General features: G+C 70.7%; 53 protein-coding genes, 1 tRNA gene and 1 riboswitch (1 of these 55 only partly in view). Of the genes, 33 read left to right on the top strand and 21 right to left on the bottom strand.

The window, feature by feature from the left end; translation table 11 throughout:
• Positions 1–94 precede the first annotated feature (94 nt).
• Together ACOACQ_RS19325 and ACOACQ_RS19330 are read right to left on the bottom strand one after the other, a co-directional pair.
• Positions 95–171: transfer RNA gene (locus ACOACQ_RS19325), tRNA-Pro, on the bottom strand.
• 90 nt (positions 172–261) lie between these two features.
• Positions 262–1194, bottom strand: a complete 933-nt coding sequence (locus ACOACQ_RS19330; protein ID WP_378597544.1) for a metallophosphoesterase — start codon at positions 1192–1194, stop codon at positions 262–264.
• 36 nt (positions 1195–1230) lie between these two features.
• Here ACOACQ_RS19330 and ACOACQ_RS19335 point away from each other — a divergent pair, with 36 nt between their 5' ends.
• Entirely contained in the window at positions 1231–1689 is a 459-nt protein-coding gene (locus ACOACQ_RS19335) for a GatB/YqeY domain-containing protein (protein ID WP_420289083.1), read from the top strand.
• A 12-nt stretch (positions 1690–1701) separates the two neighbouring features.
• Here the strand turns inward: ACOACQ_RS19335 and ACOACQ_RS19340 are convergent, their stop codons facing one another.
• Entirely contained in the window at positions 1702–4029 is a 2328-nt protein-coding gene (locus ACOACQ_RS19340; protein WP_420289084.1) for a penicillin-binding protein, read from the bottom strand.
• 226 nt (positions 4030–4255) lie between these two features.
• On the opposite strand from ACOACQ_RS19340, the gene ACOACQ_RS19345 reads away from it, so the two are divergent.
• A complete protein-coding gene (locus ACOACQ_RS19345) occupies positions 4256–4537 on the top strand; it encodes a WhiB family transcriptional regulator (protein WP_378597541.1) in 282 nt (93 codons plus the stop codon).
• A gap of 43 nt (positions 4538–4580) precedes the next feature.
• On the opposite strand, the gene ACOACQ_RS19350 is transcribed toward ACOACQ_RS19345, so the two are convergent.
• The 7 genes from ACOACQ_RS19350 to ACOACQ_RS19380 form a co-directional block, all read right to left on the bottom strand.
• Positions 4581–5762, bottom strand: coding sequence for an ArsA family ATPase (locus tag ACOACQ_RS19350; RefSeq protein WP_378597540.1), 1182 nt, complete (start codon positions 5760–5762; stop codon positions 4581–4583).
• Positions 5763–5765: 3 nt separating this feature from the next.
• On the bottom strand, positions 5766–6764 hold the full coding sequence (locus tag ACOACQ_RS19355; protein ID WP_420289085.1) for an ArsA-related P-loop ATPase: 999 nt from the start codon (positions 6762–6764) through the stop codon (positions 5766–5768).
• A gap of 104 nt (positions 6765–6868) precedes the next feature.
• Positions 6869–9295: an ABC transporter permease gene (locus tag ACOACQ_RS19360; protein ID WP_420289086.1), complete on the bottom strand. Its 2427-nt coding sequence runs from the start codon at positions 9293–9295 to the stop codon at positions 6869–6871.
• On the bottom strand, positions 9295–10068 hold the full coding sequence (locus tag ACOACQ_RS19365) for an ABC transporter ATP-binding protein (RefSeq protein WP_420289087.1): 774 nt from the start codon (positions 10066–10068) through the stop codon (positions 9295–9297). Before ACOACQ_RS19365 ends, ACOACQ_RS19360 begins: the two co-directional genes overlap by 1 nt.
• 61 nt (positions 10069–10129) lie before the next feature.
• Complete coding sequence (locus ACOACQ_RS19370; RefSeq protein ID WP_420289210.1) at positions 10130–10798, bottom strand: response regulator; 669 nt, start codon at positions 10796–10798, stop codon at positions 10130–10132.
• Between the two features lie 5 nt (positions 10799–10803).
• On the bottom strand, positions 10804–11964 hold the full coding sequence (locus ACOACQ_RS19375) for a sensor histidine kinase (protein WP_420289088.1): 1161 nt from the start codon (positions 11962–11964) through the stop codon (positions 10804–10806).
• 82 nt (positions 11965–12046) lie between these two features.
• Positions 12047–12460, bottom strand: coding sequence for a hypothetical protein (locus ACOACQ_RS19380; RefSeq protein ID WP_420289089.1), 414 nt, complete (start codon positions 12458–12460; stop codon positions 12047–12049).
• Positions 12461–12568: 108 nt separating this feature from the next.
• On the opposite strand from ACOACQ_RS19380, the gene ACOACQ_RS19385 reads away from it, so the two are divergent.
• Genes ACOACQ_RS19385 through ACOACQ_RS19400 form a run of 4 tightly spaced genes read left to right on the top strand, consistent with a single transcriptional unit; the run spans position 12569 to position 14882 of the window.
• Positions 12569–12721, top strand: a complete 153-nt coding sequence (locus ACOACQ_RS19385) for a hypothetical protein (RefSeq protein ID WP_182481284.1) — start codon at positions 12569–12571, stop codon at positions 12719–12721.
• A gap of 1 nt (position 12722) precedes the next feature.
• Positions 12723–13181, top strand: a complete 459-nt coding sequence (locus ACOACQ_RS19390; protein WP_378602831.1) for a RidA family protein — start codon at positions 12723–12725, stop codon at positions 13179–13181.
• Complete coding sequence (locus ACOACQ_RS19395; RefSeq protein ID WP_378602834.1) at positions 13178–14047, top strand: NUDIX hydrolase; 870 nt, start codon at positions 13178–13180, stop codon at positions 14045–14047. Before ACOACQ_RS19390 ends, ACOACQ_RS19395 begins: the two co-directional genes overlap by 4 nt.
• A 4-nt stretch (positions 14048–14051) precedes the next feature.
• Positions 14052–14882 carry an MBL fold metallo-hydrolase gene (locus ACOACQ_RS19400; RefSeq protein ID WP_420289090.1) on the top strand — a complete coding sequence of 277 codons (831 nt, stop codon included), beginning with the start codon at positions 14052–14054 and terminating at the stop codon, positions 14880–14882.
• 5 nt (positions 14883–14887) lie between these two features.
• Here ACOACQ_RS19400 and ACOACQ_RS19405 read toward each other — a convergent pair whose 3' ends face one another.
• From ACOACQ_RS19405 to ACOACQ_RS19420, 4 genes are all read right to left on the bottom strand, one after another.
• Positions 14888–15559 carry a hypothetical protein gene (locus tag ACOACQ_RS19405; protein ID WP_420289091.1) on the bottom strand — a complete coding sequence of 224 codons (672 nt, stop codon included), beginning with the start codon at positions 15557–15559 and terminating at the stop codon, positions 14888–14890.
• Positions 15560–15614: 55 nt separating this feature from the next.
• Complete coding sequence (locus tag ACOACQ_RS19410; RefSeq protein WP_378602843.1) at positions 15615–16382, bottom strand: helix-turn-helix domain-containing protein; 768 nt, start codon at positions 16380–16382, stop codon at positions 15615–15617.
• 73 nt (positions 16383–16455) lie between these two features.
• Positions 16456–17760 carry an MFS transporter gene (locus ACOACQ_RS19415; protein ID WP_378602846.1) on the bottom strand — a complete coding sequence of 435 codons (1305 nt, stop codon included), beginning with the start codon at positions 17758–17760 and terminating at the stop codon, positions 16456–16458.
• Between the two features lie 30 nt (positions 17761–17790).
• The gene (locus ACOACQ_RS19420; protein WP_420289092.1) at positions 17791–18153 is read right to left on the bottom strand and encodes a DUF1330 domain-containing protein; all 363 of its coding nucleotides are present in this window, start codon (positions 18151–18153) and stop codon (positions 17791–17793) included.
• 114 nt (positions 18154–18267) lie between these two features.
• On the opposite strand from ACOACQ_RS19420, the gene ACOACQ_RS19425 reads away from it, so the two are divergent.
• Positions 18268–19026, top strand: a complete 759-nt coding sequence (locus ACOACQ_RS19425; RefSeq protein WP_378602852.1) for a helix-turn-helix domain-containing protein — start codon at positions 18268–18270, stop codon at positions 19024–19026.
• A gap of 36 nt (positions 19027–19062) precedes the next feature.
• On the opposite strand, the gene ACOACQ_RS19430 is transcribed toward ACOACQ_RS19425, so the two are convergent.
• On the bottom strand, positions 19063–19683 hold the full coding sequence (locus ACOACQ_RS19430; RefSeq protein WP_182380449.1) for a Crp/Fnr family transcriptional regulator: 621 nt from the start codon (positions 19681–19683) through the stop codon (positions 19063–19065).
• Positions 19684–19916: 233 nt separating this feature from the next.
• On the opposite strand from ACOACQ_RS19430, the gene nth reads away from it, so the two are divergent.
• Genes nth through ACOACQ_RS19475 form a run of 9 tightly spaced genes read left to right on the top strand, consistent with a single transcriptional unit; the run spans position 19917 to position 28438 of the window.
• Entirely contained in the window at positions 19917–20645 is a 729-nt protein-coding gene (gene nth / locus ACOACQ_RS19435; RefSeq protein WP_420289093.1) for an endonuclease III, read from the top strand.
• 56 nt (positions 20646–20701) lie between these two features.
• Positions 20702–21313: a TlpA family protein disulfide reductase gene (locus ACOACQ_RS19440; RefSeq protein WP_420289094.1), complete on the top strand. Its 612-nt coding sequence runs from the start codon at positions 20702–20704 to the stop codon at positions 21311–21313.
• Entirely contained in the window at positions 21310–22101 is a 792-nt protein-coding gene (locus tag ACOACQ_RS19445) for an NUDIX hydrolase (protein WP_378602861.1), read from the top strand. Before ACOACQ_RS19440 ends, ACOACQ_RS19445 begins: the two co-directional genes overlap by 4 nt.
• Positions 22102–22105: 4 nt before the next feature.
• On the top strand, positions 22106–23281 hold the full coding sequence (locus ACOACQ_RS19450; protein ID WP_378602864.1) for a MarP family serine protease: 1176 nt from the start codon (positions 22106–22108) through the stop codon (positions 23279–23281).
• A gap of 21 nt (positions 23282–23302) precedes the next feature.
• Entirely contained in the window at positions 23303–24091 is a 789-nt protein-coding gene (locus tag ACOACQ_RS19455) for an enoyl-CoA hydratase/isomerase family protein (protein ID WP_378602867.1), read from the top strand.
• Between the two features lie 54 nt (positions 24092–24145).
• Positions 24146–25348 carry an NADH:flavin oxidoreductase gene (locus ACOACQ_RS19460; RefSeq protein WP_420289095.1) on the top strand — a complete coding sequence of 401 codons (1203 nt, stop codon included), beginning with the start codon at positions 24146–24148 and terminating at the stop codon, positions 25346–25348.
• Between the two features lie 58 nt (positions 25349–25406).
• Positions 25407–26525: a diacylglycerol kinase gene (locus ACOACQ_RS19465; protein ID WP_420289096.1), complete on the top strand. Its 1119-nt coding sequence runs from the start codon at positions 25407–25409 to the stop codon at positions 26523–26525.
• Positions 26522–27358: an SDR family oxidoreductase gene (locus ACOACQ_RS19470; RefSeq protein ID WP_378602873.1), complete on the top strand. Its 837-nt coding sequence runs from the start codon at positions 26522–26524 to the stop codon at positions 27356–27358. The genes ACOACQ_RS19465 and ACOACQ_RS19470 overlap by 4 nt, the downstream gene beginning before the upstream one ends.
• A gap of 9 nt (positions 27359–27367) precedes the next feature.
• Positions 27368–28438, top strand: a complete 1071-nt coding sequence (locus tag ACOACQ_RS19475; RefSeq protein ID WP_378602875.1) for an MBL fold metallo-hydrolase — start codon at positions 27368–27370, stop codon at positions 28436–28438.
• Positions 28439–28440: 2 nt separating this feature from the next.
• Here ACOACQ_RS19475 and ACOACQ_RS19480 read toward each other — a convergent pair whose 3' ends face one another.
• Positions 28441–30447: a spermidine synthase gene (locus tag ACOACQ_RS19480; protein WP_420289097.1), complete on the bottom strand. Its 2007-nt coding sequence runs from the start codon at positions 30445–30447 to the stop codon at positions 28441–28443.
• 56 nt (positions 30448–30503) lie between these two features.
• Positions 30504–30610, top strand: a riboswitch (TPP riboswitch).
• Here ACOACQ_RS19480 and ACOACQ_RS19485 point away from each other — a divergent pair.
• From ACOACQ_RS19485 to ACOACQ_RS19520, 8 genes are all read left to right on the top strand, one after another.
• Positions 30606–31682: a thiamine ABC transporter substrate-binding protein gene (locus tag ACOACQ_RS19485; protein ID WP_420289098.1), complete on the top strand. Its 1077-nt coding sequence runs from the start codon at positions 30606–30608 to the stop codon at positions 31680–31682. Its footprint overlaps the riboswitch before it by 5 nt.
• Positions 31679–33328, top strand: coding sequence for an ABC transporter permease (locus ACOACQ_RS19490; protein ID WP_420289099.1), 1650 nt, complete (start codon positions 31679–31681; stop codon positions 33326–33328). Before ACOACQ_RS19485 ends, ACOACQ_RS19490 begins: the two co-directional genes overlap by 4 nt.
• Positions 33328–34353: an ABC transporter ATP-binding protein gene (locus tag ACOACQ_RS19495; RefSeq protein ID WP_420289211.1), complete on the top strand. Its 1026-nt coding sequence runs from the start codon at positions 33328–33330 to the stop codon at positions 34351–34353. The genes ACOACQ_RS19490 and ACOACQ_RS19495 overlap by 1 nt, the downstream gene beginning before the upstream one ends.
• A 9-nt stretch (positions 34354–34362) precedes the next feature.
• The gene (locus ACOACQ_RS19500) at positions 34363–35448 is read left to right on the top strand and encodes a phosphatase PAP2 family protein (RefSeq protein ID WP_378602888.1); all 1086 of its coding nucleotides are present in this window, start codon (positions 34363–34365) and stop codon (positions 35446–35448) included.
• Between the two features lie 113 nt (positions 35449–35561).
• Positions 35562–36794 (top strand): C40 family peptidase, encoded by a 1233-nt coding sequence (locus ACOACQ_RS19505; RefSeq protein WP_420289100.1) that lies wholly within the window; start codon positions 35562–35564, stop codon positions 36792–36794.
• A gap of 23 nt (positions 36795–36817) precedes the next feature.
• Complete coding sequence (locus ACOACQ_RS19510) at positions 36818–38797, top strand: acyl-CoA dehydrogenase (protein WP_378602897.1); 1980 nt, start codon at positions 36818–36820, stop codon at positions 38795–38797.
• Positions 38794–39477 (top strand): methyltransferase domain-containing protein, encoded by a 684-nt coding sequence (locus tag ACOACQ_RS19515; protein ID WP_378602900.1) that lies wholly within the window; start codon positions 38794–38796, stop codon positions 39475–39477. Before ACOACQ_RS19510 ends, ACOACQ_RS19515 begins: the two co-directional genes overlap by 4 nt.
• Complete coding sequence (locus ACOACQ_RS19520; protein WP_420289101.1) at positions 39474–40040, top strand: TetR family transcriptional regulator; 567 nt, start codon at positions 39474–39476, stop codon at positions 40038–40040. The genes ACOACQ_RS19515 and ACOACQ_RS19520 overlap by 4 nt, the downstream gene beginning before the upstream one ends.
• A 144-nt stretch (positions 40041–40184) precedes the next feature.
• Here ACOACQ_RS19520 and ACOACQ_RS19525 read toward each other — a convergent pair whose 3' ends face one another.
• Positions 40185–40673: an inorganic diphosphatase gene (locus ACOACQ_RS19525; protein ID WP_378602969.1), complete on the bottom strand. Its 489-nt coding sequence runs from the start codon at positions 40671–40673 to the stop codon at positions 40185–40187.
• A 141-nt stretch (positions 40674–40814) separates the two neighbouring features.
• Between ACOACQ_RS19525 and dacB the strand changes: the two genes are divergently transcribed.
• The 7 genes from dacB to ACOACQ_RS19560 all read left to right on the top strand — a co-directional run bounded on the left by dacB (position 40815) and on the right by ACOACQ_RS19560 (position 49116).
• Positions 40815–42293, top strand: a complete 1479-nt coding sequence (gene dacB, locus ACOACQ_RS19530) for a D-alanyl-D-alanine carboxypeptidase/D-alanyl-D-alanine-endopeptidase (RefSeq protein WP_378602915.1) — start codon at positions 40815–40817, stop codon at positions 42291–42293.
• 138 nt (positions 42294–42431) lie between these two features.
• Entirely contained in the window at positions 42432–43481 is a 1050-nt protein-coding gene (locus ACOACQ_RS19535; protein ID WP_378602918.1) for a zinc-dependent metalloprotease, read from the top strand.
• Positions 43481–44482 carry a tRNA lysidine(34) synthetase TilS gene (tilS, locus tag ACOACQ_RS19540; RefSeq protein ID WP_378602921.1) on the top strand — a complete coding sequence of 334 codons (1002 nt, stop codon included), beginning with the start codon at positions 43481–43483 and terminating at the stop codon, positions 44480–44482. The genes ACOACQ_RS19535 and tilS overlap by 1 nt, the downstream gene beginning before the upstream one ends.
• Before the next feature lie 5 nt (positions 44483–44487).
• Entirely contained in the window at positions 44488–45039 is a 552-nt protein-coding gene (hpt, locus tag ACOACQ_RS19545) for a hypoxanthine phosphoribosyltransferase (RefSeq protein WP_378602924.1), read from the top strand.
• Between the two features lie 163 nt (positions 45040–45202).
• Complete coding sequence (gene ftsH, locus ACOACQ_RS19550) at positions 45203–47275, top strand: ATP-dependent zinc metalloprotease FtsH (RefSeq protein WP_378602927.1); 2073 nt, start codon at positions 45203–45205, stop codon at positions 47273–47275.
• Between the two features lie 12 nt (positions 47276–47287).
• The gene (folE, locus tag ACOACQ_RS19555) at positions 47288–47905 is read left to right on the top strand and encodes a GTP cyclohydrolase I FolE (RefSeq protein WP_420289102.1); all 618 of its coding nucleotides are present in this window, start codon (positions 47288–47290) and stop codon (positions 47903–47905) included.
• A 14-nt stretch (positions 47906–47919) separates the two neighbouring features.
• Positions 47920–49116 carry a TDP-N-acetylfucosamine:lipid II N-acetylfucosaminyltransferase gene (locus ACOACQ_RS19560; protein ID WP_420289103.1) on the top strand — a complete coding sequence of 399 codons (1197 nt, stop codon included), beginning with the start codon at positions 47920–47922 and terminating at the stop codon, positions 49114–49116.
• Here the strand turns inward: ACOACQ_RS19560 and ACOACQ_RS19565 are convergent.
• Positions 49055–49690, bottom strand: a complete 636-nt coding sequence (locus tag ACOACQ_RS19565) for an acetyltransferase (RefSeq protein ID WP_378602936.1) — start codon at positions 49688–49690, stop codon at positions 49055–49057. The two genes, ACOACQ_RS19560 and ACOACQ_RS19565, sit on opposite strands and share 62 nt — an antisense overlap.
• Entirely contained in the window at positions 49687–50811 is a 1125-nt protein-coding gene (locus tag ACOACQ_RS19570; RefSeq protein ID WP_420289104.1) for a DegT/DnrJ/EryC1/StrS family aminotransferase, read from the bottom strand. The genes ACOACQ_RS19565 and ACOACQ_RS19570 overlap by 4 nt, the downstream gene beginning before the upstream one ends.
• 32 nt (positions 50812–50843) lie before the next feature.
• Here ACOACQ_RS19570 and ACOACQ_RS19575 point away from each other — a divergent pair, with 32 nt between their 5' ends.
• A complete protein-coding gene (locus ACOACQ_RS19575; protein WP_420289105.1) occupies positions 50844–52139 on the top strand; it encodes a glycosyltransferase family 4 protein in 1296 nt (431 codons plus the stop codon).
• A gap of 10 nt (positions 52140–52149) precedes the next feature.
• A complete protein-coding gene (locus ACOACQ_RS19580) occupies positions 52150–53232 on the top strand; it encodes an acyltransferase (protein WP_420289106.1) in 1083 nt (360 codons plus the stop codon).
• Positions 53233–53241: 9 nt separating this feature from the next.
• On the opposite strand, the gene ACOACQ_RS19585 is transcribed toward ACOACQ_RS19580, so the two are convergent.
• Both ACOACQ_RS19585 and ACOACQ_RS19590 read right to left on the bottom strand, forming a co-directional pair.
• The gene (locus tag ACOACQ_RS19585) at positions 53242–55380 is read right to left on the bottom strand and encodes an acyltransferase family protein (RefSeq protein ID WP_420289107.1); all 2139 of its coding nucleotides are present in this window, start codon (positions 55378–55380) and stop codon (positions 53242–53244) included.
• A 2-nt stretch (positions 55381–55382) separates the two neighbouring features.
• A protein-coding gene (locus tag ACOACQ_RS19590; protein WP_420289108.1) for a glycosyltransferase family 4 protein crosses the window boundary here: on the bottom strand, positions 55383–56826 show its 3' portion. It continues 188 nt past the right edge of the window; the window shows 1444 of its 1632 coding nt (coding positions 189–1632); its start codon lies beyond the right edge, outside the window — the gene reads right to left on this strand; it ends in the stop codon at positions 55383–55385.

The raw sequence follows: 56826 nt of genomic DNA on the forward strand, positions 1-56826 counted from the left end.
CCATCGACACCAACCGCGACTACCAACCCAAAAACCAGAAAGATCCGAACCCCCAATGAGGGTTCGGATCTTTCCTATCTCTTGCGAGATCACATGGTCGGGCTGACAGGATTTGAACCTGCGGCCTCTTCGTCCCGAACGAAGCGCGCTACCAAGCTGCGCCACAGCCCGCCGATCACCAGCCCCTTGCGGGGACGGCTCACAAGCACGGGAGCATAGCGGAGGCGGGAGGCCGACCTGCAATCGGGAGCCGGGTCGTGGCTACGGCACGGGCAGCAGGTTGAGGACCACTGCTTCGGGCCGGCAGGCGATCCGGACCCGGGTGTAGGGGTTGGTGCCGATGCCTGCGGAGACGTGCAGGACCGACGACCCCGGGTCGCCCGGCCGGGAGTCGGCCGGGTGGCGGTGCAGGCCGCTGGCCCGCGCCGGCTCGATGTCGCAGTTCGTGGTCAGCGCACGGGAGCCGCCGGGCCAGGGCAGACGCACCTGGCCGCCGTGCGTGTGCCCGGCGATGATGGCGTCGTACCCGTCCCGGGCGAACTGGTCCAGCACCCTGAGGTACGGCGCATGGGCCACCGCGATGCGCAGGTCGGCGTCGGGTTCGGCCGGGCCGGCGACGGCAGCCAGGTCGTCGTACGCGAGGTGGGGGTCATCGACCCCCGCGAACGCGAAGGTCGTCTCGCCGACGGTCAACCGCGAGCGACGGTTGGTCAGGTCCAGCCAGCCCGCGCCTGCCATCCCCGCGGTCAGGTCGCCCCAGGGGAGCTGGGGGACGTCGGTGTGGCGCCTGCCGTCGTCCGGTGTCAGGTAGGCCAGCGGGTTGCGCACGCCCGGCTCGAAGTAGTCGTTGGAGCCGTGGACGAAGACGCCCGGCACGTCGAGGAGGTCGCCGAGGCTGTCGAGGACGACGGGGACGGCATCGCGGTGCGCGAGGTTGTCGCCCGTGTCGATGACGAGGTCGGGCTCGAGCGCGGCCAGCGACCGCAGCCACTCCTGCTTCCGGGTCTGCCCGGGCGTCATGTGGATGTCCGTCAGGTGCAGGACGCGGAGCGGCCGCATGCCGGCCGGCAGCACCCGGACGTCGTAGGTCCGCACCGTGTACTGACGGGCCTCCCAGGCCGCGTACGACGTCACAGCGGCCCCGAGCACGCCGCCGACGCCGACGCCGCGCAGCAGAGCTCGCCCGAATCCCATTCGGCAAGCACATCACACGGCAGGCACAATCAAGGCATGAGCACCCTCAAGGACCGTCTGCGCGCCGACCTCACCACCGCCATCAAGGCCCGTGACGAGGTCCGGTCGTCCACCCTCCGGATGGTCCTCACCGCCGTCACCAACGCCGAGGTGGCCGGGAAGGTCGCCAAGGAGCTCACCGACGACGAGGTGCTCACCGTCCTCTCCAGCGAGGCGAAGAAGCGTCGCGAGGCCGCCGTGGCGTTCGAGGAGGGCAACCGGCCCGAGCAGGCCGCCAAGGAGCGCGCCGAGACGGCAGTGCTCCAGGACTACCTGCCCCAGCAGCTCGGGGTCGAGGAGATCGCCGCCATCGTCACCGCTGCCGTCGAGCAGGTCGGCGCCGCGGGTGCCGGCCCCAAGGCCATGGGCCAGGTGATGGGCATCGTGACGCCGCAGGTCAAGGGCCGCGCCGACGGCGCTGCCGTGGCCGCGGAGGTACGACGCCAGCTCGGTTGAGCCGGCGCGACGTCAGTCGTCGTCCGGGGGCGGCGGTCCGCCGCCGCCGCGCTTCTTCTTTTTCTTCGCCGCCTTCGGGCTGCCGTCGGAGATGTAGAGGGTGACGGTGTCGCCCGCACCGAGGTCGGCGCCCGAGCCCGGTGAGGAGTAGGCGACGAGGCCGGCGCGGTAGCCCGAGTCGACGGTGCCGCCACGGACGACGCTGAAGCCCAGGTCCTCGAGGGTCGCGCGTGCGTCCTCGTAGGAACGACCGGCCACCGAGGGCACGGGGGTCAGGACGCCGGCGACGTCGGTGCCCGAGGGGCGTTCGAAGTCCTCGTCCTCGAGGTACTGCGCGATGGCCTTGAACGTGTCGCCCCAGAGCGGGCCTGCCGTCGTCGAGCCGGAGGACGTGTAGAGCGTCCGCCCGCCGACCGACTTGCCGTCCAGCGACTCGGGGTGGCCCTTGCGGTTGACGCCGGCGACCACCGCGGCACCGGCGAGGTTCGGCGTGTAGCCGGCGAACCAGACGGAGTTGTTGCCGTTCGTCGTACCGGTCTTGCCCGCTGCGGGCTGGCCGGGCGACAGCGCCTGGCCGAATCCGCCGGGGGCGATCACGCCACGCAGCACGTCGTTGACGGCGTTCGCGACCGGGCTGGCCAGCACCTGGGTGCAGCTCTTCTCGTACTTCTTGAGCACGTTGCCGTCGACGTCCTCGATCTGGGTGACCGGGCGGGCGTCGCAGTGCAGGCCGCGCGCGGCGAAGGTCGAGTAGGCCTCAGCCATCTCCAGCGGGCTGACGCTGGCCACGCCGAGCGTGAACGACGGGACGATGTTCGCCTTGGTCAGCGACCGGATGCCCATCCGCTTGGCGAGCTTCCACGGCTCGCAGATGCCGACCTCCTTCTCGAGGTTGACGAAGAACGTGTTGACCGACTTCTGGGTGCCTTCGTAGAGGTTCGGCGCGGCGGACGAGCGCGTGGAGTTGCCGGGCGTCCAGATGCCGCTGCTCTGGTACGGGCCGTCGCAGGTCTCGAACTCGCTCTCGACGAAGCGGCCGGGGTTGGGCGCGGGGAACCGCTTGCTGAGCGGGATCTTCTTCTGGACCGCCGCGGCGAGCACGAAGGCCTTGAACGTCGACCCGGGCTGGAAGCCGGCCGCGTCGCCGTACTTGGTCGGGACGGCGTAGTTGAGGAAGGTCTGGCCCTTCTTCTTGCCCATCGGCCGCGACTGGGCAAGGGCCCGGACGTTGCCGCTGCCGGGCTCGATCAGGGCGAGCGCGCCGACGGCCAGGTCGTCCTTGAAGACGTGGGACTTCACCGACGCCTGCGCGGCCTTCTGGAAGCGCATGTCGATGGTGGTCTTGATGGTCAGGCCACCGTTGAAGATCAGCGCCTCACGCTCCGCGGGGGTCTCGCCCAGGGCGGGGTCGGTCTTGAGCCAGCGCACGACGTAGTCGCAGAAGAACTGGGCGCCGGAGTTCACGCACCCGTTCGGCTGCTCCTGCACCTTGAGGCCGAGCTTGCGCTTCTTCGCCTCGTCCGCCTCGGCGTCGGTGACCACGCTGAGCTGGGCCATCCGGCCGAGCACGATGTTGCGCCGCACCATCGCCTGCGCGGCGTTCTTGGTGGGGTTGTAGGCCTCGGGGCTCTGCACCAGTCCGGCCAGCAGGGCTGCCTGGCGCAGGTCGAGGTCCTTGGCGTTCACGCTGAAGTAGTGCTGGGCGGCGGCCTGGACGCCGTACGCGCCGTCACCGAAGTAGGCCGTGTTGAGGTACCGCTCGAGGATCCAGTCCTTGGTGTGGCGCTTCTCGAGCGCGATCGCGTAGCGCAGCTCCTTGAGCTTGCGACCGTAGGTGTCGTCGGTCGCTGCGGCGCGTTCCTCGTCGGTCTTGGCCTGGTTGATCAGGGTCAGCTTGACCAGCTGCTGCGTGATCGACGAGCCGCCCTGGGCGACGCCGCCCGCGGCCTGGTTGGTGAACAGGGCGCGCACCGTGCCCTTCACGTCGAGAGCGCCGTGCTGGTAGAAGCGGTAGTCCTCGATGGCGACGATGGCCTCGACCATCGTGCGCGAGATCTGGCGCAGGGGTACGTCGACGCGGTTCTGGTCGTACAGGGTGGCGATGGTGCGCCCGCCCTTGTCCTTGATCTCGGTGCGCTGCGGCAGCTGCTCGGTCGCGAGCTGCTGCGGGAGGTCGTCGACGGACTCGGCCACGTTGCGGGCGGTGAAGCCCAGGACGCCGGCGAAGGGGATCGCCAGGCCGGACACGACGACGCCGAGGACGGCAGAAACCAGCAGCATCACGCCGAGATGGGAGGCGATCTTGCCGGGCGGCAGGCCGTCGAACCGGGTGCGGGACATGGCCTCAGGGTACGGGACGTACCTGTGCGGACCGGACTCGTCGCGTGCCCCTCCGGAGGCACCGCCACGCTCAGCCTGCCGTGCGACTAGTCAGATGTGACTAGACAGGTTGGGCAGAACGAGCGATGTTGGTGAGGGGTAGTTGTCCTTTACTTTGTTCAAGTCGAAGAGGCCATGCGCTGTGGGGGTGCTGGCTCTTCGGAGGTGGGAACCACAAGGGGACAACATGTGGGTAGATGACTGGGCGCCCAGGGCGGCCTGCAGGGAATCACAGCCGGACCAGCTCTTCGTCCGTGGGGCAGAGCAGAACAAGGCCAAGCAGGTGTGTGCGGGTTGTGCCGTGCGCACCGAGTGCCTCGCCGAGGCGCTCGACAACCAGATCGAGTGGGGCGTCTGGGGCGGCATGACGGAACGGGAGCGCCGTGCGCTCCTGCGCCGCCGCCCGAGTGCATCGTGGCGCAAGGTCCTTGAGGACGCGCGCGACGGCCAGGGCGTTCCGGCTGTCTGAGGCCTGATCCGGGAGGGTTGCGCGAGCGGCCTTCCCGGCTGCTTCACCCCTGTGCCAACAGGGTGCCGACCGTGCGCAGCCCGTCGAGGTCGTGCACGTCTCCGGCGAGCGCCGGCACGACGACCGTCGCCACCTGCGGGTGGGCGGTCGCGAACCGGTCGCGCAGCATGCCCTCGCGCTGCACCATCCGCACCCGGTCGCCGTGCAACCGGAGCAGCCCGGCCGTCAGCGACCCCGCATCCTGCTGGCGCAGCCGCTCGGCCGCCGTCATCGCCTCGTCCGCGGACAGTGCCCCGGCCGGCTCCGGGCTGGCCCGGTTGATCACGAGTCCGGCCAACGGCATGCCGTCCTCGCTGAGCCGTTCCACGAAGTACTCGGCCTCGCGCAGCGCATCCGGCTCCGGTGCGGCGACCACGAGGAACGCCGTACCGTCGGCCTTGAGCAGCGAGTAGGTCAGCTGGGCACGCTGGCGGAACCCGCCGAAGACGGTGTCGAGCGCGGACACGAAGGTCTGCAGGTCCTTGAGGAACTGGGCGCCCAGGATCCGGGTCAGCGCGTTCGTGATCAGGCTGAACCCGGCCGTCATCAACTTCGCCGGGCCCTTGGCGGGCGCCATCATCAGCCGGACGAACTTGCCGTCGAGGAAGCTGGAGAGCCGTTCGGGGGCGTCGAGGAAGTCCAGGGCGGAGCGCGACGGGGGCGTGTCCACGACGATCAGGTCGTAGGTGCCGGCCGCTCGGGAGTCGCGGTGCAGCTGGCCGAGCTTCTCCATCGCCATGTACTCCTGCGTGCCCGCGAACGAGCTCGACAGCGCGATGTAGAACGGGTTGGCCAGGATCTGCTTCGCCTTCTCCGGGCTGGCCTGGGCGATGACCACCTCGTCGAAGGTGCGCTTCATGTCGAGCATCATCGCGTCGAGGCTGCCCTCGCCATTGACGCCGCTGACGGGACGAGGGGTGTTGTCGAGCTCCGCGATGCCCATCGACTGGGCCAGGCGACGCGCCGGGTCGATGGTGAGTACGACGACCTTCCGCCCGCGTTCGGCGGCGCGGAGCGCGAGCGCGGCACTGGTCGTCGTCTTGCCGACGCCGCCGGAACCGCAGCACACGATGATCCCGGTCTTCGGGTCATCGAGGAGGGCGTCGACGTCGAGGGCGCCCGCGCGCCGGGCGGGCGGGGTGGCGGGGCCGACGCGGGTCTGTCGCTGCGTGCTGCTGCGGGCCATGGTTCAGGCCATCCCTTGGGCTCGGAGGTGCGCGGCCAGCTCGTAGAGGCCGCCGATGTCGATGCCGCCGGCGATCCGGGGGAGCTCGTAGGACGGCACGTCGAGCTGGGCGACCAGCGCCCGTTGCGAGTCCTCGAGTGCGCGGCGCTCGGCGTGGTCGGCAGCTTCGGCGACGAGGTCCTCGACGAGGGTCGGGGTCACCGCGAGGCCCCCGGCGGTGAGGTCCTTCTCGATCGCGGCCTGGTCGAGGCCGCCCGTGCGGGCGGCTGCGAGGTCGTCGGCCGTGAGGTCCTGCGGCCGGACGAGGTTGACGATGACGCCACCGACGGGGAGCCGGTTGGCGCGGAGCTCGGCGATGCCGTCGATGGTCTCCTGCACCGGCATCTCCTCGAGCACGGTGACCAGGTGGACCGCCGTACGCGGCGACCGGAAGAGGGTCATCATCGTGTCGGACTGGGCCTTGATCGGACCGACCTTCGCCAGCCCGGCCAGTTCGTTGCTGACGTTGAGGAACTGGCAGATCCGGCCGGTCGGGGGCGCGTCCAGCACGACGTGGTCGTAGGTGATGGCGCCCTTGTTGCGGCTGTTGCGCTCGACGGCCTCGTAGACCTTGCCGGTCAGCAGCACGTCGCGCACGCCCGGCGCGATGGTGGTGGCGAACTCGATGACGCCGAAGCGGTCCAGCGCCTTCCCGGCGCGGCCCAGGCGGTAGTACATGGAGAGGTACTCCAGCAGCGCGGACTCCGCGTCGATGTGCAGTGCGTGCACGACGCCGCGGCCGCCGTCCTCGTCGGGGAGGCCGGTGGTCAGGCGACGCTCGACGTACGGAAGGGGGTCGACGTCGAACATCCGCGCGATGCCCTGGCGGCCCTCGACCTCGCACAGCAGCACGTTCTTGCCCCGGCTGGCCAGCGCGAGCGCCAGTGCGGAGGCCACCGTCGACTTGCCCGTGCCGCCCTTGCCGGAGACGACATGCAGACGAACCTTCGCCCAATCACTCACCGGGGCAGCGTAGCGACAGGGGAGGCCCACGGGTGCTGATCCGTCCCGTGAACCTCCCCACGCCGCTGCGCCGACCCCGGGGTCGCTGCCGGTCGGCTCCCGGCTCACTCCATGGCGAGCCCCGCCGCGGGCGTCGTACGGCTGGCCCGGCGGGCCGGCACCACCGCGGCGAGCAGCCCGGCCACCGCCGATGCCGTCACGACCAGGGCCAGCTGGGTCCACGGCAGCACCAGGCCGGCGCCACTGACCACCGGCCCGACCAGTGCCTGCACGCCGGCCCAGGCGAACGTGACGCCCAGCGCGGTGCCGAGGACGGTGGCGACCACGGCCAGCAGGACGGCCTCGGTGGCGAGCATCCGCCGGAGCTGGCGGCGGGTCAGGCCCAGCGCCCGCAGCAGCGCGTGCTCGCGGCCTCGTTCCAGGACGGACAGGCCGAGGGTGTTGGCGATGCCGACCAGCGCGATGAGCACCGCGATCGCGAGCAGTCCCACGACACCCCCGGTCACGACGTCGAGCTGGAGGTCGACGTACGCCCGTCGGGCCAGTCCGTTCTCGACACCGGCGTCGATCGGTACGGCGATCGCCTCGAGGGAGCCGGCGAGGTCCTCGGGATCGGCGTCGTCCGCCGCACGGACCCAGAGGGCCTGCACGGACGGATCCGGGGCGAGGCGGTCCAGCGTCGTACGCCGGACCAGGGCGGCTTCTCCCCAGCCCTCGCCGCCGACCACCCGGAGGCGCTCGGTCCGGTCGCCGACGGTGACGTCGACGCGGTCGCCCGGTTCGACGCCGTCGCCGAGGAGGTCCCACGGCACCTGCAGCTGGCGGGGGCCCGGTTCGGCGAGGTCGCCGTGGAGGACTCCGTGTGTGGAGCCTGGTGGGGCGATGACGGGCAGGAGGCCGAGGCCTTCGACCCGGGCGGTCGTCCCGGGCACCGTCGCCACGGCGTCGATGCCGTCGACGGCCGTGACCCGCTCGACGACGTCCGGCGAAAACGGACCGGTGCCGGTGATCGCGACGTCGATCGGGTGCTGCTCGTCCATCTTGTCCGCCAGCGCCGATCGGGAGCTGGCCATGCCGGTCAGGACCGCGGTGGTCAGGGTGACGCCGATCAGGAGTGACGCCGCCGTGGCGGCCGTCCGGCGCGGGTTGCGGACGGCGTTCCCGGCGGCCAGCCGGCCGGCCGGCCCGAGGACGCGGCCGGTGACGTGACCGAAGGCGCGGATCAGCGCCGGTACGAGCACCGGGCCGATCAGGAGCACGCCGGCGAAGGTCGTGGTGCCGCCCGCGATGAGGGCCGGCGGGCTGGTCACCTGGACGGCGACGACCAGCGCGAGCGCGCCGACGGCGATGACGAGCAGGCCGACGGCAAGCCGGATGCGACCGGTGGAGGTGCCCACCTGCGTGCTGTCGTCGGGGCGGAGCGCGGCCAGGGGGCTCACCCTGACCACGCGGCGGGTCGGGAGCCAGGCCGCGACGAGCGTGACGCCGACGGCGACGACCGCTGCGACGAGCAGCCATGCCGCACCCACCGAGGCCTCACCCAGGTGCGCGTCCGGCCACTGCGCCCGCACGAAGGCGACCAGGCCATGGCCGAGGCCCAGCCCGGCGCCGATGCCGATGACCGCCGCCAGGACGCCGATCAGGAGTGACTCGAGGCGGACCGAGCGCACGAGCTGGCGTCGGGTCGCCCCCACGCAGCGCAGCAGGGCGAAGTCCCGCGCACGCTGCGCGAAGAGGATCGTGAACGTGTTGTTGATGACCAGCACCGCGACCAGGAGCGCGATGGAGGCGAAGAGCAGGACGATGATCGCGATGATGTCGACCTCGTTGTTGATCTCCTTCTGGACGAGCTGGGCGAAGGCCGGGACGCTCATCGGCTCCGCCGTCGGTACGACGTCCCGGATCGCCGCCCGTGCCTCGCTCAGCCCGCCGGGGCCCGCCCAGGCGACGCTGCTGACGTAGAGGCTGTCCTCCCACCGGGACAGGTCTTCCCACAGCACGTAGACGGACGCCACCGAGAAGGCCGAGGGCGAGTCGGCCAGGCCGACGACCTCGACGTCGAGGGCCTCGCTGCCGGACCCGATCCGGAGCCGGTCGCCGATGCCGACGTCGGCCACCTTGGCGGCGTTGGTGTCGACCACGGCCTCGCCGGCCCGGGCGGGGAACCGCCCGTCGACGAGCTCCTGCCAGCGCCGGTCCGGACGGTCGGGCACCTGCGCGATGTCGGCGCTGCTGTCCACCACCTTGCCGTCATGGGTGACCTGCTGGAGGGTCCAGCCGATCAGCCACGCGTCGGCGCCGGCCGCGGGTGCGGCCTCCAGCAGGCGGGTCGCGTCGGCGGTGGCCGGCTTGTCGAGCACGGCGTCCGCGCCGTTGTACGGCACGGAGACATCGGCGGTCAGTCCGTCCCGCACGGCAGAGGACAGGGCCCCGGTGACGACGATGAACACGACGCCGACGACGACGGCGAGCAGTGCGGCGCCGTACCGCCGGGTGTGGGTCCGCAGGGAGGCGAGGAGCACGGTGCGCATCAGGCACTCCGGCCGGCGAGCGCGGCGACGAGGTCGGCCCGGGACGGGTCGTGGAGGTGGTGCGTGACCTGGCCGTCGGCGAGGACGACGACGTCGTCGGCGTACCCGGCCGCGTCGACCTCGTGGGTGACCATCACGACGGTCTGGCCCAGCTCGCGCACCGAGCCGCGCAGGAACGACAGCACCTCGGCGGACGAGGTGCTGTCGAGGTTGCCGGTCGGTTCGTCGGCGAACACGATCGCCGGCGCGGTGAGCAGGGCACGGGCGATCGCCACCCGCTGCTGCTGGCCGCCGGACAGCTCGGCCGGCCGGTGCGTGAGGCGGTCGGTCAGGCCGAGGGTGGCGACGATGTGGTCGAAGCGCCCGCGGTGGTCCGCGCGCGGACGTCCCGCGAGCTCGGTGGGAAGCCAGATGTTCTGTTCGGCGGTCAGCATCGGCAGCAGGTTGAAGGCCTGGAACACGAAGCCCACGTGGTCGCGGCGGAACCGCGTGAGCGCGTCGTCGTCGAGGGACTCCAGGGGCTGCCCGGCGACGCTGACGGTGCCGCCGGTCGGCTGGTCGAGTCCGGCCAGGCAGTGCATCAGGGTCGACTTGCCGGAGCCCGACGGGCCCATGATCGCGGTGAACCGGCCGGTCGGCAGGTCGAGGTCGACGCCGCGCAGCGCCGACACCAGGGTGTCGCCGCGGCCGTAGGTCCGGGTGAGGCCGCGGGCGCTGGCGGCGAGGGCCGCGTCGGCGACGGGAGTCGGGGGGCTGGTCTGCAGGGAGGTCATGCCGACGAGCCTCGTCGTCAGCGGCGCCCGGATCGTCAGGCCGCGGGTTGATCCGGGCGTCCTACCGCGGGTGGACCAGCCCGGTCTCGAACGCGAGGACGACGAGCCGCACCCGGTCGCGGGAGCCGGTCTTCGACAACAGTCGGTTGATGTGGGTCTTGACCGTCGCCTCCGAGACCACGAACTGCGCCGCGATCTCGGCGTTGGACAAGCCCTGGCCGACGAGCACGAGCGTCTCGCGCTCGCGATCGGTGAGCGCGTCGAGGCGCTGGTCGGGAGTGGGCGCCGCCGGGCCCGGGAGCGTGGTGGCGAAGTGCTCGAGCAGGCGACGGGTCGTGCTGGGCGCCACCACCGACTCGCCGTCGTGGACGGTCCGTACGGCGCCGAGCAGGACCTCGGGCGTCGCGTCCTTGAGCAGGAACGCCGCAGCGCCGGCGCGAATCGCGGCGAACGCGTACTCGTCGAGGTCGAACGTGGTGAGCACGATGACCTGCGGCGCACCGGGCCGCTCCGTCAGGCGACGGGTCGCCTCGACGCCGTCCAGGCGCGGCATCCGTACGTCCATCAGGACGACGTCGCACCCCGTCACGGCCAGTCGCTCGAGCGCTTCGCCGCCGTCGCCCGCTTCGCCGACCACCGTGAGGTCGGGCTGGCTGTCGATGAGCATCCGGAACCCGGCCCGGACCAGTTCCTGGTCGTCGACGAGGAACACCCGGATCGGGTCGCTCACGGAGCTCACAGCGGGATCCTCGCGCAGACGCGGTAACCGCCGCCGGGCAGCGGGCCCGCCGTCAGGTCGCCCTGGTGGGCGCCGACCCGCTCCCGCATGCCGGTGAGCCCGAGTCCGCCGCCGTCGTCGCGGGCCGCGGCGCCCCGTCCGTCGTCGTCGACCTCGACCACCACGGTCCCGTCGTCGATCCGCAACCGGACGCCTGCCGACGCGCCCGGACCGGCGTGCTTGCGGACGTTGGTCAGCGACTCCTGGACCACGCGGTAGACGGTGAGCGCCACCCCGTCGGAGACGGTCGGCACGGGGTCGGGCAGGTCGGCCACGACCGGTGTCCCGGCGCCCTTCGCGTCGGCCACCAGGCCGGCCAGGTCGGCCAGCCGGGGCTGCGGTGCGGTCGCGGCACCGTCGGCGCGCAACAGGCCGAGCATCCGGCGCATCTCGGCCATCGCCTCGCGTCCGGTGTCCGCGATCGTCGCGAGGGTCGGTACGACGACCGAGGGATCCGTTGCGGCCACGGCCCGGGCCCCGTCCGCCTGCACCACGATCGTGGTCAGTCCGTGGGCGACGACGTCATGCATCTCGCGCGCGATCCGTTGCCGCTCCTCGATCGCGGCCAGCGCGGCCTGCTGCGCCGCCTCGTGCTCGAGTCGCTGTCCGCGCTCGACCAGCGCATCGACGTACGACTGCCGGACGCGGTTGAGCGTGCCGAGCGCCCATGCGACGACCACGACGAGGGCGATGGTGAGGAAGTAGGCGGAGACGTTCTGGAAGGTGAGCTGCGTGCCGTCGTACCCGCGCAGCCAGACGACCGAGGCAATGCCCGCGCCGAGCAGGCCGGTGGCCATCGCTGCCGCGCTCCACCAGGCCGAGCCGAAGCGGGCCACCGAGTAGGTCGCGATCGGGAAGGCGACCTGGCTCCACAGCGGGATGTCGACGAGAGGGGCCTGGACGGCGCTGCCGAGGGCCACGACCGCGAACACGGGCACCGGCCACCGCCGCCGTACGGCCAGGGGAGCGATCTGGACCAGCATCAGCAGTCCGTGGAGCGGGTTCCCGAAGAGGAGGAACGCCGGGACGGGCAGCAGGAGGAAGGCGGTGAGGCCGAGGTCGAACCACCGCACGCCCCGCGGGCCGAGGCGCCACGGTTGCCGGTCTGGTCGAGCCACCGGTCCACCGTAGAGGGCAGGCCGCGCTCGCGCGTCAGACCACGGGTGGACCTGGATCAGGGCAGCTCCGGGGGACCAGCGCTCAGGCAGCGAGCTTGTCGGCCAGCACGATCCACGTGAAGAAGCTGATGCCCAGCAGCATGCCGATGTGGCCCAGGATCGACAGGGCCGGTCCCTGCGCCCAGCTGTCGCCCGTCGCGTCGGCGGCGTGCTTGCTCGGGCGCGACATCCACCGGGTGAGGATCAGCAGGCCGATCAGCACCTCGATCCACCACACCGCCAGGGCGACGGCACCGACGGTCCCGTCGGGGGAGGAGAGGTAGTAGATCCACACGGCCAGTGCCACGACGCCCACCATGGTGTGGGCCCGGACGATCCCGAGAGGGACGAGCGCGTGGCCTGCCTGGGACTGCTCCGAGGAGAGGCGCATCCTGGTCAGGAGCACGACGACCGCGGCCAGCCCGGTCAACATCCATACGGCGTTGTCGAGACTCACGGCGGCATCGTCGCACAAGTTGTGACGGGCGCCACTCCGTGGCGTGCCCGGCCCGCCCGGGATCGGGCGGCGGTGCCGGCCTCGACCGGCCTGAGTATCGTGCGGAGCATGACCAAGTGGGAGTACCAGGTAGCGCCCGTCCTCAACCACGTTGCGGCGCAGATCCTCAACAACTTCGGCCAGGACGGGTGGGAGCTCGTCACGCTCATCCCCGGCCAGGGCGGCAACGACATCGCGTACTTCAAGCGTCCGGCCGAGTGACGTGACTGCGGAGGAGCGGCTCGCCGAGCTCGGACTGACCGTCCCGGAGGTCGTGCCGCCCGTCGCGGCCTACCTCCCCGCTGTCCGCAGCGGCGCGATGGTCTACACCGCCGGGCAGATCCCGATGCGCGACGGCGTGCTCGTCGCGACCGGCAAGGTCGGCGACGGTGTCACCCCCGAGGTGGCCTACGAGTGCGCCCGCCAGTGTGCGCTCAACGCGATGGCGGCGATCCGTTCGGTGACCGGAACGCTCGAGGGCATCCGCATCCTGAAGGTCGGCGTCTTCGTCGCCTCGGCCCCGGACTTCACGGCCCAGGCGGCCGTGGCCAACGGTGCCTCCGAGCTGTTCGGCGCGGTGTTCGGTGAGCTCGGCGTGCACGCGCGCTCGGCTGTCGGCGTCGCCGTGCTGCCGCTCGACTCGGCGGTCGAGGTCGAGGTCATCGCCGAGGTCGTCGGGTGAGGATTCCCCTCCCTCCGGTCCCGCTGCCCGAGGAGTTCGCCGCGCTCGCCCGGGAGTACGCCGACGGGCAGCGTGAGGCCGCCGAGCCGCGCGACGCCGCGACCGTGATCCTGCTGCGCCCCGGCGCCGATGGAGCGCCCGAGGTCTACCTGCTGCGCCGCCAGACCACGATGGCCTTCGCCGGCGGCATGTGCGTGTTCCCCGGTGGTGGCGTCGACCCGCGCGACTACGACCACACCGTCGCCTGGGCGGGGCCCTCGCCGGCCGACTGGGCGGCCCGCCTCGGCACGACCGAGGACGTCGCCCGGGCGCTCGTGTGCGCGGCGGTGCGCGAGACCTTCGAGGAGTCGGGCGTGCTGCTCGCCGGCACCTCGGTCGACAACGTCATCGCGGACACCACCGGCGACGAGTGGGAGGCCGACCGGGTGGCGCTCGAGTCGCGCGCCGAGTCGATGACCGACTTCCTGACCCGCCGCGGGCTGGTGCTGCGAACCGACCTGCTCGGCGTCTGGACCGGCTGGCTCACGCCGATCTTCGAACCCAAGCGCTACCGGACCTACTTCTTCGCGGCCCGGCTGCCCGAGGGCCAGCGCACCCGCGACGTCTCCACCGAGTCGTCGGAGGTCGTGTGGCTGCCGGCCGCCGAGGCTGCCGACCAGGCCGATCGCGGCGAGCTCGCGATGCTCCCGCCGACGTACCTCACCTGCCTGGAGATCGGCACCCACGCCGATCTCGACGAGGTGATGGCGGCGAGCGTGGGCCGCACGGTCGAGATGTTCATGCCGGAGGTCGAGCCGCTGGGTGACGGCTTCACCCTGTCGATGCCCGACGACCTGCGGCCGCTGGTGGCGGCCCGGAGGTCCTGAGGTCGTGACCGAAGTGTTCGTGCCCTGGGAGGGCGGCGAGTACGGCGCCCGCGGGCGCTGCGTGCTCGCGCCCAACCCCGGGATCATGACGCTCGACGGGACCAACACCTGGATCCTGCGCGAACCCGGCGCCGACCGCTCGATCGTGGTCGACCCGGGGCCGTTGCACGACGACCACCTCGACGCGGTCGCTGCCGTCGCCGGGCAGGTGGAGGCCGTCGTGGTGACGCACCACCACCTCGACCACACCGAGGCGGCCCGCTCGTTCGCGGAGCGGATGGGCTGCGGCGTGCGTGGCCTGGACCCCGACCAGTGCTGGCGTTCGGAGCCGATCGTGGACGGTGAGGTGCTGTCGGTCGCCGGGTTGCAGGTCGAGGTGTTGACGACGCCCGGCCACACGAGCGACTCGGTGTCGTTGCTGGTCGAGGCCGATGGCGCGCTGCTGACCGGCGACATGGTGCTCGGCCGCGGCACCACCGTGATCGTCCACCCGGACGGCGACCTCGGCTCCTACTTCGACTCCATCGCGAAGATGCGTGCGCTCGTCACGGACGGCCGGGCGCAGTCGCTGTGGCCGGCCCACGGTCCGGTCCTGCCGGACGCGGCCGCCGTGCTCGACCACTACGTGGTGCACCGCCGCGAACGCCTCGCCCAGGTCGAGGCCGCCCTCGGGCGGTTGGGGCTGAGCCCGGCCCAACTGCCGCCCGACGTCGCCGAGGACCCCGACCTGCCGCGGAAGGTCGTCGAGGTCGTGTACGCCGACGTGGACGAGTCCTTGTGGGTGGCGGCCGAGTGGTCGGTGCGCGCGCAGCTGTCGTACCTCGCGGGCCGGTGAACGGCTCAGTCGTTCAGCTTCGCCGCACGCTCGAGTCGGTCGAGAGCCTCGGTGGCGTTCTCCACTGACATTGCGGAGTCGTCCTTTCGGCAGTAGGTGAGCATCTTTCGCAGTCGCGTGCGGTCCTTGTTCACCAACGCGGCTTCCCGGAAGTCACGGGCCGAGACAAGACTGGCCAGAACAACGAAGTCGGTGCAGTGCCGTGTGCTGGCACGGTCGGCGGCGATCTCGGTTCGCGCTGCGGCCTTGCCGACGAGGGCTCCCACGAGACTCGGGCGGAGGACGGTGCCGGTTCGGCCGTCGGCCGTTACGAGCACGGGCTCGCTCCGGTTGAGAGCCTGGGTGGTGCCGGGCGCGGAGATGGTCGGGGCTCCACCTGCGCCGAGTCGAGCCGCCGCGCGTTGGCCGATGCCTTCCGGGATGAGGACGTCGATCTGGGCCCGGTCGCGCCGCCAGCGGTGCTGGATGCCATCGCCCGAAGTGTCCGGTGTGAACCCCATGTCCTTCAGCGCACCGGTGAACGATTCCAGCATGGTGGTGGAGGCACGGACGTTGACGACGGTGTCGACGTCATTGGTCGGGCGGGTCGGTGTGGCGCCTCGTTCGGCGCAATGCAGGTGAACCAGTTGTCCGCCGATGAGGGTCCAGTCGGTGCTGATGCGGTTGTAGAGGTCCATGAGGGCGTGCCACGACTGCTTCTGTGGCTCGTTCATCGCAGGCAGTTCGACGGGCTCAGCCATGATCCGCTCCGCTGATGTGGGCTTCCCGTGCAACGATCGCGGCACGCAGGTCGGCGATCACACGGATGGCTTCGATCTTCTCGCGGACGCCGTCGTGCTCGGCCAGGTCCGCCGCGAGCGCGAGCGGAGAGCACGCCACCTCATCGAGGTCACCCAGCGCGACCGGGATTGCCTCGTCGGAGTCCACGACGTGGAGGATGACGTTGGCTCGAGAGTCACGAGCAGGGGACAGCAGGTAGTCCGCGACGAGGTCGTCGAGGTCGTCGGCAGCCACGTATCCTTCGGCGACGCCGGCGGCAGACATGTTCGCCGCTGCGAGCGAGACACCGGAAAGGTGGACGCGCTCGTCGTCACGGACGTCGGGCAGGTCGCGGGACGAGGCTTCGAACAGCGCCCGCACACCTCGATTGCGCAAGGCGTGGACGACCTGTGCTGCGGCATCGTCGATGTCCTCGGAGGACGCCTGCTCGAGCAGACGTCTCAGCCGCGACCGAGCACGCGATCGGGCGGGCGGGCTGAGCTCCGCCGCGGCCTGATCGCTGGCGGCAACGGCGAGCAGGTCCCACGCGGACTTGGTCGACAGCGGCCGCCCCGGCCCACGGTGATGCTTGATCCGACGTACGTCGTTGACCTCGACGACCCATTGATGGCCGACCTTCTCCGCGGGCAGGGACCCTTCCCGGATGCGCTGATGGACGCGTTGCGGATGGACGCCGAGCATCTCGGCGGCTTCGACCACGCTGACGCGGACACCGGACATGGCGACCTTCCTGACCGTCTCTGATTGCGATAATCCTATAAGAACTTATAGGTTTCCTGCAATCGACTCAGGCTCAGCCCAGAACGTTCGGAACCCGGCCGTACGCCTCGGGCTCCTCGGCCATGATCTTGGCCCGCGCCTTCACCCGGTAGCGCCAGATCTGCACGAGGCCGACGCCCCAGAGCAGGTACTGGCACGACATCGCCGCCCGGAACGCGTCGGGCGTGTAGTCGGTGCTCGACCCGGGCGTGCGCCAGTCGAGGACCACGCCGATGCCGACGACGAGCAGCAGGCTTGCGAGGAAGCCGGCCTGGTTGATGATCCCGGTCGCGCTGGCAAGGCGGTCGGCCGGATTCGACGTACGGCCGAGGTCGAAGCCGATCATCGACGCCGGTCCGCCGACGCCGGCCACGATCACCAGCAGCACGAGGAGTGCCAGCGGGGCCGGCCCGGGCCAGGACAGGACCGCGGTCCAGACGACGACGATCGACGCCACGATCGCGATCACGATCGTGGAGCGGTGCCACGGGTGGTGGGTGATCGCCCAGCCGAGGACCGGACCGGTCGCCATGACCGCGATGACCATCAGGGTGAGCAACAGTCCGGCCACGTGGTCGGAGCGGCCCTCGCCCTGGACGAGGAACGGGTAGCCCCACAACAGGCCGAGCGTGGTCGCGCTGAACTGGGTCGAGAAGTGCATCCAGAAGCCCAGACGGGTGCCGGGCTGCGCCCACGACGCCCCCAGGCTGGTGCGGATCTGGGTCCACGACAGCGCCGGACCGCGCATCGATCGCGAGGTCGGTGCGTCGTGGACGATGAAGAGCAACGCGATGACCAGGACGATGCCGAGCGACGCGGCGAGCAGGTACGAGCGCGTCCAGCCCAGGTTCCCCAGCGCCCACGTCATGGGTACGGCGGCGAGGATCGCGCCGAGCTGACCCAGGACGCCGGTCAGCTGGGTCATCAACGGGATCCGCCGCGGAGCGAACCACGTGGTGACCAGGCGCAGCACGCAGATGAAGGTCATCGCATCGCCGATGCCCACGAAGAGTCGGGCGAGCAACGCAAGTGCGTACGTGTCGGCGAAGGCGAAGCCGGCCTGCGCCACGATCAGCACCACAGCACCGGTCAGCAGCACCCGGCGCGGCCCGAAGCGGTCGACCAGCAGGCCGACAGGGATCTGCATGGCCGCGTAGACGAGCAGCTGCAGCATCGTGAAGGTCGCGAGCTGCGAGGCGCCGATGTCGAAGCGTTCGGTCGCGGCGAGGCCGGCGACGGCGAGCGAGGAGCGGTGGAACACCGCCAGCAGGTAGACGAGCAGCCCGACGGCCCAGATGGGGTACGCCCCCCGTGCGGTGGTCGCAGCGGGGAGGTTCACCCAGCAAGGCTAACGGCGCCGTGGCTGCGGTCAGGCGCCGGTGCCGCCCAGCAGAACACTGAGCTTGTCGACCGCGCGGTATCCGCTCGGAACGCCCTCGACCAGCGCCGCGATGGACTGCGAGTGCTCGGTTCGCAGCGGCAGGATCGCCTGGTAGTCGGCCGACAGGTACCAGTCCCTGGCCGCTGCCTGGTCGGGGAATTCGATGATCACGATGTCGCCGTCCCAGGTGCCCTCGGCCGGCGTCAGCTCGCCGCCGTGGACCAGGAAACGGCCGCCGGACGGCGCGAGGGTGGCGTCGATCTTCTCGATGTACTCGACGATCGCGTCCCCGAAGTCGACCTCGCGGAGGTAGGCGATGGCGTAGGCGCGGGGGTTCACGGAGCTGCTCATGGTGTTCTCCATTCACGACGGTGGGATGTCCGCATCCCATCGCGGCCACCGGTCCCCGGTCGATGACCTCCGACGTCATGTCCCTGCTGCGGCGCGCTGGCTAGGTTGGGCGACGTGAACGCACCTGCAGGAGAGCTGATCCGCGGCTGGCGGCAGCGACGGCACCTGTCCCAGCTCGAGCTCGCCAGCCGGGCCGACGTCTCGACCCGGCACCTCAGCTACATCGAGACCGGCCGGTCCCGGCCGACGAGCTCGATGGTGCTGCGCCTGTGCGACTACCTGGAGGTCCCGTTGCGGGAACAGAACGAGCTGCTGCTCGCGGCCGGCCACGCCCCCGCGCACCCGGAGCACCAGCTGACCGATCCGCCGATGGCCGAGGCCAACGCCGCGCTCGAGGCGATCCTCGCCGCGCACCACCCCTACCCGGCGCTCGTCGTGGACCGTCGTTGGGAGCTGGTCAGCGCCAACGACGCGGCCTACTCGCTGATGGACGGCATCGACCCGGACCTGCTGGAGCCGCCGATCAACGTCATCCGGCTCTCGCTCCACCCCCGCGGCCTTGGGCCCCGCGTCGTGAATTTCGAGGAGTGGCGCGCCCACCTCGCCGAGCGCCTCCGCCATGAGTACGACGCCACGGGCGACCCGTTCATCGGGGAGCTCGCTGCCGAGGTCACCGGCGACGGGGTCGAGCCGATCGACTCCTCCGCGCTCGTCGTACCCCTGCAGCTGCGGGTGTCCGAGGACACCGTGCTGTCGTTCATCTCCACCACGACCGTGTTCGGGACGCCGCGCGAGGTGACCCTGTCGGAGCTGGCGATCGAGGCGTTCTACCCGGCCGACGAGGCGACCCGGAAGATCCTCAACGGGTACTGAGGCGCCGCGCGATCAACGCGGCGCCACCACCGATGTTCAGCGGGCGCGGCGACCCATGCGCTCGACGTCGAGGATGACGACCGAGCGGGGCTCCAGGCGCAGCCAGCCGCGCGAGGCGAAGTCGGCGAGCGCCTTGTTGACCGTCTCGCGGGAGGCGCCGACCAGCTGGGCCAACTCTTCCTGGGTGAGGTCGTGGTGCACGTGGACGCCGTCGTCGGCGGTGCGGCCGAACCGGTCGGCGAGGTCGAGCAGCGCCTTGGCGACGCGGCCGGGGACGTCGGAGAACACGAGGTCGGCGACGACGTCGTTGGCCTTGCGGAGCCGGCCGGCGAGCTGGGTGAGGAGGCCGCGGGCGACGACCGGGCGGCCCTCGAGCCAGCGCAGCAGGTCGTCGTGGGACAGCGAGGCGAAGTCGGCGTCGGTGACCGCGGTGACGGTGGCGGAGCGCGGGCCCGGGTCGAACAGGGAGAGCTCGCCGAACATCTGGCCGGGGCCCATGATGGCGAGCAGGTTCTCGCGGCCGTCCGAGGACGTGCGACCGAGCTTCACCTTGCCCTCGAGGACGACGTACAGCTTGTCGCCAGTGTCGCCTTCGTGGAACAGCACCTCGCCGCGGCGCAGTCGCGTGGTCGCCAGCGACGTGCGCAGGGCGGCCATGGCCTCGTCGTCGAGTGCGCTGAACAGTGGCGCCTGACGGAGTACGTCGTTGTCCACGCTTTTCCTCCAAGGTGACTACGCATCGAAGGCCCGCCCCCCAGGGACGGATACGACCCATCAACACGCTCGCACGGCATCCTAGCCAGTGGTCGAACTCACACCTAGTCAGCGGGCGGCGGTTTCGACGCGTTGTCCCGGCCGGCGCTGTCGGCGGGCGCCCGTAGGCTGGTGCCGTGCGGGAGAACAAGCGGGCGATTGCGATCAAGGAAGAAACTCCCACCCAGCGGGTCCGGCGGGCCCGCAAGATCGATCGGGTGCTCGCCGAGACCTACCCCGACGCCAAGGCCGAGCTCGACTTCGACAACGCCTTCGAGTGCCTCGTGGTGACCGTGCTGTCCGCGCAGACCACGGACAAGCGGGTCAACCTGGTGCGGCCCATCCTGTTCGCTGCCTACCCCGATCCCGCGTCGATGGCGGCCGCCGACCGCGACCACCTCGAGCAGATCGTCGGACCGCTCGGCTTCTTCCGTGCCAAGACGGAGTCCCTGTTGAAGCTCAGCGCCGCCCTCATGGAGCGGTACGACGGCCAGGTGCCCGGGCGCCTCGAGGACCTCGTGACGCTGCCGGGTGTGGGCCGCAAGACCGCCAACGTCGTGCTCGGCAACGCGTTCGACGTCCCCGGCATCACCGTCGACACCCACTTCGGCCGGCTCTCGCGGCGCCTCGGCTTCACCGAGGAGACCGACCCCGTGAAGGTGGAGCACGCCGTCGGTGCCCTCTTCGAGAAGCGCGACTGGACGATGCTGTCGCACCACCTGATCTGGCACGGCCGGCGGTGCTGCCACGCGAAGAAGCCCGCGTGCGGAGCCTGTCCGGTGGCGCGCTGGTGCCCGTCGTACGGCGAAGGTCCGACGGACCCGGGCGAGGCCGACAAGCTGCTGCGCACCGAGGGCCCCAATTGAACGCCGTTGGTCGAGGAGGTCGCTCTGCGACCGTCACGAGACCCCTGGTCGCGCTCGTGGCCGCCGGCGTGCTGCTCACCGGCTGCGACAGTGTCGCCCCGTCGCTGGCCTGCAAGGTGGACGTCGACTCGCCCGACCTGGTCGAGGACCGGGAGGCGGCCGGCATCGCCGACTGTGGCTTCCCGGTCGACTCGACCGCACCCGCCGCCGCCCTGCCCGACCTCGCGCTGGACTGCCTCGGCGGCACGACCTCACGCTCGCTCGCCGAGGTGCGCGGGCCGGCACTCATCAACTTCTGGGCGTCCAACTGCGGCCCGTGCCGCAAGGAGCTCCCGGTGCTGCAGGAGTTCCACGAGAAGTACGGCGACCAGGTGATGGTCCTCGGCGTCGACTACCTCGAGACCTACCCCGGTGCGGCGATCGACCTCGCGCGCCAGAGCGGGGTCACCTACCCCTCGCTCGCCGACGCGTGCGGTGACCTCCAGGAGACGAACCTCGTCGTCCAGGGGCTTCCGCAGTTCGTGTTCGTGGACGCCGGCGGCGAGATCCAGCAGTCTGCTGGTGGCGTGGACTCGCTCGACGAGCTGATCGCACTGGTCGACCAGCACGTCGGGATCGACGTCACCGCGAAGGCACCAGCCGACACTGCACAGGAAGGGGCCCGATGAGCACGCCGATGCCCGACGACGTCCGGGCCCGGATGGTCGACCGCATCCCGGACGAGATCCCCGAGGACCTGCCCGACTGGTTGCGGCCGCTGGCCGAGGGGTCGCGCAACATCGAGGGCATCGAGCTCACCCAGTTCCTCCCGCCCGCTGGCGGCAACCCGCGCCGCGGCGCGGTGCTGATGCTGTTCGGCGAGAGCGATGCCGGCGGCGACGTGCTCCTCACCGAGCGTGCGCATCACATGCGCTCGCACCCCGGGCAGGTGTCCTTCCCGGGCGGCAAGATCGATCCCGGCGAGACCGCGGTCGAGGCGGCGCTGCGGGAGGCGTGGGAGGAGATCGGTGTCGACCCCGGAGGTGTCGAGATCTTCGGCGCCCTGCCGGAGCTGTGGCTCCCGCCGTCGAACTTCGCGGTCACCCCGGTGCTGGGCTGGTGGCGCGACCCCGGCCCGATCCGGGTCGCCTCGCCCGACGAGGTCCACCAGATCCACCGGGTGGGCCTGCGCGAGCTCGTCGATCCCGAGCACCGGATCTCGGTGCGCCACCCCGGCGGCTGGAATGGTCCCGGATTCCTGATCGGCGACGACAAGGACGTCATCCTGTGGGGCTTCACGGGCGGGATCCTGACCCGGTTCTTCTCGTTCCTTGGGTGGCTCCCCCCGGTGGACGACCCGCCAGTGCATGATCTCCCCGAGTACATGCTCGCCGAGTACGTCCGCCGGACGTCCGGGACGGGCGACGACGACCGGGTGGGTGACGACGGCATGGACCTCCTCGAACCGGACGAGTGATCGCGTGAACCTCCTCGACTGGCTCCTCGTCCTGCTCGTCCTCGCCTATGCCCTGTCCGGGTACTGGCAGGGCTTCGTCACCGGCGCCTTCGCCACGGTCGGCCTGCTGCTGGGCGGACTCGGCGGCATCCTGCTCGCGCCGGTCGTGCTGGAGAGCCTCGACCCGTCGCTGGCCGTCTCCCTCGGTGCGCTCTTCATCGTGATCCTGTGTGCGTCCCTCGGCCAGGCCCTGATGCAGTACGCCGGCGCGCGGGTCCGCGAACGCATCACCTGGCAGCCGGCCCGGGCGGTCGACGCCATCGGTGGCGCGCTGCTGTCGGCGCTGGCCGTGCTGCTGGTCGCCTGGGCGCTCGGCGTCGCGATCTCCGGCACCCGGATCGGCTCCGTGACCTCGATGGTGCGCAGCTCGACCGTCCTGTCGAAGGTCAACGAGGCGCTGCCGGACGCAGCTCCCAACGTGCTGCAGGCGTTCAACAACGTCGTCGGCACCGGGTTCTTCCCGCGCTACCTCGAACCTTTCGCCCCGGAGCAGATCATCGAGGTGGCTCCCGGCCCGTCGAACCTCCCCGGCAGCGCCAAGGTCAAGGCCACCCGCGAGAGCGTCGTGAAGATCAGGGGCGCCAACCAGTGCGGCCGTGGTGTCGAAGGCACCGGCTTCGTCTACGCCGAGGATCGCGTGATGACCAACGCCCACGTCGTGGCGGGCGTCGACGACCCCGAGGTGAACATCAACGGCGGCACCGAGCTGGCGCGGGTGGTGCTCTACGACAAGGAGCTCGACATCGCGGTGCTGGCCGTCGACACCGGTGGCGCGAAGGTGCTGGACTTCGACACGACCTCGGTGGCCGAGGACCCGGTGGCCATCGTCGGCTACCCGCAGGACGGGCCGTTCGATGTCCAGACCGGTCGGATCCGGTCCATGCAGAACCTCCGGTCCCCTGACATCTATGGCTCCGGCACCGTCGTACGCGAGGTCTTCTCGCTGCGCGGCCTGGTGCGTCCCGGCAACTCCGGCGGGCCGATCGTCACGCCCGAGGGGGATGTCGCCGGCGTGGTGTTCGCCGCGTCGGTCACCGACCCGGAGACCGGCTATGCCCTGACGGCTGAGCAGGTCTCGGCGAGTGCCCGGGCCGGCGAGGCCGAGGAGTCCGAGAAGGACACCGGGGACTGTGCCGCGTAGCGGTTCCGGCATCATGAACCCGTGACCGAGACGCCCGATTCGTACGTCAGCTACGCCCACGACGCCGGGGTTGCCCGGATCACCCTCGTCGACGGGGACCGGGGCAACCCGATCCACCCCGCGTCGGTGGCCCAGCTGTTCGACGCGGTCCGCAGTGCGGGTCGCGACGGCGCCCGGGTCATCGTGCTGGCCGCCGAGGGCCGCTTCTTCTCGGTCGGTGGCGACCTGGCGGCCTTCGAGTCCGCCGAGAGCCCTGCCGACTTCATCGACGACCTCGCCGAGGCCCTGCACCGCACGATCGGCGAGCTGGTCCGTTCCGAGGCGATCGTGGTGACGGTGGTGCAGGGCACTGCCGCCGGTGCCGGCTTCCCGCTCGCGGCCGTCGGTGACGTCGTGATCGCCGCCGACAACGTGAAGTTCAGCCTCGCCTACACGAAGGTCGGCCTCTCGCCCGACGGCGGCAGCTCGCTGCTCGTCAACACCCTCGGCCTGCACCGCACCCTGCGCCTGGCGATCCTCGGTGACCTGCTCACCGCTCAGGAGGCGTACGACGCCGGGCTGGTCGCGCGACTGGTCCCCGCCGCCGAGCTGGCCGACACCGTCGAACAGGTCGTCGGTGTCCTTGCCGCGAGCTCGGCCTCGGCCAACGGCGCCGCCAAGCGGCTGCTGCGCGACGTCGCCGTCCCCGCTCCCGAGCTGGCCCTGCGCAAGGAGACGCTCTCGATCCGCAACCAGGCCGGTTCGCCCGACGGCATCGAGGGTGTCGCGGCGTTCGTGGGCAAGCGGGCGGCGCAGTTCAACCAGGGCTGACCTGCCTGACGGAAAAACTAGAACGTGTTCCACTGACGGGGTTAGGCTTCGGGGGTGTCAGCTCCCGACGTGTTCAGCCCTGTCGACCTCGGTCCTGTGCGCCTGCGCAACCGCACCGTCAAGGCCGCCACCTTCGAGGGGCGCACGCCGGACGGTGAGGTCACCGACGCGCTGATCGCCTATCACCGGGCGCCGGCCGAGGGCGGCGTCGGCCTGACGACGGTCGCCTACCTCGCCGTCGCGCCCGACGGCCGGACCCACCGCGAGCAGATCGTCGTGGGGGAGCGGACGTTGTCCGGCCTGAACCGGTTGACCGACGCCATCCATGCGACCGGGGCGAAGATCTCCGCGCAGGTCGGCCACGCAGGACCGGTCGCGAACGGCCGCTCCAACGGCGTGCCCGCGATCGCGGCGAGCCGGATGCCCAGCCCGCTGTCGATGCAGATGATCCGCTCGGCGAGCGAGAAGGACCTGACCCGGGTGACCCGTGCGTACGTCGATGCGGCGCGCACCCTCGTCACGGCCGGGTTCGACGTGCTCGAGCTGCACATGGCGCACTCCTACCTGATCTCGTCGTTCCTGGCGCCCGCGCTCAACCGCCGCCGGGACCGGTGGGGCGGGCCACTTGAGCGGCGAGCCCGCCTCGCCCGGCAGGTCGCTCGCGTCGTACGCGAGGAAGTGGGGGACGCGGTCGCGGTGACCGCGAAGATCTCGGTCTCCGACGGCTTCCCCGGCGGTGTGACGACCGAGGCCGGCATCGAGTTCGCGCAGCTGCTGGAGGCCGACGGCCACCTGGACGCGCTCCAGCTGTCGGGCGGGTCGTCGCTGATGAACCCGATGTACCTGTTCCGAGGCGGGGCTCCGGTGAACGAGTTCGCCGCCACGATGCCGCCGCTCGTGAAGTGGGGGATGCGCACCCCTGCGGGCCGCAGCTTCCTCAAGGAGTACGAGTTCGAGGAGGCGTACTTCCGCGCCAAGGCGCTGGAGTTCCGGGCCGCCGTGTCGACGCCGCTGATGCTGCTCGGTGGCATCAACCGCCTCGAGACGATGCAGCAGGCCATGGCCGACGGCTTCGAGTTCGTCGTGATGGGGCGCGCGCTGCTGCGCGAACCCGACCTGGTGAACCGGCTCGCGTCCGGGGCCGTGGGCGGCGGGATCTGCATCCACTGCAACCGGTGCATGCCCACGATCTACTCCGGGACGCGTTGTCCCGAGTGGGGTCCGGGTGAGGTGATTCCCGTCGCCGCCCTGCGGTAGCGGGCTCGAGACCCACAAACCCTTCCGCAAGACTAGAACCTGTTCTACATTGGCTCGCATGTCGCAAGCCATCCCCGAGAAGCCACTGCGTGTCGTCGTCTGGTCCACCGGCACGATCGGTCGCCACGCCATCGCCGGCGTCGACGCCCATCCCGACCTCGAGCTCGTCGGCGTCTGGACGTCCACGGCCGACAAGCACGGCAAGGACGCCGGGGAGCTGGCCGGCCTCGATCGCGAGCTGGGCATCAAGGCGACCACCGATCGCGACGAGCTGATCGCACTCCGTCCCGACTGCATCGTGCACGGCGCGATGACCGACGACCGGCTCTTCGAGTCGATCGAGGACCTGACCGGGTTCATCCGCGACGGGGTCAACGTCGTGTCCTCCGGGCCGGTCATCCTGCTGCACCGCGACGGCACGCTGCCCGCGGAGATGATTGACGGGATCGACGAGGCCGGTCGTCAGGGCAACGCCAGCCTGCACGTCAACGGGATCGACCCCGGCTTCGCCAACGACGTCCTGCCGCTGGTGATGACCAGCCTCAGCCAGCGGATCGACCACATCAAGGTCAGCGAGATCGCGGACTACTCCACCTACTACCAGCCCGTCGTCATGAAGGACATCTTCGGCTTCGGCCAACCGATGGACACCCGCCCGATGCTCTGGGAGTCCGGCATCCTGAGTACGGCGTGGGGCCCGGTCGTGCGCGTCATCGCCGCCGGCCTCGGGGTCACCCTCGACGAGCCGCTCGTCGAGGAGGTCACGCGCCGACCCGCCCCGCGCACGGTCAAGACCCACTCGGTCGATGTCGAGGAGGGCGCCATGGGCTCGGTGCTGTTCCGGGTGATCGGCACCGTCGACGGCGTCCCGCGGATCACCCTCGAGCACGTCACGCGCACCGACGCCGAGGCCGAGCCGGACTGGCCGACGCCGAACGAGGGCGACGGCTGCTACCGGATCGAGATCACGGGCGAGCCGTGCATGAAGGTCGAGTTCACCCACCACGGCGAGCACGGTGACCACAACGTCTCGGGGATGATCGTCACCGCCCAGCGCCTGATCAACGCCGTCCCGGCCGTCGTCGCGGCCCGGCCCGGTCTGCTCACCGCGCTCGACCTCCCGCTGGTCACCGGCCGCGGCCTGGTCACGACGACCCCGACCAACGGAGCATCATGAGCATCCTCGACAGGTTCACCATCACTGACCACGTCGCTGTCGTCACCGGCGCCGGTCGCGGTATCGGTGCCGCCACGGCCGTCGCGCTCGCCGAGGCCGGTGCCGACGTCCTGATCTCGTCGCGCACCGAGGGTCAGCTCAAGGACGTCGCGGCACGGATCGAGTCCGTCGGGCGCCGGGCGGTCGTCGTACCCGCGAACCTGGCGCACACCGACGAGGTCGCCGGTCTCGCCCAGGCGGCGTACGACGCCTTCGGTCGCCTCGACATCGTCGTCAACAACGTCGGTGGCACGATCCCGAACGCCTTCCTCGACACCGACGTGGCCTACCTGGAGGAGTCCTTCCACTTCAACGTCGCCACGGCGCACGCGCTGAGCCGCGCTGCCGTCCCGCTGATGCTGGCCTCGGCCGGCGACGGACGGCAGAAGTCGATCACCTCGATCAGCTCGATGATGGGCCGTACGGCGGCCCGCGGCTACCTCGCGTACGGCGTCGCCAAGGCGGCGCTCGCGCACTGGACCCGGCTCGCGGCAACCGACCTGTCCCCGAACATCCGCGTCAACGGTGTGTACGTCGGCTCGGTGATGACCAGCGCCCTGGAGTTCGTTGCGGGCGTCCCCGCGATGAAGCAGCAGATGGAGGAGGCCACTCCCCTCGGCCGGATCGGCGAGGCGGAGGACATCGCCGCTGCGGTGCTCTATCTCTCCTCGCGTGCGGGCCAGTTCGTCACCGGCAAGCTGCTCGAGGTGGACGGCGGAATCCAGGAGCCCAACCTCGACCTGAACCTCCCCGATCTGGTCCCCACCGGACGACCTTCAGAGACCCCTTCCTAAGGTGGTCCCATGACCACGGGAGGCATTGCAACCGGCCACGCGTTCTCGCCGGACTCCGGCCGCTACTGGGCGGACGAGGGTGCCTGGCAGGTCGCCGACGGGATCTACCGGATCCCGCTGCCCCTCCCGATGGACGGTCTCAAGGCGATCAACGTGTACGTCGTCCAGTCCGACGACGGGCTGACCCTGATCGACGGCGGCTGGTCGATCCCGGTGGCGCGCGAGCTGCTCGACAAGAGCCTGCGCTCGATCGGCTCGGGCTTCGGGGACATCAAGCGCTTCCTGGTGACCCACGTGCACCGTGACCACTTCACGATGGCCACGGTCCTGGGCCAGGAGTTCGGCGCCGAGGTGGTGCTCGGCATCGACGAGAAGCCGGCGCTCGAGCTGTTGCACCGTGCCGCAGAGGACGAGCTCGGCGAGAGCCCGTTCCTCGGCGTGCTCCGCACCGCGGGTGCCACCGAGATCGCCGAGCTGTGGGCGGCCGGCCACGATGGCGTCCTGCCGGACGCCGTCGACTGGGCCTTCCCCGACCTGTGGCTGGAGGGGGACCGTTCCTTCGAGGTGGGTCGCCGGACCATCGACGCGGTGCACACGCCCGGCCACACGCCCGGCCACTACGTCTATGCCGACAAGGTCGAGGGCGTCCTGTTCGCCGGCGACCACGTGCTTCCCACGATCACGCCGTCGATCGGTTTCACGGTGCCCGCGGTCGAGCAGCCGCTGGGACAGTTCATGTCCTCGCTGGCCCGTGTGCGCACCCTCCCTGACCTGCGCATCCTCCCGGCACACGGCCCGGTCGCGCCGTCGTCGTACGCCCGCGTCGACGAGCTGCTTGCCCACCATGAGACCCGGCTCGACCAGAGCCTGACCTCGCTGCGCGCCCGCGGCGACGTCACCTCGATCGTGGTCGCCCGCGACCTGGGCTGGACGCGTCACGAGCACGCCTTCGACGACCTCGACATCTTCAGCCAGGGGATGGCGGCGATGGAGACCAAGGCGCACCTCGACCTGCTCGTCGCGCGGGGACAGGCCACCGCGACCGACCAGGCCGACGGGGTCGTCTACACCGCGACCTGAGGTCAGCGCAGCACTGCGAGGAGCGACGCGTGGTCGTCGCTCCACGCCTGTTCGGCCGTGCCGGTCAGCGTCGTCCAGCTCGACTTCGCGACGAGGGTGTCCGCCAGGCCGCCTGCGGGGCTCAGGGCGATCCAGGCCGATCGGACGCCGAGGGGCTTGCTGCCACCCTTGCCGATGGCTGCGTGCCAGCCCAACCGCTCCGCGGCGCCCGCGATCACCGGGGCGAGGTCGAAGTACAGGTTGCTGATGTGGACGGCGATGGAGCCGCCCGGCCGGATCCGGGTCGCGTACTCGGCGAAGGCCTCGGCTGTCAGCAGGTGCACGGGAATGGCGTCCGAACTGAAGGCGTCGAGGACCAGCAGGTCGGTCGTGGCGGGCGCGAGTTCGGCGACGCGGAGGCGTCCGTCGCCGGTCGTGGTCTCCACGGCCGCAGCGGAGTCGGCCAGGAACGTGAAGTAGCGCCGGTCGTTCGCGATCCGGACCACCTCGGGGTCGATCTCGATGAACCGGATGGTCTGTCCCGGGAGGCCGTAGGCGGCGACGGTGCCCGTCCCGAGGCCGACGGCCGTGATGTCGACGAGGTTCGTGCCCACTGTGTCGAAGACGTCGCCGAGCGGACCGTTGCGGGCGTAGTAGCTGGTTGGTTCCGTGCGTTCCCCGGGATTGCGGGACTGGAAGCCGTGCACGGTGGTTCCGTGGCGCATCTCCACGAGGTCGGGCGTCTGCACCACGACGTAGGAGCCGTAGAACGTCCGCGAGCGAGCGAGCACCTCGCCCTGCGGGAGCGAGACGAAGGCGCCGACCGCGAGCACGGCCGTCATCGTCAACGCGATCCAGCGGGTGGCCCCCAGGGCGAGCCACAGGAGCGGTACGCCGGCAAGGACCAGCGCGTACTCGATGACCCGGTCGAAGACCAGCGGAGCCAGGAGTCCGTTGAACAGGCCGCCGAGCGCGCCGCCCACCGACACCACGACGAAGAACAGGGTGAGGTGGTCGGCCGCGGGCCGGTCGGCCGCGAGCAGCGCGTGCGCCACGTAGGCGACCACCCCGAGCATCGCGAGATGCGTCAGCACGGTGAGGGGCAGCGGAAGCACGCGTTCGCCGGCGGTCAGGGCCCGGGTGGCGATCACCAGCACGACGGCGACGGCAGCCGCGGTCCCGGGCCGCCTGCGCCCCGCCCCCGCGAAGGCGATGACGAAGGTGGCGAGGTAGATCGCCAGCGGGACGACCCACAACAGCGGCACCGGAGCCACGTCCGTGGTCAGGTGGGTGGTCACCCCCAGCATCAGCGACGACGGCAGGAAGGCGAGCGCCAGCCACGTCAGCATGCGGCGGACCGCCGGTCGTTCGGAGTGCTCGACGGGCGCGTCGGTGCGATGCCCCTGGAACGCGACCACGCCGCACGTCGCCACCAGGACGAGGAACCCCAGGAACGCCCACGACCACAACGTCCGCTGGTCGCCGAGGCTGAGGTGCGGCTCGACCGCGAACGGATAGGCCAGCAGGCCCACGAAGCTGCCGACGTTGCTGGCGGCGTAGAGGAAGTACGGGTCCCGGGCACGCGGCACGTCGAGCCACGAGTACCACCGCTGGAGGACCGGACCGGTCGTCGTGAGCACGGCGAACGGCAGGCCGATCATCACCAGCAACGTGCGGAGCAGCCAGAAGACCGGCGACGACTCCGGGGTCGCGTCGGACGGCAGCGCGAGCGGCAGGACGAGCAGGGGAAGCAGCAGCAGCGGTGCGAGCGTGAGCGGCTGCCCGCGCGGGCCCAGCCGCGACGTCAGGTGGACGAACACATAGCCGAGCAGCAGCACGACCTGGAAGAACAGGGTGCACGTCGCCCACACGCTGGCTGCGCCGCCGTACGACGGGAGCAGCATGCGGGCAGCCATTGGCTCGACGAGGAACAGCAGGGCAGCTCCGGCGAACGCCGTGACGGTGTACAGCACGGCGATCGGATGGGTGCGGAGCGCAGGGGCACCGTCGCGCGCGATCACCGATGTCACCGCGTCACCCTAGGCGGACCGGCGCGGATCGGGACCAGTCGATCGGTTACCTTTTGTGGGTACGACAGGGGAGCACCGAAGGGTGCTGAGAGTGCGGATCCGCCGCAGACCCTCTGAACCTGCTCCGGTTAAGACCGGCGAAGGGAGTCATCTTCATCATGCGTGCACGCATCCACTCCAACGGCCACCTCATCGGCATCGCGGCGGTGGCCCTGCTGGCCTCCGGTTGCTCCCTCGTCAGCAGTGAGAACGACGGCGAGCCCGAAGCCACGGACAAGACCGTCACCCTGGTTGCCCACGAGTCCTTCGCCCTGCCCGACGAGCTCGTCGCTGCGTTCGAGAAGGAGTCCGGCTACACCCTCGAGATCAGCAAGCTCGAGGACGCCGGTGCGCTCACCAACCAGCTCGTCCTCACCAAGGACGACCCGGTCGGCGACGTCGTGTTCGGTGTCGACAACTCCTTCGCCACGCGCGCGGTCGACGAGGGCGTCTTCGCGTCGTACGCGCCAAAGCTGCCTGCGGGCGCCGGGAAGTTCGAGCTCGAGGGCGACGACGACGATGCGCTGACGCCGATCGACAACGGCAACGTCTGCGTCAACGTCGACGACGCGTGGTTCAGGAAGCAGGGCATCCCTGCCCCGACCAGCCTCGCGGACCTGACCGAGCCGGCCTACAAGGACCTGTTCGTGATCCCCGGCGCCAGCACCAGCTCGCCCGGCCTGGCCTTCCTGCTCGCCACCATCGAGGAGTACGGCGACGAGTGGCCCACCTACTGGGAGGACCTGGTCGCCAACGGCGCCAAGGTCGTCAAGGGTTGGTCGGACGCGTACTTCACGGACTTCACCTTCTCCGGCGGCGACCGCCCGATCGTCGTGTCCTACGACTCCTCGCCTGCCTTCACGCTGAACAAGGCCGGCACGAAGTCGACGACCAGTGCGCTCCTCGACAACTGCTTCGAGCAGGTCGAGTACGCCGGCGTCCTCCGGGGCGACGAGGACCACGAGACCAACGTGGCCGGTGCCGAGGCGGTCATCGATTGGCTCCTGAGCCCGGAGGTGCAGGCCGCACTCGCGCCCTCGATGTATGTCTTCCCGGTCGCCGACGGCGTCGAGCTGCCCGCCGAGTGGGCGACGTTCGCGAAGCGCCCCCAGGGCACCGAGCAGGTCGCTCCGGCCGACATCGCCAGCGAGCGCAAGGCCTGGCTGGAGGAGTGGACCGAGATCATCTCGCGATGAGCGGTGCCGCCGGGGTGGGCAGGAAGGTCGCGTTCGCGGCCCTTGCTGCCGTCCCGGTGGCGGTCTTCGCGGTCTTCTTCGTGCTGCCCGTCGGCGCGATGCTCGAGCGTGGCCTGTGGCCCGAGGACCGCTTCGATCCCGGAGCCGTGGTCGACGTGCTCACGCGGCCCCGGACGGGGCGGGTGCTCTGGTTCACGGTCTGGACGAGCACCGTCGCGACGGCGACCGCGGTGCTGCTCGGCGTCCCTTGCGCGTACGTCCTGCACCGGTTGCGGTTCCGCGGTCGCGGGCTGGTGCGCGCGGCCCTGCTGGTGCCGTTCGTGCTCCCGACGGTGGTCGTCGGTCTCGCCGTCCGTGAGCTCATCTCGTCGTCCGGTCCGCTCGGCTTCCTCGGCCTCGACGGCAGCCCGGTGGCGATCCTGATCGGCCTGGTGTTCTTCAACGTCGCGGTCGTGATCCGCACGGTCGGCGTGGCCTGGGAGGGCCTCGACCGGCGCCCGGGGGAGGCCGCGGCCGCACTGGGCGCTGCGCCGTGGCAGGTCTTCCGCACCGTCACCTTCCCGGCGCTGCGCCCGGCGATCGTGTCCGCCGCCAGCGTCGTGTTCCTGTTCTGCGCGACCGCGTTCGGTGTGGTCCTGGTGCTCGGCGGGGTGCGGTACTCCTCGGTCGAGACCGAGATCTACCTGCTCACCGCCGACCTGCTCGACCTGCCCGCAGCGGCGGCCCTGTCGCTGGTGCAGATGGTCGCGGTCGTCGTGCTCCTGGTCGTGGTGGAACGCCTGCGTGCCGTCCCCGACCCGACGGTACGACGATCCGTGGCTGCCCCTGCGCGACCGCAGGGTCGTGACATTCCAGCGGTCGTGGTCACCGTGCTGACCTTGCTGGCGGTGTCGCTGCCGATCCTGACGCTCGTCGTCGCGTCCTTCCGGAGCGACGGTGCCTGGACCCTCGACTCCTACCGCGCCCTCGAGGGATCGGGCGACGGACTGCTCCAGGTGTCGGTCACCGACGCCCTGGTCGCGTCGTTGCGGATCGCGGTCGACGCGACCTGGATGTCCCTGTCCCTGGGCCTGATCGTTGCGTTCGTGGTGACCCGGCGGACCCGCACGCGCGCCGGACGCCGGGCGCGCACGGTCCTGGACGGGTTCTTCATGCTGCCGCTCGGGGTGTCCGCGGTGACCCTGGGCTTCGGATTCCTGATCGCCCTCGACGAGCCGCCGCTGGACCTGCGGTCCAGTCCGCTGCTGGTGCCGATCGCCCAGGCGCTGGTCGCCCTGCCGCTCGTGGTGCGCACCCTCGTCCCTGTCCTGGCCGGCATCGACGACCGCCAGCGCCAGGCAGCGGCGTCGCTCGGGGCGTCGCCGTTGCGGGCGATCCGCACCGTCGACCTGGCCGTGGTGTGGCGTCCCCTGCTCGCCGCCGCGGGCTTCGCGTTCGCGGTGTCGCTGGGGGAGTTCGGCGCGACCTCGTTCATCGTGCGTCCGGCCGAGCCCACGCTGCCGGTGGCGATCTACCGGCTGCTCAGTCATCCCGGTGCCCTCAACTACGGCACCGCCATGGCAGCCTCGGTCGTCCTGGCCGCGGTGACCGCGGCCGTCATCCTTGTCGTCGAGCGGCTGCGTGTGCCGGGAACGGGGGCGTGGTGATGCTCGACCTCAAGGGCGTGACCGTCATCTTCGACGGCACCCGTGCCGTCGACGCCGTCGACCTCTCCGTCGCCGATGGCGACGTGCTGGCGGTGCTCGGCCCGTCGGGCTGCGGCAAGTCGACGTTGCTGCGCGCGGTCGCCGGCCTCGAACCTCTCGCAGGCGGGTCCATCGCGTGGGAGGGCCAGGACCTCGCCGACACCCCGACCCACCGCCGTGGCTTCGCCCTGATGTTCCAGGACGGCCAGCTCTTCGACCACCTCACCGTGGCCCGCAACGTCGGCTACGCCCAGCGCCTGCGCGGTCTCCCGCGCCACGAGGTGCGGGCCGAGGTCGACGAGCTCCTCACCCTCGTCGGCCTGGAGGGGTACGGCGACCGGTTGCCCCGCACGCTGTCGGGAGGCGAGCGGCAGCGTGTCGCCCTGGCCCGTTCGCTGGCGGCCCGACCGCGCCTGCTGCTGCTCGACGAGCCGCTCAGTGCCCTCGACGCCGGCCTGCGCGGCCGGCTGGCCACCGACCTGCGCCGGATCCTCACCGCGTCCGGAACCACCGCACTGATGGTCACCCATGACCAGGCCGAGGCCTTCGCAGTGGCCGACCGGCTGGCCGTGATGCGCGACGGCCGGATCGTGCAGGAGGGCGCCACGACCGAAGTGTGGGGCGCACCGGTGGACGGCGACACCGCCCTGTTCCTCGGGTACTCCCGGGTGCTGGAGGGCGACGCCGCAGCAGCCCTGTTGCGCCTGGCGGGTGCACCTGCGGCACCCGGTGCCGCCGTGGCGGTCCGGAGCTCCGCCGTCCGGATCGGGCCCGACGACGGTCCCCCGGCCGTCGTACAGGAGTTCCGGCTGACGCCGGACGGCAGTCGGCTGGTCGTCACGGTCGACGGGGTCGGCGATCTGGCGGGACTGGGGGCTCCGGGGTGGACGCCGGCCGCGGGGGACCTGGCCGCCGTACGGGTGGATCGGCGGGGCCTGGCCGTCATCGGCGATCTGCTGCCACCCCCGTCAGGAGCGGTCTCCTAGACTGCCCCGGTGTACCGCCGCGCCTACACCCTCCTCATCGGCACGGCGGCGCTCATGCTGGGCCTGGCGGTCTTCACCGCGGTCAAGCTCGACCGCCGCCTGCTCGACCCGGAGGGCAGCTTCCTCGGACCGTCCTACATCCGCCTGCCGTTGCTCCTCATCGGGGCGCTGCTGCTGGACCTGTTGCCGCTGACCCTCTGGAAGGCCCGCGGCCGTCCGAACCGGGTCATGCCGATCGTGCGGCACCGCCTGAAGACCCACTGGACCAAGGAACGCGCGACCCTGGTGGCGATCGGTGTCATCAGCTTCTACCTGACCTACGTCAGCTACCGGAACCTCAAGTCGTTCCTGCCGTTCGTGCGGTCCGACCCGGCCGCTGCGCCGGGTGAGGTGAGGGCGCTGTCCTACGACCGCGAGCTGCACATCATGGACCGGGTCATCTTCTTCGGCAACGACCCGAGCGACGTCCTGCACGCGATCCTCGGCAAGACGGTCACCGCCGAGGTGCTGTCCCCGATCTACCTGATGTTCCTGCCGCTGGTGCCGCTCGGCGTGACGGCCTGGCTGGTGTGGTCGCGGAACATGTCCTTCGGGTACTGGTTCGTGACGTCCCAGTGCCTGGCCTGGTCGCTCGGCACCCTGTCGTACTACCTGCTCCCCACGCTGGGCCCGGGCATCGCCTACGCCGCGGAGTACTACGGGACCGGAGGCCTGGCGCACACCGGCACCACCGACCTGATGAACGGGATCGTGAGAGCCAGGGGCAATGTCCTGTACGGCGGCGCGACCGGGTCGGTGAACTCCATCGCCGGCTTCGCGAGCCTGCACTGCGCGATCACCCTGTTGTTCGCACTCATGGTCCAGTACACGCTGCGCTCGAAGATCCTGAAGTGGGTCTTCTGGGTGAACTTCGGCCTGACGGTCGTCGCCACGCTCTACTTCGGCTGGCACTACGTCGCCGACGACATCGCGGGCATCGCGATCGCCGTCGTGTCCTTCTACCTGGGCGGGATCGCGAGCGGGCAGAAGTTCGATAGGGGCCTGCATTCGCATCCGACGACGACCACCTCCAAGGTGCCCGTCGACGTCGACTGACGGTCCGCCCGAGAGTTACACCGTCGTAGTTCGTCAAGCCGACACGCCGGTGAGTCCTGAGAATGTTGGGATTTTTGTTTCGGATGTGACGAAATCGCACTACGGTGACGCGAGTGCGCACTCCAACTCTCGGGTCAGGTCTTCTTGCGCTGGTGCTGACGGCGGCCGTCTTCGTCCCCGGGGCGCAGGCTGATCCCTCGGGTCCAGCCGACCCGGACACCCCCTCGGTGAGCGACATCCGCGCCGCACGGGACCAGGCCACCACGGCGAAGACGAAGGTGCAGCTCGTCCAGGACGAGCTCGCCGCGGCCGCCGCGGACCTGGAGACGGCGTCCATCCGCGCTGCCAAGGCGGCTGAGGCGTGGAACGGCGCCCGGTGGGCCGCTGACCAGGCGCGGACCGCGAAGCAGGTCGCGCTGGCCGAGTCGGTGAAGGCCAACCGGACCATGGCCGTCCAGAAGGCCGACTACCGCGACGCCGTGATCACCGCCGAGGCGATGGGCCTGGAGCTCACCGCGGTCGGCGCCCTGGTCTCCGCCGACGGGATGGAGTCGCTGGTGGAGCGATCGGCGGCGATCGACCACGTCCAGGCAATGTTCGACCAGCAGCGCAACGAGTTCGTCTCCGCTGCCGACGCCGCGAAGAAGGCGTCCGCCACGGCGACAGCCGCATCGGACAAGGCCGACCAGACGGCGGCCGACGCCCTCGTCGCCCGGGACGAGGCCCAGGCCGCTGCCCGTACGGCGGCTGCGACCACGGCCCGCATCGAACGCCGCAAGACCCGGCTGGTCCGCACCCTCGCCCGGCTCGAGGGCGTGAGCGTCGCCCTGGCTGCCCGTCGCCAGGCTGCGCTGGAGGAGGAACGCCGGGCCGCGCGGGTTGCCCGGCGGGCCCCGGTCCGCAACACCCCCACGCCGCAGCCGACCGACCCCGGCCCGGCCGACCCGAAGCCGGCCGACCCCGGTCCGGCCCCGGAGCCCGGCAACGGCGCGCAGGCCGCCATCGCGTTCGCCCGCGCCCAGCTCGGCGAGCCGTACCGGTGGGGCGCCTCCGGCCCGAACGCGTGGGACTGCTCCGGCCTGACCGCCGAGGCCTGGGCAGCCGGGGGCAAGAGCCTCCCGCACTACTCCGTCGCCCAATACGACGTCTCCACGCCGATCTCCGAGGGCCAGCTCCGACCCGGCGACCTGGTGTTCTGGGGTGAGGGCAACGACCCCGGCTCGATCTACCACGTCGCCCTGTACGTCGGGAACGGCCAGATCATCCACGCCCCGCGCACCGGACGTCCCGTCACCCAGGAATCCCTCTACTACTGGCGCACGCCCGACTTCTTCGCGCGCCCCTGAGCCCGGTCCGTTAGGTTCAGCCCATGGCTGAGGAGACCACCGCGACCAAGCCCCCGGCACTCACCATCGATGTTCCCGGGCTGACCCGGGTGCTCGATGGAAAGTACGTCGACATGCGCACCCAGGTGCGGGCGTTGCTGCCGTCGTACGCCTCGGTCCTGGAGGACGCCGAGACGATGACCCGCGACGAGTTCCGCGAGCGGGTGCGCGAGGTCGTCCTCGAGATCGCCGCGACCGGCGCCCCCGGGGTGGGCTTCCCGAAGGAGTACGGCGGCGGGGAGGACATCGGCGCCTCGATCGCCGCGTTCGACACCCTCGCGTACGGCGACCTGTCGGTGCTCGTGAAGTTCGGCGTCCAGTTCGGCTTGTTCGGTGGCGCGATCCTCCAGCTCGGCACGAAGCGGCACCACGACGCGTACATCTCCGACCTCATCACCGGCAAGCTGTTCGGCTGCTTCGCCATGACCGAGACCGCCCACGGCAGCAACGTGCAGGCGCTCGGCACCCTGGCGACGTACGACGCCGCTGCGGGCGAGTTCGTGATCACGACCAGCACCCCCGAGGCCGGCAAGGACTACATCGGCAACGCCGCGAAGCATGCGCGGATGGCCGCGGTGTTCGCTCAGCTCGAGGTCAACGGTGAGGGCCACGGCGTGCACGCGTTCGTGGTGCCGATCCGCGACGAGTCGGGCAACACCCTGCCCGGCATCCGGATCGAGGACGACGGCCACAAGATGGGCCTCAACGGCGTCGACAACGGCCGGATCTGGTTCGACGGCGTGCGCGTCCCGCGGGAGGCGCTGCTCAACAGGTTCGCCGACGTGACCGAGGACGGCACGTACGTCAGCGAGATCGAGAGCGCGGGCCGCCGCTTCTTCACGATGCTCGGGACCCTCGTCCAGGGCCGGGTCTCGGTCGGCTCGGCCGCCGTCAGCACGGCGAAGGTGGCGCTGACGATCGCGGTGAGGTACGGCTTGCAGCGCCGACAGTTCGAGACCGGGAACGCCAAGGACGGCGAGCAGGCCGAGCAGCTGCTGCTCGACTACGGACTGCACCAGCGCCGGCTCTTCCCGCGCCTGGCCCGGACCTACGCCCTGCACTTCGCGCAGGAGGTGCTCGCGAGCCGGCTGCACGACGTCTTCTCGGGGATCACGCCGGACGAGGAGTCCCGTCGGCTGCTGGAGTCGCGGGCTGCCGGCACCAAGGCGCTGTCGACCTGGCTGGCCACCGACGTCATCCAGGAGTGCCGCGAGGCGTGTGGCGGCGCCGGCTACCTGTCCGTCAACCGGTTCGCGGCCCTCAAGGCCGACACGGACGTCTTCATGACCTTCGAGGGCGACAACCACGTCCTGCTGCAGCTGGTCGGCAAGGGCCTGCTCACCGACTACGCCAGCGACTTCTCCGACCTCGACCAGCTCGGGATGGTGAAGTTCGTGGCCAACCTCGCCGTCGAGACGGTGCTGGAGAAGACGCGCGTCCACAAGCTGCTCCAGCAGATCCGCGATGCCCTCCCGGACCGGGACGACACCTGGTACACCGACAGCGGCCTGCTCGACCCGAGCTACCACCTCGCCATGTTCCGGTTCCGCGAGGAGCACCGGATCGGCGGAGTTGCCAAGCGGCTCAAGCGGGGCGTGGAGTCCGGGATGAACCCGGGCGAGGTCTTCTCGCGGGTCCAGGACCACGTGATCTCCACGGCCAGGGCGCACGTCGAGCGGCTGGTCCTCGAAGCGTTCGCCGACAAGATCGATTCGCTTCCGGACGGCGACAACAAGCTCGCCCTCAACATGCTCTGCGACCTGTACGCACTGTCCAGCATCGAGGAGGACGCCGCCTGGTTCATGGAGCACGGTCGCCTCACCACGCAGCGCTCCAAGCAGATCACCCGCGAGATCGGGGACCTGTGCCGTCGGGTGCGTCCGGTCGCCGGCGACCTGGTCGACGCGTTCGCGGTGCCGACCGAGCTGCTGCGGGCACCGGCGCTCATCGGAGGCGAAGCGTGATCCGCAAGGCCGTCTCCCGGATCCCCGGCGTCGGGCAATGGGACGAGGACCCGCTCTGGGCGACGTTCTACGACTGGACCGTCGAGCACCCGCGCGCCGGTGGCGCCCTGTGGTGGGCCGGGATCAACAGCGACCTGACCCGCCTCTACAGGGCCGCCGCCGAGATCGGCGCACAACCCGCAGGCAAGCGGATCCTCGACATCCCCTGCGGCGGTGGCGTGGCCTTGCGTGGCCTCAAGCCCGGCCAGGGCGTCGAGTACGTCGCCGGCGACATCGCGCAGGCCATGCTGGACCGAACGATGCGGGCGGCCGAGGCGCGCGGGGTCGCCGACCAGGTCGTGCCCAGGATCGCCGACGTGGGCGACCTGCCGTTCGACACCGCCTCGTTCGACCTGGTCGTCACGTTCACCGGCCTGCACTGCTTCCCGGACCCGGCCCGCGCCGTGGTCGAGATGGCGCGCGTGCTCAAGCCGGGCGGCGTGCTCACCGGCAGCGCCCTGCTCAACGACACCGGGTGGCGCTTCGAGCCGATGCGACGGATCGGGCGGATCGCCAGCGTGCTCGGGCCGGGCTGCACGAGCAACGACCTCCGGGGCTGGCTCGCCGGACAGGGGATCGCGGACGTCGTACTCGAGAAGAGCGGAGCGATCGCCTACTTCCGGGGAGTCAAGCGCTCGTGAGGCGGTCCAGTGCCGCCCGGCGGGAGGCGATCTTCACGGCGTTGCGGGACCTGCTCCTGGCCAAGCCGTGGGGAGACGTCACCCTCGAGGCCGTCGCGACCGACGCCGGGGTGAGCCGCCAGACCCTCTACAACTCGTTCGGATCGCGCTACGGCCTGGCGCAGGCCTACACGATCGCCCTGGCCGATGCCCTGTGCGACCTGATCGCCGACACCCTCGAGGAGCACCGCGACGACCCCCGCGCCGGCCTCGAGGCCGCGCTGCAGATCTACCTCGAGGTGTCCGCGACCGACCCGCTCATCCAGCGCGTACGCGCCGGCGACGCCCACCCGGACCTCGTCCAGCTGGTGACCGCCGACGCCCACACGCTGCTGACCCACGTCGCCTCCCGGATCGAGGCCGCCGTACGGGCCTCCTGGCCCGCCGTCGACGCCGACCGGCGCCGCACACTGGCGCGCACCGTCGCCCGGATCGCGGTCAGCTTCGTCTCGATGCCCCCGGAGTACGACGACAGCCCGGCCGCCATCGCAACCGGGCTGTCCTCACTGCTTGCTCCCCACTAGCGCGACTTGGGGTTTGTCACCCGCGAGTTGGGGTTTGTCACCGTCGACTTGGGGTTTGTCACCGGCCGGCAGCGTGTCGAGAGGCGTCGTCCAGCGAGCTTGCTCGCCCGGATCATCGCCGAAGACACGTTCGGCCCATGGAACTCAGTGCGGGTCGAGCTTGAAGCGCTCGAAGGAGGCGGCGATCTCGGCCTCGGCCTCGACGCGGCCGACCCAGTCGGCGCCTTCGACGGACTTGCCGGGCTCGAGGTCCTTGTAGACCTCGAAGAAGTGCTGGATCTCGAGGCGGTCGAAGTTCGCCACGTGGTTGATGTCGCGCAGGTGCTCCATGCGCGGGTCACCCGCGGGGACGCACAGGACCTTGTCGTCGCCGCCGGCCTCGTCGGTCATCCGGAACATGCCGATCGCGCGACACTTGATCAGGATGCCCGGGAACGTCGGCTCCTGCAGCAGCACGAGGGCGTCGAGGGGGTCGCCGTCCTGGCCGAGGGTGTCCTCGATGTAGCCGTAGTCGGCGGGGTACATGGTCGAGGTGAAGAGGAACCGGTCGAGACGCATGCGTCCCGACTCGTGGTCGACCTCGTACTTGTTGCGGCTCCCCTTGGGGATTTCCACGAGGACGTCGAATTCCAGCACTGGTTTCCTCCACAAATTTCTGGCCCGGTTGTCGGGTCCGGCGGGGGCGGCCGCTGGTTCTTCAGGCCTGCCCCGCGTCGTTGTCGGCGCCATTGTCCCGCACAATGTCTCCGAACGTGCAGTCGGGGAGAGGGAAAAGTGGCGAGCAGCGACGAGGAGCGGGGTTCCGGACGCCTGAAGAGGGCGTTCGGTGGGTTCGTCGTGGTCGCACTCGTTGCCGCCGGCGGGGTCGCCTGGCAGACCGGATGGGCCGAGCAGCAGTGGGATGACTTCCGCAACGGGCAGTCGGGCGTGCCCGCCGACCCGGCCGCGGTGGCACCCCCTCCCGAGGTCGATGTACCGGACGTCGTACTCCCGGGAGCGGTGGCCGACCCCGCCAACGGCCTGGGCCGACTGGATCCTGCGGCGCTGAAGCGGGCGCTGGGGGACCTCAACGACAAGGACCTGGGCGGCCACGTGCTCGCCGCGGTCGGCCCCCTCGATGGCACGACCATCGCGTACGGCAAGTCCGAGGGCGCCACCTCGGCGATCCCGGCCTCGACGACCAAGATCGTCACGTCGGCGGTTGCCCTGTTCCTCCTCGGCGGGGATCACGTCTTCACGACCAGGACCGTTCTCGACCCGAGCGGTACGACGCCCACGCTGACCCTGGTCGGCGGTGGTGACCCGTTCCTCGCGTCGAGCGCGCCCAAGTCGGCCACGGGCGGTTCGGCGACCTTCGAGCCCAGGCGGGCCAGCATCCGGGCCCTCGCCCGCTCGACTGCCCAGGCGTTGCGGGCGGACGGCATCCGCTCGGTCCGGTTCGCCTACGACGACTCGCTGTTCTCCGGTCCGGCGATCAGCCCGACCTGGGAGCCGGGCTACGTGCCCGACGACATTGCGCCGATCACGGCGCTGTGGGTGGACCAGGGCCGCGACCCGAACGGCTCGGGACGGGTGATGAACCCGTCGGCCACCGCCGCGGAGGTGTTCCGCAAGGCGCTCGTCCGGTTCGGCGTCAAGGCAGCAGGCCCCACCGGCCACGCGGTCGCACCGGCGGCGGCGACCCCGGTCAGCTCGGTGAGCAGCCCGACCGTCGCGCAGATCGTCCAGCGCCTCATCGAGGTCAGTGACAACGCAGCTGCCGAGGTTCTGTTGCGCCAGATCGGCATCGCCGACCAGGGCGCCGGATCGTTCGCGGCCGGGCAGGCCGGCGTGGAGCGGGTGCTTGCCGCGAACGGCGTCCCCTTCGGTGACTCCGTCCTGTACGACGGCAGCGGGCTCTCGCGCGACAACCGGCTCGAACCCGCCGTACTCCTCGGTGTCCTGCGGTTGGCAGCCGCGGACGCCCACCCCCAGCTGCGGCCGTTGCTGGCGGCCCTGCCCGTCGCCGGCTTCACCGGCTCGCTCGCCCACCGGATGGACAAGGGCCCGGCGGCCGGGCGCGGGCGCGTGCGCGCCAAGACCGGCACCCTGTCCAACGTGTCGTCGCTTGCCGGCATCGCGGTCGACCGCGACGGCAACCTGATGGCGTTCGCGTTCCTGGCCGACCGGATCAAGGGCCCCAAGGCGACGCTGGCGCAGACCGCGCTGGACAACGCGGCTGCCAGCCTGGGCGCCTGCGCCTGCGGCCAGTAGCGCACGAAGTGTGGCTCGTGGGGTCACGAAGTGTGGCTCGTGGGGCCGCGAAGTGTCATTGATCGGGCGCCCCGTCCGCAACGCCCACACTTCGCACCCCCAATTGCCACACTTCGTGGGCGGCCTACGCTTCCTTCCATGCCCGAGCCGACCGCTGAACTCCCCCCGATGATCGATTGGGACCTCGCGGTGTCCCTCGGCTCGCGCCTGGCGGGGGAGGGACCGGTGGTGTCGCGGACCGAGGCCGACGACGCCGTCGCGGAGCTGCGGGCGGGCGCGAACCGCTCGACCGGGCTGGTGCGGGAGTTCACCGGCCTCGACGCCCCCGACGGGACGGCCCCGATCCTGGTGGTCGACCGCCGCGGCTGGGTGCAGGCCAACGCGGAGGGTTTTGCGATCGCGACCCGCCCGATGGTCGAGAAGATGGTGGAGTCCAAGCCCCCCGGCAAGCTGGCGGTCAAGGTGGGTTCCAAGATCACCGGTGCCGAGGTCGGTGGCCTGCTCGGCTTCCTGGCCGGCAAGGTGCTCGGCCAGTTCGACCCGTTCCACGAACCGCACGGCCGGCTGCTCCTCGTCGCGCCGAACATCGTGCACGTGGAGCGCGAGCTCGAGGTCGACCCGCACGACTTCCGCCTCTGGGTCTGCCTCCACGAGGAGACCCACCGCGTGCAGTTCACGGCGGTGCCGTGGATGCGTGAGCACCTGTTCTCCGAGATCGCCGCGATCAGCGACGCGGTCGACCCCAGCAGCTTCATCGACGGCGGCCTCGAACGCATCACCGAGGCGATCAAGTCCGCGCGCAACGGCGGCAGCATCGTGGACATGTTCAGCACCCCCGAGCAGCGCGAGATCCTGGACCGGGTCACCGGCATGATGTCGTTGCTCGAGGGCCACGCGGACGTCGTCATGGACGACGTCGGGCCGAGCGTGATCCCCAGCGTCGAGAAGATCCGCGCGAAGTTCACCCAGCGCCGCAAGGGCGTCGGCACCCTGGACCGGCTGCTGCGCCGCCTGCTCGGCCTCGAGGCGAAGATGGCGCAGTACCGCGACGGCGCCCAGTTCGTCCGCGCCGTCGTCGACAAGGTCGGCATGGAGGAGTTCAACGCCGTGTGGGCCGGTCCGGAGAACCTCCCGAGCAAGGCCGAGCTGAGCGACCCCGAGGGCTGGGTCCGCCGCGTCCTCAGCTGATGACGCTCCACCCCGCCGTCGCTGCTGTACGACGGGCGATCCGCGACGACGTCCGTCGCGCGCCCGGTGGGGCGGTGCTGGTCGCCTGCTCGGGCGGCGCGGATTCGCTCGCGCTCCTGGCGGGCACCGTGTTCGAGGCGCGCAAGCGCGAATGGCACGTCGTCGGTGTGACCGTCGACCACGGACTGCAGGACGACTCGGCTGACCATGCTGCACATGTCGTCGAGCAGATGGTCCGCCTCGGGGTGCACGAGACCGTGAGCGTCCGGGTCAACGTCGTGGCCACGGACACCGGACCCGAGGCAGCGGCGCGTGAAGCGAGGTATGCCGTCCTGGCAGAGGTCGCCGACCGGTTCGGGTCGAGCCCGGTCCTGCTCGGCCACACGCGCGACGACCAGGCCGAGACGGTCCTGATGGGGCTTGCGCGCGGCAGCGGCGCCCGGTCGCTGTCCGGGATGCGCCGGTCCTTCGACCGGTACCGACGACCGCTGCTCGACATCACACGCGCGGAGACCGAGGCAGCGTGCGTCGCCGAGGGCATCGAGTTCTGGACCGATCCCCACAACAGCGACCCCCGCTTCCTGCGTTCGCGGGTGCGGCACACCGTCCTGCCGATGCTGGAGGCCGAGCTCGGGCCGGGCATCGCTGCGACGCTGGCCCGTACGGCCGACCAGCTGCGTCACGACACCTACGCGCTCGACGAGATGGCTGCCCGCGTCCTGCGAGAGGTGGACGAGGCGGACGAGGACGCGGAGCACCACCTCGTCAGGACGGGCTGGCTGGAGACCTATCCCGCCGCGATCATCAGTCGGGTGCTCCGCACGGTCGCCCTCGAGGCGGGCTGTCCGCCGTCGGAGCTCTTCGCCGTCCACATCGACGCGATGTTCGATCTCGTGTACGGACATGGCCACCACGACAGGCAGGTCCAACTGCCCGGCAAGGTCACCGCGTATCGCGACGGCTCCCACCTCCGGTTCCGCCCCACCGCTGTGGCAGGCTGACGCCCATGGACGCAGCAGACGTCGGCAACGACCTGGTCGAGGTGCTCTTCACCGAGGCCCAGATCCAGGCCCGGATCGCCGAGATGGCCGCCGTGATCGACCGCGACTACGACGGCAAGGACCTCGTCCTGGTCGGCGTGCTGCGCGGTGCGGTGATGGTCATGGCCGACCTGTCCCGCGCCCTCACGAAGCATGTCGAGATGGACTGGATGGCCGTGTCGTCGTACGGCTCGGGGACGAAGTCCTCCGGTGTGGTGCGGATCCTCAAGGACCTCGACGCCGACATCACCGGCCGCCACGTCCTGATCGTCGACGAGATCATCGACACCGGCCTGACCCTGTCGTGGCTGACCTCCAACCTGGGCTCCCGCGGCCCGGCGAGCGTCGAGATCGCCACCCTGCTGCGCAAGCCCGAGGCGCTGACCATGCCCATCGAGGCCAAGTACGTCGGCTGGGACATCCCCAACGAGTTCGTCGTCGGCTACGGCCTCGACTACCGCGAGAAGTACCGGAACCTGCGCGACATCGGCACCCTCTCCCCTTCCGTCTACTCCTGAGCGACCCGCAGAAGCGGGAACCAGCGACCCCTCCCCGTACGTTGGCTGCACGGGACCTCGACGGGCCCCGTGTTCCGGTCACCATGGACCGGACAGAATGGTCGGACTGTCGACGTGTACCGTCGACTGATCCTGATGGTGGAGATGGGGAGCGAGTAAGTCTGTGAAGCGCGTTTTCAGGGGGCCTTGGCTCTGGATCGTGGTGGCGGTGTTCGCCGTGGTCCTCGCCCTGCAGTTGCTCGCGCCCGGTGGAGGGTACGACGAGGTCCAGACCTCCCAGCTGTCGAAGTACATCGACAAGGGCCAGGTCAAGGACATCACCTTCATCGACGGTGACCAGTCCATCGAGGCCACCCTCGACAAGGGCACCCGCGAGTCCGGCGACAAGGTGCTGGCCTACTACATCCAGGGCCAGCAGGAGACGCTGCTCGCCGCTGTCGACGAGCAGGTCGCCAAGGGCACCATCGAGAAGGCCAACTCGAAGAACCCCAAGCCCAGCCTGCTCGGCTCGATCCTCGCGACGCTGCTGCCGTTCGCCCTGATCATCTTGCTGTTCATCTTCTTGATGAACAACGTGCAGGGTGGCGGCAAGGGCGTCATGCAGTTCGGCAAGTCCAAGGCCAAGATGATCAGCAAGGACATGCCCAAGACCACGTTCGCCGACGTCGCTGGTTGCGACGAGGCGATCGAGGAGCTCGGCGAGATCAAGGAGTTCCTCCAGGAACCCGCCAAGTTCCAGGCCGTGGGCGCCAAGATCCCCAAGGGCGTGCTGCTCTACGGCTCGCCCGGTACGGGCAAGACGCTGCTCGCCCGCGCCGTCGCCGGTGAGGCCGGCGTGCCGTTCTACTCGATCTCCGGCTCGGACTTCGTCGAGATGTTCGTCGGTGTCGGTGCCTCGCGTGTTCGTGACCTGTTCGAGCAGGCCAAGGAGAACGCCCCCGCCATCGTCTTCATCGACGAGATCGATGCCGTCGGTCGCCACCGCGGCGCCGGCATGGGTGGCGGTCACGACGAGCGCGAGCAGACCCTCAACCAGCTCCTCGTGGAGATGGACGGCTTCGACGTCCGCGGTGGCGTCATCCTGATCGCCGCGACGAACCGTCCCGACGTGCTCGACCCGGCGCTGCTGCGCCCGGGTCGCTTCGACCGCCAGATCCCCGTCGACGCGCCCGACCTGGCCGGCCGCAAGCAGATCCTCGACGTGCACTCGCGGGGCAAGCCGCTCTACACCGACGTGGACCTGATGGCTGTTGCCCGTCGTACGCCCGGCTTCTCGGGTGCCGACCTGGCCAACGTGCTCAACGAGGCCGCGCTGCTCACCGCGCGCAACAACAAGAAGGTCATCGACGCGGCCACGCTCGACGAGGCGATCGACCGCGTCATCGCGGGCCCGCAGCGTCGTACCCGCCTGATGACCGAGAAGGAAAAGCTCATCACCGCCTACCACGAGGGCGGCCACGCCCTCGTCGCAGCGGCGCTCCCGGGCGGCGACCCGGTCCACAAGATCACGATCCTGCCGCGCGGCCGCGCCCTCGGGTACACGATGGTGCTGCCGGACGAGGACAAGTACTCCCAGACCCGCTCGGAGATGCTCGACAAGCTCGCCTACATGCTGGGCGGCCGGGCGGCGGAGGAGATGGTCTTCCACGACCCGACCACCGGCGCCGGCAACGACATCGAGAAGGCGACCAGCGTCGCCCGCGCGATGGTCACCCAGTACGGCATGACCGAGCGCCTCGGCGCGATCAAGCTCGGCGAGGCCGCCGGCGAGCCGTTCATGGGTCGCGACATGGGCCATGGCCGGGGCTACTCCGAGGACGTCGCCGCGATCATCGACGAGGAGACCAAGCTGCTCCTCACCGGCGCCCACCAGGAAGCCTTCGACATCCTGGTCGAGAACCGCGACGTGCTCGACCAGCTCGTCCTCGCGCTGCTCGACAAGGAGACGCTCGACAAGGCCGAGGTCGCGGAGATCTTCACCGCACTGCGGCTGCGTCCGCGTCGTCCGGCCTGGACCGGCTCGCCGACCCGCATCCCCTCGGACATCCCCCCGGTGGAGATCCCCGAGGAGATCCGCCGCCGGGCCGAGCAGAACGGCCTCGCGGTCAACGGAGCACCCGAGCCGGAGGGTGGGCAGATCCTGACGCCGCCCGGTCCCGACGGTGACGTCCACGGCGGACCTCCGATCGTTCCGCCGAACGAACCGCAGCCGCCGACCCCCTCTGCTGGCACCTGACAAGGGACCCTCATGGCCGATCCGATCACCGTCCCCGAGCGGGACCGCGACGACGTGCCCGCGTTCGACCACGACCGGGCCGAGGCCGCCGTCCGGGAGCTGCTCGCAGCGATCGGGGAGGACCCCGACCGCGAGGGCCTGCGGGAGACGCCGGCCCGCGTGGCCAGGGCGTACGCCGAACTGACCTCCGGACTGCGGATGACTGCTTCCGACGTCCTCACGACGACGTTCGACATCGGTCATGACGAGATGGTGCTGGTCCGTGACATCGAGCTGTGGTCGATGTGCGAGCACCACCTGGTGCCGTTCACCGGCGTCGCCCATGTCGGCTACATCCCTGCCGAGAGTGGCAAGATCACCGGCCTGTCCAAGCTGGCGCGGCTCGTCGACGTCTATGCCAAGCGACCCCAGGTCCAGGAGCGGCTCACCACCCAGGTGGCGGACTCGCTGATGGAGCTGCTCGACGCCCGCGGCGTGATCGTGGTCATCGAGGCCGAGCACCTCTGCATGACGATGCGCGGCGTCCGCAAGGCCGGAGCCCGCACGATCACCTCGGCGATCCGCGGTTCCATGCACAACCCGGCGACCCGAGCCGAGGCGATGAGCCTCATCATGCACGGGACCCGGTAGGCCAGCACGCCCCGATGAAGATCTTCCACATCGGTTCGGACTCGCACTTCGTCGACTACCTCGTCGCCCGGTTCGAGCGCCTGGCCCCGGGAGCCAACGTCCTCGTGCAGGCCACCAGCAGGGACCCGCGCCCGGTCGAGTTCACCGGCCCGAGCTCCTGGGTGCTGCCGACGTCGGAGAACGTCGACCTCGTCGTCGAGCAGCTCCAGGCCGCCGACGTCGTCGTCGTGCACGCGATGTCGGACTTCGCCGCCCTCGTGTGTGCGCAGCTGCCGCCCGAGGTGATCGTGGTGTGGAGCGGCTTCGGGTTCGACTACTACCGGGGCGAGGCGGCCGACGACCTGTACGGCGTGCGGACCCTCAACCTGCTGAAGCGCGTGCATCGCGGCAAGGTGCCGGACCGGTTGGGGCGCCTCGTGGTGGAAGGGCAGCCCGGCTCCCTGGAGGGAGCCGCACTCGACATGGTGCGGCAGACGGTCGCGCGTCGTACCGACTTCTTCTCGGCCCCGGCCCCACCGGACCTCGATGTCTTCACCCGCGCCTTCCCCGGCTTCCGCGGGGAGTATCGCCAGCTCAACTACGGCGACATCGTGTCGATGTGCCGCGCCGGCGATGCCGTGGCCCGGGGCAACGACATCCTCGTGGGGAACTCGGCGGCGTGGACGAACAACCACCTGGAGACCTTCCGGCGGCTCGCCGACACCGATCTGGGCTCACGCCGCGTGGTCGTCCCGCTGACCTACGGCGACAACGCCTACCGCGACGGAGTGGTCCGGGGCGGTGAGCGGCTCCTCGGAGAGCACTTCTTCCCGATCGTCGACCACCTGCCGATCGAGGAGTACCTCGACATCGTTGCGGGGTGCGGAGTCGCCGTGTTCCTGCACCGGCGCCAACAGGGCCTCGGCAACATCGTCGCCGCGGTCCAGCAGGGCACGCACGTCTACCTCGACCGCCGCAACCCGCTCTACGCCTGGTTGCGTGAGCTCGGGCTCGACATCCACCGAGCGGCCGAGCTCCAGGAGGCCCTCCCCGAGGGGCCGGTCGATGCGGCGTCACTGGCGCGGCACCGCGAGGTCCTCGCCGGCTTCTGGGGGACCGACCGGGTGGAGGCCAACCTGGCCCGGTTCGTGGCAGAGCTGGAGAAGCGGGTCAGCGCTTCCGCACGGCGGGCACGCCGGCAACGAGTGCTCCCGGGGCGACGGAACCGGTGACGACGGCCCCGGCTGCCACCACGGCGCCGGCGCCGATGACCAGCCGCTCCGTCGTGGTTCCGTTGATGACCGTGGCCCCGGTCCCGAGGAACGCGCCACGTTCGATGGTGACGTGCCCGGCGACGTGCACCCCGGGCGAGAGGGTCACGTAGTCCTCGAGGACGGCGTCGTGGCTGACGGTGCAGCCGACGTTGACGTGGACGTGCCGGCCGAGGGTGATGTCGGTGGTCAGGACGCTGCCCGCGGCCACCACGCTCCCGGGTCCGAACTGCACCCGATCGGGTGCGTGCTCGACGCGTGGATGGACCAGCGTGGTCGCCACCAGGCCGGCCCGATCGCACGCCTGCGCAGCCCGCTCGCGTGCCGCAGGATCGCCGATCGCGGCGACGTAGAGCCCGCCGGCGGTGGCATCGGCCAGGAGCCGGACGGGATGGCCGTGCACCGGCCCGTCCAGGTGGCTCTCGTCGTCGACCAGGTAGACGAGGGACAGGTCGTCACCGTGCACCTCGCGGGCCAGCCAGGCCAGCTCGCGGCCGTGTCCCCCCGCGCCGAAGAGGTGGAGGAGGCGGGTCATCGGCCGACCTGCGCCCGGATCAGGCCGGTGATCACTTCGATGTCGGCGACGCTCACCGCGCTGCCGGTCGGCAGGACGACGACCTCGCCGGCCACCTGTTCGGTGACGGGCAACGTTGCGCCGGCGTCGGGATCGAGGTCGCGATACGGCGCCATGTTGTGGCACCCGGGCCAGAAGTAGCGCCGGGCAAGGACGTTCTCGGCCTGCAGGGCCTCGACCAGGGCGTCGCGCGAGGTCCCGGCGCCCTCACGCACCTGGAGCACGACGTACTGGAAGTTGTTCGCCTCGGCGGGGTCGAACGACATCAGGTCCAGGCCGGGTACGCCGGCCAGCCCGGCGGCGTACGCCTCGTGGTTGCGCCGGTTGACGGCGATCGTCGCGTCCAGCATCTCGAGGTTGGTCAGGCCCATCGCTGCGCAGACCTCGATCATCTTCCCGTTGGTGCCGGGATGGATGACGTTGTCGTACCCGGCGAACCCGAAGTTGCGCATCAGGCGGGCCTTCTCGGCGATCTCGTCGTCATCCGTCATCACCGCCCCGCCCTCGAAGCTGTTGAAGAACTTCGTGGCGTGGAAGCTGAAGACCTCGGCGCGGCCGAACCCGCCGATCATCCGGCCCTGGTGGGTGCACGCGAAGGCGTGGGCCGCGTCGAACATCAAGGAGAGGCCGTGCTCGTCGGCGATGGCCTGGAGCTCGTCGACCGCTGCGGGCTGGCCCCACAGGTGCACGCCGATGATCCCGGTGGTGCGCGGGGTGATCGCGCGTCGTACTGCCTCGGGGTCCAGGGTGTGGGTCCGTGGGTCGATGTCGGCGAAGACGGGGGTGACGCCCTGCCAGTGCAGGGCGTGGGCAGTGGCGACGAAGGTGTACGACGGCACGATGACCTCACCCTCCAGCCCGAGCGCGCGGATGGCGATCTCGAGGGCGATGGTGCCGTTGCAGGTCGCGACGCAGTGCCTGACGCCGGCCATCTCGGCCAGTCGCGCCTCGAGCTCTCGGACCACGGGGCCGTCGTTGGAGAACCAGCCGCGGTCGAAGATCTCCCCGACCCGGGTCAAGAACGCCTCGCGATCGCCCATGTTGGGCCGGCCGACATGGCGGGGTTCCTCAAACACAGGCACGCGGCGACTCTACTGAACTACTCTGTCCGCTCATGCGCGTGCTCCAGGCGCCGGTGAACATCGCCAATCAGCCATGGCTGATGGCCCAGGGACTTCGTCAGGCCGGACACGAGGTCGAGGTGTGGCAATTCAGGGAGCATCCCTTCGGCTACCCGGTCGACCGGACCGTCGACGTGACGCCGGGCCCGGCGTCGATCATCCGGGCCTTCCTGGAGGCGGTCGAGCAGGACTTCGACGTCGTGCACTTCCACTACGCGAGCTCGCTGGTGCCCCAACGTGAGTTCCTGCCCTGGTTCTGGGACCTGCCGGTGTGGCGGTCGCTCGGTGTGACGGTCGTCTTCACCTTCCACGGGTCGGACGCGCGCCTGCGCAGCCATCACGTCGATGATGACCCGTGGAGCTACTACCGGTTCGCCGACGTGCCGTGCGACGAGGAGCTGATCGCCACCCGGCTGTCGGTCATCCGCCGGTACGCCTCGCACATGACCGTGGGCAGTGTGCTCGACCTTCCGTACGTCGACGAGGGCGTGTACGTCCCCAAGATCGTCGACACCGACAGCATCCGGGTCGGTCCGGTCGCCGACCGCCCGCGAGCGGTCATCGCCCACGCACCGAGCCGCCGGTCGACCAAGGGCACCGACATCGTGCTGGCGGCCCTCGACACCCTGCGCGAGGAGGGCTTGCCGTTCGACGTCGACCTGATCGAGGGCGTCAGCAACGCCGAGGCCCTCGAGCGCATGGGCCGCGCCGACATCGTGGTCGAGAAGCTCCTGGGAGGCGATGCGGGGGTGACCTCCCTCGAGGCGATGGCGCTCGGCCGGGTGGCCGTCGCGCGGATCCGCGACCAGGTGCGCGAGCAGCACCCTGCCATGCCCGTCGTCTCGGCCACTCCGGAGACGTTCCTGGAGGTCATGCGCGGCCTGCTCACCGACCCGGAGCGGCGGGCACGCCTGGGCCGGGAGGGTCGCGAGTACGTCGAGCGCGAGCATGCACCGGCCGTTGTCGGTCGCATCCTGGAAGAGCTCTACCGGTCGCCGGGTCGCCCGGGCCTCCCGGCTTACCCGGGCTGGACCGTTCCGCCCAGCGAGGCTGCCCTGGAGAACCTGCGCATCAGCCTCGAGAAGGAGCGAGCCGAGCGGCTCCGACTGCGCCGTCGTACCCGCACCCTGCGGGAGCAGGTCGCCGTCGCCCGCCGCGAGCTGGACGAGGCGCAGCGAGAGATCGCGACGATCAGGTCGACACCACCCAGCCCCGGACAGTGGTTGCGATGGGTCGGGAGACGCCTGAAGGCAAGGCTCCTGCGGTTGCGGCAGAGGCCGGCTGCATAAGATCCCTCCGGTGACCTTGAGCGAGACGGATGTTCGCCCGCCCCCGGCCCATCGGTGGGACTACGACGTCCTGCGCATCGTGGCGATCCTCGGCGTCGTCGCCATCCACGTCTTCGGCCTGATCCTGGGCCGACCCGACCTGCGTGGCACGGACACCTGGAACTTCGCGGTGATCCTCGCCATCGGCAGCAACTGGTGCGTCCCGATCTTCGTGATGGTGAGCGGCGCCCTGCTGCTCGCGCCGAAGGCCCATGCCGCCGGCCCCGGAACCTTCCTGAGGAAGCGGGCGGTGCGCCTGCTGCCCGCCGTGGTCGTGTGGCACCTGGTCTATCTCGTGGTCGTCCGCGACTGGATCCTGCGCGCGGATCTGGTCCCGGGGACCGTCGCGGTGAACTTCATCGACGGCAAGGTCTACACGGCGCTGTACTTCCTGTGGCTGATCCTGGGCCTGTACGTCGTCGCCCCCGTGATCGCGGCCTTCCTGCGCGAGGGGGACGCGCGTCGCGCGCAGGTCACCGCCGTCGTGGCCTGCCTGTGGGGTGCGGCGCTGCTGGTGCTGCCGCTGGTCGCGACCCAGCTGGGCTTCCCGCGCACCCGCACCGACACGGCGATCACGATGTGGATCCCGTACGTCGGACTCTTCGTCGCCGGGTACGCCTGGCGGGAGCCGCGGGCCGAGGGCCGCCGCTGGCTCTGGGCCGGCGGGACCGCGGTCGCCCTGGTCGCGCTCGACATCTGGTTGTTCAACGTCGCTCCCGACTTCGTCTGGCTGCGCACGCTGCTGCCGGTGCACTACGTCTCGCTTCCGACGGTGGGGGCCGCGATCGCCATCTACCTGTGCGTGATCGACCTCTGCGCGCGGCTGCGGCCGAAGGAGCGGGTGCTGAAGGTCATCGGAGCGCTCGGCAGCGCAACCTTCGGGGTGTTCCTGGTGCACCTGCTGCTCGTCGCGGTGGTCCGCCGCTGGTGGCCGGACCTGTACGCCGACCCGGCCCCGGTCGCCAAGCTCGCGCTCTACGCCCTGGTGGTCGCCGCGTCGTTCGCGATCAGCGTGGCCGCGGCACGCGTGCCCTGGCTGCGCCGGATCTTCTGAGTACGGCGGTCAGGGCTTCCCCGCGGACGCGAGGTGCTCGCTGACCAGCGGCACCAGCTCGTTGGCGAGGTCCGGTGCCAGCACCTTCACCCACGTCGCGGTGATGTGCGATCCCTGGCGGTAGGTGAGCACGTTGCGGATCACTGCCCTGCAGACGCCGTCGGGGCACACCAACGGGTTCATGTCGATGAACGCGGCACCCTTGACCTGCCCGGCCGCTTCCTTCATGGCGAGGTTGCTGCTCGACTCCGCATACGGCCAGGAGCAGTCGTCCCCTGCGGTGGCCGCGTCGTGCTCGGCCACGCATTCGTACGCGTTCGCGCCGATCTCCGGTGACGGACTCGGGGTGTCGGACAGGGCGATCACCCGGGTGCCCTGGTCGGTGAGCTGCTGCCAGTAGCTGACGTACCCGGCGACCAGGCCCTCGAGGGTCTCCTCGCCGTCGGCATCGGCCGCAGCCTTGCGCAGGCCGGTCGTGATCATCACCTGCGGCCGGTCCTTGCCCTTCGCCTCGACCAGGCGCCGGAACACCTCCTGGCCCCACTCGCGGCACTCGGGGAAGGGTTCACCGGCGACGAACGTCATCGTGTCGGTGAACGTGCAGCCGCCCTTGGTGTAGATCCGCACCCGCCAGTGGTTCGCCTCGGCGATGGCATCGATCGCCGGCATCCACTGGGCGACCTTGGAGTCGCCGACGACGACCACCAGGGGACCGCCGGCAGGGTCGCCGCTGTCGCACGCCTTCACGCCGGTGTCGTAGACCTCGACGGCGCAGCCCTTCTCGTACAGGGCGGGGGAGTCGAGGACCGCGTCCACCGGGTCCGGGGTGATCACGTCGAACAGTGGTGTGGTGTCGGCGGACGGCGGGCTGGTCTCCTGGCCGCGCAGCTGCTCGGGGACCAGCTGGATGCCGGCGCCGCCGATCCCGCTGGCGGTGCCTCGTGACTGCAACACGGCGCCCTGGAGCACCAGGCCGGCCACCGCGGCGACCAGGGTGCAGTTCAGGCCGATGGACAGGGCCAGGCGGGGCGAGGCCGCGATCGCCTTCGAGTGCCGCACGGGGCTCTCGACGAAGCGGTACGACAGCCACGCCGGCACGACGGACAGCAGGACGACCATGAGGCCCTGGGCCGCGGAGAGCTCACCCCACTGCCACGTGGCCATCCGCAGGGCCGGCCAGTGCCACAGGTAGAGCGAGTACGACAGCCCGCCCACCCAGACGAACAGCGGGTTGCCGAGCAGGCGACCCACGCCGGTGTGCCCGGCGGAGAAGCCGCCGATAATGACGGCCGCGGTGCCCAGCGTTGGCACCAGGGCGCCGGGGGCGGGCCATGCGGTCTGCGTGGACTGCAGCATCAGGCCGGTTCCGAGGACGGCGAGTCCGGCCAGCACGAGTGCCTGCCCGGCTCGGTGTGACAACCGGTTCCACTGGGTCGCGCCGAGCGCCACGAGTGCGCCGATGCCGAGCTCCCACAGGCGCGTCGGCGTGACGAAGAAGGCCTGGGAGGGACGCTCGGCGGTGAGCCAGAAGGCGCAGAGGAGCGAGGGGATGACGATGACGAGCGTCAGCCCGATCGCCAGGATCGCCCGTCGTGGCGGGGTCGTGTCGTCGTGGCGTCGTCGCTTTCCGCCCACCCACAGCAGGCCCAGCAGCACGAGCGGCCAGATGAAGTAGAACTGCTCCTCCACCGCCAGGGACCAGAAGTGCAGGACCGGGGAGGGCGCGACGTCCTCGGCCATGTAGTCGACGGACCGGGCCGAGAACACCCAGTTCACGACGTAGGTCGCGGCGCCGATGATGTCGGTGGAGATGGCCTGCCACTGGACGCGCGAGACGCTGAGCCACGACATCAGCGTGGTGACGACGAGGACCACCGCCGCGGCGGGCAGCAGGCGTCGTGCGCGGCGCGCGTAGAAGCCGGGGAGGCTGATCCGGCCGGTGCGCTCCAGCTCCCGCAGCAGCTGGGCGGTGATCACGAAACCGGACACGACGAAGAAGATGTCGACCCCGGCGAAGCCTCCGCCGGGGATGGCCAGCCCGGCGTGGTGCAACAGGACGACCGACACGGCGACCGCGCGCAGTCCCTCGATGTCGGGACGGAACTGCGAGGCTCCGGGACGTTCGTCCGGGGTCCGGTGGGAATTCACGGTCAGGACGGTCCATTCAGCGACCGCACGCCTGTGCGGTACACCTCGTCGAGGATCTCGGCCTGCCGTTCCCACGTCCAGTCCGAGAGCGGAACCCGGTCGTCGTACGCGCTGCGGTAGCGAGCCGGATCGGCCAGGACGGCCTGGGTGGCGCGGGTGAAGTCCGCGACGTCGTCGGCCACGAAGACCTCGCCCTGCCCCGTCGCCTTCACCTGCGACGACATGGCGCGCACGTCGCTGACCACGATCGGCAGCCGGGCGTGGCTGTACTCGAAGAACTTGGTGATCAGCGCGATCTCGTGGTTCGGGAAGTGCTGGATCGGGATCAGGCCGATGTCGGCGGACGAAAGGTACTCCACGACGTGCTCGGGGGCGACGTACGGCAGCAGATGCAGCCGGTCCGCGACGCCCAGCTCCTGCGCACGTTCGACGACCTCCACCACGGGAGCCGACTCGGGTACGGCGACGACGAGGGCAACGTGCACGCCGGGCAGGGCCGGCAGCGCCTCGATCACCGTGCCGAGTCCGCGCTGCCGCGACGGCGACCCGCTGTAGACGAGGATCGGGGTCTCGGGTCCGACGCCGCAGAGCTCGCGCACACCCGGACGAGCCGAGCCGTCATCGGTGGCGATGGTCGGGCAGTTCAGCACGACCGAGGGCGTCCGCGACAGGCCGTGCCGTTCCACCAGCAGCTCGGCGAGCTCGCCGGAGACGGTGACCACCTCGTCGGCGTACGCCGCGAACTCGCGCTCGTGGGCCATCTGCGCGACGTGCCACCGCGGGTGGTCGTTCCACGGCTTGGCGCCGGGGAGGAACTCGTGGGCGTCCCAGACCAGGGCGATCTTCCGGCCCTGCATCACCCCACGCATCTTCGCGCGGGCTCCGGCGCCGAGCATCCGGAAGTCGTTGGCATGGATGACGTCCGGACGGAGCTTGTCGATCGCCGGGCCGTACGCCGCTTCGAAGTCCCACAGGTGGCTGTCGAGCTGCCGCCAGGCCTTCGGCCCGCGGACCTTGACGTGGAACCAGGTGGCGGCGCGGTCCAGCGGTGCGGTCTGGGTACGGCGCTTGCGGCGTACCGACTCGGTGGCCCGCGACCGCAGGCCGACCAGGTCCCCGAGGGCCTTGGCCAGCGCGCGGCGCGGGAGCTGGCTGACCGGCTGCGCGCGATGCAGGGTGCGGTCCTTGGCGAGCGCCGCGTTCCGGGCCCGAGCCAGGCGCAGGGTCACGTCCGCCCGGCGCCGGTCCGCCGCGAGCTGCTGCTGGCGCTCGCGCTCCTGCGAGCCGAAGGCCAGCGGATTGCGCCAGCGCGGGCTGCGTGCTTCGTACGGGCGTCGGTGGGTGGTGACCTTCAGCAGCCGCACCTGGGCGCCGCCGATCTCCCATCGTGCGGTCTCGCCGCGCGGGGCCAGCCCGAGGACGCGGACGTCCCAGCCGTGCTCGGCC

The sequence above is a fragment of the Nocardioides sp. CPCC 206347 genome (assembly GCF_048654605.1).
Lineage (GTDB): Bacteria > Actinomycetota > Actinomycetes > Propionibacteriales > Nocardioidaceae > Nocardioides.

Bases quoted from the DNA above. Each gene is read 5' to 3' on its own strand.
- ACOACQ_RS19445 (WP_378602861.1), top strand. From the start codon at position 21,310: ATGAGCACGCCGATGCCCGACGACGTCCGGGCCCGGATGGTCGACCGC.
- hpt (WP_378602924.1), top strand. From the start codon at position 44,488: ATGGACGCAGCAGACGTCGGCAACGACCTGGTCGAGGTGCTCTTCACC.
- ACOACQ_RS19495 (WP_420289211.1), top strand. From the start codon at position 33,328: ATGCTCGACCTCAAGGGCGTGACCGTCATCTTCGACGGCACCCGTGCC.
- ACOACQ_RS19465 (WP_420289096.1), top strand. From the start codon at position 25,407: ATGTCGCAAGCCATCCCCGAGAAGCCACTGCGTGTCGTCGTCTGGTCC.
- ACOACQ_RS19340 (WP_420289084.1), bottom strand. From the start codon at position 4,029: ATGTCCCGCACCCGGTTCGACGGCCTGCCGCCCGGCAAGATCGCCTCC.
- ACOACQ_RS19510 (WP_378602897.1), top strand. From the start codon at position 36,818: ATGGCTGAGGAGACCACCGCGACCAAGCCCCCGGCACTCACCATCGAT.
- ACOACQ_RS19365 (WP_420289087.1), bottom strand. From the start codon at position 10,068: ATGACCTCCCTGCAGACCAGCCCCCCGACTCCCGTCGCCGACGCGGCC.
- ACOACQ_RS19385 (WP_182481284.1), top strand. From the start codon at position 12,569: ATGACCAAGTGGGAGTACCAGGTAGCGCCCGTCCTCAACCACGTTGCG.
- ACOACQ_RS19475 (WP_378602875.1), top strand. From the start codon at position 27,368: ATGACCACGGGAGGCATTGCAACCGGCCACGCGTTCTCGCCGGACTCC.
- ACOACQ_RS19490 (WP_420289099.1), top strand. From the start codon at position 31,679: ATGAGCGGTGCCGCCGGGGTGGGCAGGAAGGTCGCGTTCGCGGCCCTT.
- ACOACQ_RS19345 (WP_378597541.1), top strand. From the start codon at position 4,256: ATGTGGGTAGATGACTGGGCGCCCAGGGCGGCCTGCAGGGAATCACAG.
- folE (WP_420289102.1), top strand. From the start codon at position 47,288: ATGGCCGATCCGATCACCGTCCCCGAGCGGGACCGCGACGACGTGCCC.
- ACOACQ_RS19350 (WP_378597540.1), bottom strand. From the start codon at position 5,762: ATGGCCCGCAGCAGCACGCAGCGACAGACCCGCGTCGGCCCCGCCACC.
- ACOACQ_RS19560 (WP_420289103.1), top strand. From the start codon at position 47,920: ATGAAGATCTTCCACATCGGTTCGGACTCGCACTTCGTCGACTACCTC.
- ACOACQ_RS19485 (WP_420289098.1), top strand. From the start codon at position 30,606: ATGCGTGCACGCATCCACTCCAACGGCCACCTCATCGGCATCGCGGCG.
- ACOACQ_RS19430 (WP_182380449.1), bottom strand. From the start codon at position 19,683: ATGGCCGCCCTGCGCACGTCGCTGGCGACCACGCGACTGCGCCGCGGC.
- ACOACQ_RS19410 (WP_378602843.1), bottom strand. From the start codon at position 16,382: ATGTCCGGTGTCCGCGTCAGCGTGGTCGAAGCCGCCGAGATGCTCGGC.
- ACOACQ_RS19335 (WP_420289083.1), top strand. From the start codon at position 1,231: ATGAGCACCCTCAAGGACCGTCTGCGCGCCGACCTCACCACCGCCATC.
- ACOACQ_RS19470 (WP_378602873.1), top strand. From the start codon at position 26,522: ATGAGCATCCTCGACAGGTTCACCATCACTGACCACGTCGCTGTCGTC.
- ACOACQ_RS19565 (WP_378602936.1), bottom strand. From the start codon at position 49,690: ATGACCCGCCTCCTCCACCTCTTCGGCGCGGGGGGACACGGCCGCGAG.
- tilS (WP_378602921.1), top strand. From the start codon at position 43,481: ATGACGCTCCACCCCGCCGTCGCTGCTGTACGACGGGCGATCCGCGAC.
- ACOACQ_RS19360 (WP_420289086.1), bottom strand. From the start codon at position 9,295: ATGCGCACCGTGCTCCTCGCCTCCCTGCGGACCCACACCCGGCGGTAC.
- ACOACQ_RS19575 (WP_420289105.1), top strand. From the start codon at position 50,844: ATGCGCGTGCTCCAGGCGCCGGTGAACATCGCCAATCAGCCATGGCTG.
- ACOACQ_RS19420 (WP_420289092.1), bottom strand. From the start codon at position 18,153: ATGAGCAGCTCCGTGAACCCCCGCGCCTACGCCATCGCCTACCTCCGC.
- ACOACQ_RS19535 (WP_378602918.1), top strand. From the start codon at position 42,432: ATGCCCGAGCCGACCGCTGAACTCCCCCCGATGATCGATTGGGACCTC.
- ACOACQ_RS19405 (WP_420289091.1), bottom strand. From the start codon at position 15,559: ATGGACCTCTACAACCGCATCAGCACCGACTGGACCCTCATCGGCGGA.
- ACOACQ_RS19330 (WP_378597544.1), bottom strand. From the start codon at position 1,194: ATGGGATTCGGGCGAGCTCTGCTGCGCGGCGTCGGCGTCGGCGGCGTG.